The sequence below is a fragment of the Nocardiopsis halophila DSM 44494 genome, assembly GCF_000341245.1.
GTDB classification, from domain to species: Bacteria; Actinomycetota; Actinomycetes; order Streptosporangiales; family Streptosporangiaceae; genus Nocardiopsis_A; species Nocardiopsis_A halophila.
This window is the reverse complement of record NZ_ANAD01000010.1, coordinates 1-57,505: the sequence shown is the minus strand read 5'-3', so window position 1 is coordinate 57,505 and position 57,505 is coordinate 1. Positions and strand designations below refer to the sequence as shown.

The following is a 57,505-nucleotide window of genomic DNA, read 5'->3' as shown; positions in this document are numbered from 1 at the left end:
CCCGCGCCGCTCGTCCAGGACCGCCTCGGCCGCCTCCACCAGCGCCAGGATCTGCTCGGCCTGGTCGGCCAGGAGCCTGCCGGTCTCGGTCAGCTCCGCACTGCGGGCGGTGCGGTCCAGCAACTGGGCCCCGGCCTCCCGCTCCAAGGCCGACAATTGCTGCGAAACGGCGGAGGCCGTATATCCCAGCGCCGCGGCCGTCGCCGCGATCGTCCCCTTATCGGCGAATTCCTTCAGCAGCTGGAGCCGTCGCAGATCGAGCATAAGACCACCTTACGCTCACCATCGAAAAGAGTCGCTTGTGCTGATGGGTAGAAGTGGGCAGGCTGAAGTCGCGAGGCCGTGGGCCCCACCGGCCCCAGGCCTCCCACCAGCCGCCGGACGTATGCGGGGTCGATTTCTCCATGTCTGTTGCCGTGTCCGCCACGCTCGCCGTGAACGAAGCCCTCGAGGAGAAGCGCCGCCAGGGCGTGGCCGTCCTCCCCCTGGGCTTCGGCGAGGCCGGGCTTCCCGTCCACTCCGCGCTGAGGGACGCGTTGGCCGCGGGGGGAGGGTGCAACTCCTACGGGCCGGTCGCCGGGGAGCGGGGGCTGCGCGAGGCCGCCGCCGGCTACTGGGCCCGCCGCGGCCTGGACACCGACCCCGACATGGTCGTCGCCGGCCCTGGCAGCAAGCCGCTGCTGTACGCGCTGCTGCTGAGCATCGGCGGCGACGCCGCGATCGCCGCCCCCAGCTGGGTCAGCTACGCCGCGCAGACCCGCCTGGCCGGGCGGCGCCCGCTGTTCGTGCCCACCGAGCGCGGCCAGGGCGGCGTCCCCCAGCCCGACCTGCTCGCCGAGGCCGTGCGCACCGCCCGCGAGCAGGGCCGCGACGTGCGCGCCGTGATCGCCACCGTCCCCGACAACCCGACCGGCACCGTGGCCGGCGCCGACACGGTCCGGCGCCTGGCCGAGGTCGCCCGCGCCCTGGACCTGGTGGTCATCTCCGACGAGATCTACCGGGACCTGGTCCACGACCCGGCCACCGAGGTGCCCGGCCCCGCCGAGTTCGCCCCGGAGCGGACCGTGGTCACCACGGGCCTGAGCAAGAGCCTGGCCCTGGGCGGCTGGCGGCTGGGCGTGGCCCGGCTGCCCGAGGGGCCGCTGGGGGAGCGCCTGCGCGCCGGGCTGCTGGGCGTCGCCAGTGAGATCTGGTCCAGCCCCGCAGGCCCCGTCCAGCGCGCCGGGGCGATGGCCTTCCAGGAGCCCGCAGAGCTGGTCGCCCACGTCGAGCGGAGCCGCCGCCTGCACGGCGCGGTCGCGCGCGCGGTGGCCGAGCGGTTCACCGCCGTGGGCGCGCGCGTGGCCGAACCGCGGGCCGCCTTCTACCTCTACCCCGACTTCGAGGCCCACCGGGAGCGGCTGGCCGCCGACTTCGGCGTGGTCGACGGGCCCGGCCTGAGCCGGATGCTGCTGGAGCGCTACGGCCTGGGCGCGCTGCCGGGCGTGGAGTTCGGCGAGGGCTCAGAGGCCCTGCGCCTGAGGGTGGCCACCAGCCTGCTCTACGGGGACTCCGACGCCGAGCGCTATGCGGCGCTGGCCGTGGACGACCCCACGGGCCTCCCCTGGATCCGTGCGCACCTGGACCGCTTGGAAGAGGTGCTTGCCGAGGTCGCCGAGCCCGTCGCGGCGGCCGCCTGAGGTGGGGCGCACGGAAGGGGCGCCGACGGCACGGCGGCGGGCGGACGCCGAAACGACAACCGAAGCGAACCCGGAAAGCGGGGGCGAGGAGCGGGGCCGGACATCGCGGAAGGGCCGGTCCCGCTCCTCTGCGCGGGCAACCCTAGCGGTAGGCACTCGGCGCCCTTGGGGGTGGGCCCGCCGCACGGCGCCGAGAAGGCCGGTACGGAGCCCCGCCGCGCTTCTAGCGCGCGCTCGGCGGCGGATGGCTCTAGGATCGCGAGCAGTCTTCATCGCACATTCCTCATGAGGAGCACTGATGACGCTCGTGGAGTGGGCGCGCCTGGTGTGCGCAGAACTCGACCTGCCGGAGGAGGTCGGCAAGGACGACGTCGACCGCGTGCTCGACCTCGCCCGGGACGCCGCGCACTCGGTGGCGCGGCCGGCCGCCCCGGTCACCACCTTCCTGCTGGGCATCGCCGTCGGCCGGGGCGCCGACCCGGACGAGGCCGCCCGGGCCCTGAGCCGGCTGGCGCTGGAGCAGGCCGACGGCGGCGCCGGCGCCGCCGGAGGGGCGGAGGCCGGCGGCCAGGACAGCGGATGACCCGTTGATTTCCGCTGGTCACGGGCCCTCCGCAACCGGTGTGTGGAGGGAACGTGACGTGAACGTGACGAATCGGTGTGAACCTGGCGGATTGCGGCGCCTCCTGACCCTGGAGTCCGTGCCCGCCAGGGGATCACCCCCTCGGGGCGTCCGGCGACCTCCGGGCGCACCGTGCCCCCGTCCCCCCGTCCGAGATCGATTGGGAGCCCTCACGTGGAACAGACCGTGAGCCTTTTGGAAGACCTATCGGGAATCATCTGGGGGCCGTGGGTCCTCATCCCCCTGTTGCTGATCACGGGGCTGTTCCTGACGGTCCGCCTGCGACTGCTGCAGTTCCACAAGCTCGTCCACGCCCTCTGGCTGGCCTTCGTGCGCCGCAAGGAGACCGACGGCGAAGGCGACATCTCGCACTACCAGGCGCTCAGCACCGCGCTGGCGGCCACCGTCGGCGTCGGCAACATCGCCGGAGCCGGCCTGGCCATCGGCATCGGCGGCCCCGGCGCGCTGTTCTGGATGTGGATGACCGGCCTGGTCGGCATGGCCACCAAGTACAGCGAGGCCCTGCTGGGCGTGAAGTACCGCCAGCGCGACGCCGTCGGCAAGCAGAGCGGCGGGCCGATGTTCTACCTGAAGAACGGCCTGTCCGGCGGCCTGGGCACCACGCTGGGCTTCCTGTTCGCGCTCTTCGGCGCGATCGCGGCCTTCGGCATCGGCAACGGGACCCAGGCCAACACCGTGGCCCAGCAGGTCTCGGAGAACTGGAACGTGGCCCCGTGGATCACCGGTGCGGTGATGACGGTGCTCATCGGCATCGTCGTCATCGGCGGCATCAAGAGCATCGGCCGGGTCGCCTCGGCGGTGGTCCCGGTGATGATCCTGCTCTACATCGCCGTCACCCTGGTGGTGCTCATCGTCCACGTGGGCGACCTGCCCGCCGCGCTGGCGCTGATCGTCACCGACGCCTTCACCGGCACCGCGGCCACCGGCGGCTTCGTCGGCTCCACCGTGCTGATCGCGCTGCAGATGGGCGTGGCCCGCGGCATCTTCTCCAACGAGTCCGGTCTGGGCACCGGCGCCATCGCGGCGGCCGCGGCCAAGACCGACCAGCCCGTGCGCCAGGCGATGGTCTCGATGACCCAGACCTTCATCGACACCATCATCGTGGTCACCATGACCTGCCTGGTCATCATCGTCACGGGCGTCTGGGAGCACGGCGACGACGACGGCGCGCAGCTCACCTCGGCGGCGCTGCAGGAGGGGCTGGGCACGCTCTCGCCGGCCCTGGCGCCGATGGCCGGGTACATGCTCGCGATCGCGGTGGTGGTCTTCGCCTTCACCACCATCCTGGGCTGGTCCTACTACGGCGACCGCTGCGTCGACTACCTGGCCGGCCACCGCGTGGTGCCCTTCTACCGGGTGGTCTTCGTCCTGGTGGTCTTCGTCGGCGCCACCGCCCAGCTGGACGTGGTCTGGCTGTTCAGCGACATCGCCAACGGCCTGATGGCGCTGCCCAACCTGGTCGGGCTGCTGCTGCTCTCGCCGGTGGTGGTCGCCGAGACCCGCCGCTACTTCTCCAACCCCGAGTGGAAGAACCCGGACATCCGGGTCCCGGAGAACCGCTAGCGCCCCCGAGCGGTACCGGGGAACGGAAGAAGGGCCCGTCCGCCTGCGCGGACGGGCCCTTCTTCCGTCGGAGGGCGGGCCCGGTCACCACCAGGCGTGGAAGTGGTGGACCGGCCCCTTGCCCGCGCCCACGTCCAGCTCGTCGGCGCGCCGCAGCGCCCCGGTCAGGTAGTCCTTGGCCTCCCGCACCGCCGCCGCGCAGCCGTCCCGCTGCGGGAGCAGGGCGGCGATGGCCGACGACAGGGTGCAGCCGGTGCCGTGGGTGTTGCCGGTCGGCACCCGCGGCGCCGAGAACGCCCGGGCCTGGGCCCCCGGCTCCACCAGCAGGTCGGTGCTCTGGGCGGTGTCCTGGTGGCCGCCCTTGATCAGCACCCGGCGGGCGCCCAGCTCCAGCAGGCGGCGGGCCTGGGCCTCCATGGCGGCGGTGTCGGCCGCCTCCGGCTCGCCCAGCAGCTCGGCGGCCTCGGGCAGGTTCGGGGTGATCAGGTCGGCGCGCGGCAGCAGTTCGGTGCGCACGGCCTCGATCGCGTCGGCCGCCAGCAGCCGGTCGCCGCTCTTGGCGACCATGACCGGGTCCAGGACCACGTGCGGAGGCCGGTAGGCGTCCAGCGCCCCGACCACGGCGGCGATCACGTCGGTGTCGCCCAGCATGCCGATCTTGACGGCGTCGGCCCGCACGTCCTGCAGCAGCACGTCGAGCTGGCGGGTGATGAACTCCGGGGGCACCCGGTGCACCGCCGCCACCCCGGTGGTGGTCTGCGCGACCAGGGCGGTCACCACGCTCATGCCGTACCCCCCGAGTGCGGAGAAGGCCTTGAGGTCGGCCTGGATCCCCGCGCCGCCGCTGGGGTCGGTCCCGGCGACGGACAGGATGTTGAAGGAGCTCATGGGCGTCCCTTCGCTAGTGCGAGCTAGTGCAGGTTCGACGGGTCTGATCTCAGCCGCGGGCGGAGGAGGGCTCCGCGCGGCACCCCGCGCCGGTATTCGGTTGCGGCCGGGCCGTCGACGGCGGCCCGGCAGGGTGTGCGATCAGCGTGTCACATGCGCGGTGCGGCTGCGGAGGCGGGTCGGGCGTGCCTGCCGCCGCGCGGGGCGCCGCCTCCTCCGCGGCCCTCGCCGCGCGAGTCCGCGTGCCCGTCGCCGTCCCCGCGCCGGGAGCGGGTCGCGCGCTCCAGCAGCAGCACGGCCACCACGACGGCGAAGCCGACGGCCATCAGCAGGACGGTGAACGGCACCTCCGTGGGGGCGTAGAAGGTGCGGTCCTCGTGCTGCCAGGGCCACAGCGCGCGCAGGGAGCCGGCGAGCAGGCCGGTCATGACCACCATGGCCAGGTGGTGGTGGCGGTCCAGCAGCCACTGCAGGAGCTTGACGAACAGCGCCCCGCCGATCAGGGCGCCCAGGAAGAAGGTGCCGATGTAGCCGAGGTCGCGGTCGTTGAGGGCGTTCATGGTGGGGGCGTACAGGCCGAGCGTCAGCAGGATCAGCGAACCCGACATGCCCGGCAGCACCAGGGCGGAGACCGCGACCGCGGCCGCGCACACCACGATCAGCGGGTTGGGCTCGATCTGCGAGGGCGGGAGCCCGATCAGCACGAAGGCGACCGCCGCAACGCCGAGCGCCAGCAGGTAGTCGCCGATGCGCCAGCGCTCGGGGGTGCTGGAGTAGGGCACGTAGACCGAGGCCAGCACCAGGCCGAAGAACACGGCGTAGGCGAACTGCTGCTCGGACTCCACCAGCGGGGCCAGCAGCTTGGCCGCGGTCAGGGCCGCCGCCGCCATACCGATCAGCACCGCGAACACCGCGGCCCAGTCGGCCTGGCGGAACTCGGCTGCGGCGCGCGCCGTGCCGCGTCCGCGGGGCAGGTCGGAGACGGTGAGGCGGATGCCGCTGACCACGTGGCCAGCCGAGGTGATGATGGTCTCGTAGATACCGGTGATCAGGGCGACGGTGCCGCCGCTGATCCCGGGCACCACCTCGGCGGTGCCGATCAGGGCGCCGCGGACCAGGTTGAGGGCGTGGGTGCCGATTGGTTTGGCCATGTCTCGCGTTTCGTCGATGGGTCTGGGGAGGCGGGGCGCACGGCGGCGGCCTGCGGAGGGGCGGGCGTCGGGACGCCGCGCCCCGGGCGTCTCGTCTTCCCGGACGGTCCCCGGCGAAGGCCGGCCGTCACCCGTTCAGAGGCCGCAAGGACTCCGCGGGTTCGCGCGGGGCGCGGGAAACACGCCCTAGTCTAAGGACTCCCGGCCTGGATGCGGCGCCGAATCCGGCCTGAGTGACGGGTTTTCGGAAGCCCTGGACCCGTTCCACTGGGCGCCCGGAACCGTGTCCGCTCTGCCGCCCGGGCCGTCGCCGCCCAAGGGGAGTCCCCGAGCGGCGCGCCCTGTCGGACCCTTGCGGAGCGCCGGGACTGGGCTTTCGGCCGGGCGCGGCGCTCGAACGTGTCCATATGTCCACTCCCGGCTTCCCCGCGCCCCCCGTCCTCTCTGTCTCCGAACGGACCCTTGTGCCCCCTGAGCGACGTCTGTTCTTCTGCTGTGGGTCCCCCGGGGCGCGCGTATCGTCCGCGGGCCGCGGGGTATCCCAAGAGCGACACGATCAGCGTTGATCGGAAAGGGACACCTGGATGAGCGACACCCGCGTTCTGGGAAGCAGGCCCTCCGGAGGAGACCCCTCCGGTCCTCCTGTCTCCACCGCCGACCACATCGCCCTGGCCCAGGCCCGCTCGGCCCACAACTACGCGCCCCTTCCGGTCGTCATCGCCTCCGGCGAGGGCGCCTGGGTGACCGACGTGGAGGGGCGGCGCCACCTCGACATGCTCGCCGGATACTCGGCGATGAACTTCGGCCACGCCAACCCCGACCTGCTCGCCGCCGCCCACCACCAGCTGGACCGGGTGACGCTCACCAGCCGCGCCTTCTACAACGACCAGTTCGCGCCGTTCGTCGCCGCACTGGGGGACCTGGCGGGCAAGGAGCGCGTGCTGCCCATGAACACCGGCGCCGAGGCGGTCGAGACCGCCGTCAAGGTCGCCCGCAGGTGGGCCTACGACGTCAAGGGCGTCCCCGACGGGGAGGCCACCATCGTCGTGGCCGGCGGCAACTTCCACGGCCGGACCACCACCATCGTCTCCTTCTCCTCCGACCCCGACGCCTACGGCGGCTTCGGCCCCTACACCCCCGGGTTCCGCTCGGTGCCCTACGGCGACGCCGAGGCGGTCGCCGAGGCGGTCGACGGCACCACCGCCGCGGTCCTGGTGGAGCCGGTGCAGGGCGAGGCCGGGGTGGTGGTGCCCCCGCCGGACTACCTGCCGCGCCTGCGCGAGCTGTGCGACCGCGAGCGGGTGCTGCTCATCGCCGACGAGGTGCAGTCCGGGCTGGGCCGCACCGGAACGGTGCGGGCCTGCGAGCACACCGGCGTGGTGCCCGACGCCTACCTGTTCGGCAAGGCGCTGGGCGGGGGCGTGCTCCCGGTCTCGGCGATGGTCGCCGACGAGTCGGTGCTCGGGGTGATCCAGCCGGGCCAGCACGGCAGCACCTTCGGCGGCAACCCGATGGCGGGCGCGATGGGGCGCACCGTGGTGCGGATGCTCAACGAGGGCCCCTACCTGGAGAACGCCCGGCGGCTCGGCGAGGTGCTGCGCACCCGCCTGAAGGAGTTCGTCGGCGACGGCGCGGTGGCGGCCCGCAGCATCGGCCTGTGGGCGGGGATCGACGTGGACCCGTCGCTGGCCAGCGGCCGCCGCATGTGCGAGCTGCTGGTCGAGCGCGGCGTCCTGGTCAAGGACACCCACGGGTCGACGATCCGGCTCTCCCCGCCGCTGGTGATCTCCGAGGAGGACCTCAACTGGGGCCTCGACCAGCTGGGCGCGGTCCTGGCCGACCTCAAGGCCGGGCGGGGCTGACCCCGGGGGACCGGGTACGCGGGTCCGGGCGCGCACCGGACCCGCGTACCCGGCCCCGGCGCCTCCGTGCCGCGGGTCAGTCCAGGTCGCGGGCGAGGACCTCGGGCCCCGCGGAGTCGACGGTCTCCCTGGTGGCGTACAGCTCCCGGTCCGGGCCCTCCTCCACCTGGGTGCGGACCCTCCGGGCGAACGCCCGCTGCCCTTCGGCGGTGGGGTGGAAGCTGCTCCGGTCGACCCGGATGCCGTCGGTCAGCCCCTCCAGCACGACCCCGTTGAGCCAGGCCCCCTCCGCGCTCACCTCGTGGCCCTTGAGCGCGGTGTAGGTGTCGACGAACTCGACACTGCCGACGTCCCCCTGCTCGGCGATCTCCCGGTCCGCTTCACGCGCCGTGGCGCGCAGCCGGTCGTTGAAGCGCCGCACGGTCTCGTTCAGCCAGGCCTGGTCCTCCACGGTCAGCGTGTAGTACATGCCGGAGGGGTCCTCGGGGAACAGGCGCGGGTAGCCGACGAGCAGCAGGCGGGCGTCGGGCGCGCGGTCGCGCACCTCGGCGATGATGTCCTCCAGGGTGTCGTCGAAGGCCCGCATCCGCCGGTCGATGTCCTCCTCCTGCCCCTGGCACACGCCGCCGGAGACCAGCGGGACCCGCACCATGCAGGTGCGCAGCACCGGGGTGAAGCCCAGGTCGTTGCCGCCGATCCCCAGGCTCACCAGGGAGGTGTACTCCCCGATCGCGTCCAGCTGGGCGTCCTCCTCGCCGATCTCCTCCAGCAGCTGCGCGCCCTTGTGCTTGCTGCAGGCGACGAAGCCGAAGCCGCCGGAGAACGCGAAGGCCTCGGAGGTGCGGGCGGGGTAGGCGTTCTCCGAGCGGTAGCAGCCGTCGTCGCCGGCGCCGGAGCGGTAGTCGCCGGCGCCGTCGCCCGAGGAGTAGGAGTCGCCCAGGGCCAGGTAGTGGCCCCAGGTGGCGGCCTCGACCGGCTCCATGGCCAGCCGCCAGTCGTCCGCGGATCCCGGCTCCTCGCCGGGTGGGCCCCCGCCGGGCGCGCAGCCGGTCCCGGTCGCCGAGCACCAGGCGCCGGCCAGCCCGTCGCGGGTGACGGGCACCGCAAGGGCGAGGACGAGCAGCAGGACCATCGATCCGGCGGCGGCGGCGAGCACGGTGCCGCGGCGGCCGAGTCGGGGTGCGCGCACGGTCGGCCACCGCCCTTCGCTCGCCTCGCGGCCCTGGCTCCGATGGGCAGGGTACCCGCGGTCGCGGCGCCCGCGGAGTATCGGCGCCGCCGCTCGCGGGGGCCTGCGCCACCGGAAGGCGGGCGTACGCCGGCCGATCCCCGCCGACCAGTGCGGACACGGGGCGGGAGGTGCGCATCACACCGTGGCCGGATCCGGAAGGGCCGTCCCGCCCTGGACACCCGGGACGGCGTCCTCGCTCGGTGCACCGCTCAGAGAGCGGTGGGCCGTCCTGTCCTCGATCGGGGTCCCAGGTCCGCCCGATGCGCACTCAGAGCCGGCCGCGGCCGCGGCCGCGGCCTTGAGGCCGGAACCCGGGTCACGACACCGGGGCCGGTCCGTCCGGCCCCTTGGGGCGGGTCCGGGCCACCGTGTCGATCGCGCGGTCCACCTCGGAGGCGGAGAGGTCGGCACGGGCGGTCAGGCGCAGGCGGGGGACGCCGTCGGGGACCGAGGGCGGGCGGAAGCAGCCCACGCGCACACCGTGCTCGGCGCACCGCCGCGCCCACTGCACGCACTCCTCAGGGGTGTCCGCGGCCACGGAGACCACGGCGCCGTCGGGGAGCGAGGCGCGCAGGCCGTGCCCGGCGAGCCCGCGGGAGAGCGACCGGGCGCGCTCGCGGAGCCGCTCGGTGAGTCCGGGGTCGGCGCGCAGCAGGCGCAGCGCTTCGAGGGCCGCCCCGGTGGAGGCGGGGGCGAGTCCGGTGTCGAAGATGAACGTGCGCGCGGTCTCCACCAGGTGCCGGATGACGGGCGCCGGACCGAGCACGGCCCCGCCCTGCGCGCCCAGGGACTTCGACAGCGTCACCGACACCGCGGTGTCCGGGGCGCCGCGCAGTCCGGCGGCGGTCGGGGCGCCCGCGCCGCCCGCCCCGACGACACCGAGGCCGTGGGCGTCGTCCAGCAGGAGCGCCGCCCCCGCCGCGCGGCAGGCGGCCGAGAGGCCGGAGAGGTCGGTGAGGTCCCCGTCCACGGAGAAGACGGTGTCGGAGACGACGAGGCGCCGCTCGCTCCCCGCCGGGTCCGGTCCGTGCAGAGCGCGCTCGGCCGAGGCCGGATCGGCGTGGTCGAACAGCGAGACGCGGGCGCCCGAGGCCTTGGCCAACCGGGCGGCGTCGATGAGGGAGGCATGGTTGAGGCGGTCGCACACCAGGTGGGCGCCCCGGCCCGACAGCGCCGTCACCATGGCGAGGTTGGCGGCGTATCCGGAGGAGAACACGAGCGCGGACTCGGCCCCGGTGAAGTCGGCGAGCTCTTCCTCAAGGGCCCGGTGGAGCAGGGTGTCGCCGGTGACCAGCCGCGATCCGGTCGCTCCTGCGCCCCAGCGCCGTGCCGCGCCCGCGGCGGCGTCCGTGACCCGTCGGCGGCGGGCGAGCCCGAGGTAGTCGTTGGAGGCCAGGTCGAGCACGTCGTCATCGTGGGCGCGCGGGCGCAGGACCCGGGTGAGCCCGGAGGCGGCCCGCCGCTCTGCGGCGCCGGAGAGCCAGGCGAAGGGCCCTGAGGGGGTGGAGCGCGGCCGGGCGTGCGGCGCGGTGTCGCCGGTCGTCGCGGTCACGGTCGATGCCTTTCTGCCGGGGCGTTCGGTGCGCGGGGCGGTCTGCGGCGCCCGCCGGTCCGGCACCCGTGCCGGCCCGGGCGGATCGCGGCCCCGCCACTCGAGCGGACAGGGTCGTCCCCACGATCTGGTCCTCCGTCGGGTCCTGGCGCACCCCCGCTTCCGAGGCGCCGCCTCACCGGGGCTTTCGTCAGTTCAGCGGGATGCCTCCTTCGCCCCGGGCCGACCGCCCCGGGACCGCCCCCGCGGGCGGGCGGCGCTGGTCCACCGCCCGCCCGCGCCGCCTGGAAGCGGACACGGGGAGCCTCACACGGTCCGCGGGGCGCCGTCATGCGCGAGAAGACACAAACATCGCGCGCGCAAATCTGTGCGGCGGAGCATCGCCGGGCGCCGTGCGCCCTAGGGAGGATGACCGATCATGACGTCTCCGACCCGACCGGCCTCCAGTGGCGCCGACCCCGCCGCGGCCGCAGACGCCGCAGCCCAGTGGGTCCGCGAAGTCGACCGCGACCTGCTCTGGCACCCCTATTCGTCCGTGGGGCCCGGCGCCGCCGGCGCCCCCTACGTCGTCACCGGTGCCGAGGGCACGCGCCTGCGCCTCGTCGGCGACGACGGCCGCGAAAGGGAGGTCGTCGACGGCATGTCCTCCTGGTGGTCGGCGATCCACGGCTACCGCCACCCCGTCCTCGACGCCGCCGCCCGCACCCAGATCGACCGCTTCGGCCACGTCATGTTCGGCGGTCTGACCCATGAGCCCGCCGCGCGCTTGGCGGCGCTGCTGTCCGCCGCGGCCCCGGGCGACCTGCGGCACGTGTTCCTCGCCGACTCCGGGTCGGTGTCGGTCGAGGTCGCCCTCAAGATGTGCCTGCAGTACCAGCGCTCGCAGGGCAGGCCGCAACGCCGCAGGATCATGACCTGGCGCGGCGGGTACCACGGGGACACCTTCCACGCCATGTCGGTGTGCGACCCGGAGGGCGGCATGCACACGCTCTGGGGCGACGTCCTTCCCCGGCAGGTGTTCGCCGACGCCCCGCCCCAGGGCTTCGACGCCGACCCCGACCCCGATTACGTCGCCCACCTGGAGCGGACGGTCGCCGAGCACGCCGACGAGCTCGCGGCCGTCATCGTGGAGCCCGTGGTGCAGGGGGCCGGGGGCATGCGCTTCCACAGCCCCGGGTACCTGCGCGCGCTGCGCCGCATCACCCGGGAGCACGGGCTGCTCCTGGTGTTCGACGAGATCGCCACCGGCTTCGGCCGCACCGGGGCCCTGTTCGCCGCCGACCACGCCGGGGTGGTCCCCGACGTGATGTGCCTGGGCAAGGCGCTCACCGGCGGCTACCTCACGCTCGCCGCCGCCCTGTGCACGCCGGAGGTGGCGCGCGGCATCTCGGAGGGGGAGGTGCCGGTGCTCGCCCACGGGCCCACGTTCATGGGCAACCCGCTGGCGTGCGCGGTGGCGGCGGCGAGCGTGGGCCTGCTGACCGGCGGGGACTGGCGCGGCGGCGTCGCGCGGGTCGAGCGGGGCCTGCAGGAAGGGCTCGCGCCCGCCCGGGACCTGCCCGGCGTGCGCGACGTGCGCGTGCTGGGCGCCATCGGCGTCATCGAGNGCCCCCCCCCCGCGCCGCCGTCGCGGCCGGGTGCTGGCTGCGGCCCTTCCGCAACAACGTCTACGCCATGCCCCCCTATGTCTGCGGCGAATCCGACCTGGAGGCGATCACCGGCGGCATGCTCGCCGCCGCCGGGGCCTCCCTGGAGGCGACCCGATGACGGTGGTGCTCGTCGCCGGTACCGGGACCGGGGTGGGCAAGACCGTGTGCACGGCCGCGCTGGCGGCGCTCGGCGTGCGGTCGGGCCGCCGGGTGGCCGTGCTCAAACCGGCGCAGACCGGGGTGGCGCCGGGGGAGGCGGGAGACGCCGAGGAGGTGGCCCGCCTGGTCCCGGGGGCGACCGTGCGCGAGCTGGTCCGCTACCCCGACCCGCTCGCCCCGGCCGTCGCCGCCCGCCGGGCCCGGATGCCGGGGCTGTCCGCCGAGCGGGCGGCGCGGGCCGCCGCCGACCTGCACGGCGGCCACGACCTGGTCCTGGTCGAGGGCGCGGGCGGGCTGCTGGTGCGCTGGGACGAGGCCGGCGCGACCCTCGCCGACGTGGCGGTGCGGCTGTCGGCCCCGGTCCTGCTGGTCGCCCGGGCGGGCCTGGGCACCCTGAACGAGACCGCGCTGACCGCCGAGGCGCTGCGCCGCCGCAGGATCGAGTGCACGGGCGTGGTGATCGGCAGCTGGCCCCGGGAGCCCGGCCTCGCCGAGCGCTGCAACCTCGGGGACCTCCCGGCGGAGGCCGGGGCCCCGCTTCTGGGAGCGCTGCCCGAGGCCATGGCCGGCCTGGAGCCCGGAGAGTTCGCGGCCTGCGCTGAGAAGGCCCTGGGGCTAGCATGGGAGGCGACGGTGATCAGCCGCGAGGCCTGGTACCACGCCCTGAAGGAGTAGACGGATGACGGTCGCCGAATCCCCGGTTCCCCAGTCCAGAGCCGCCGAGCTGCTGGATCGACACGGAATCCGCTACGAGGTCGTCAACGGGGAGATCATCATTTCACCGTCACCGTCCCAGCTGCACCAGGAGATCCAGCTGGACATCCTGCTGCAGGCACGGCACAACGGCTACCCCGCGACGATGGACGCGTCCGTGGTCTTCCCCGGCACTGACGACGAGCTGCGACCGGACGTCGCCGTGTACGAGGAGGGGACGGAACTCCCCAGAACGGGGATGCGGCCCGGACACACGATTCTCCTGGCCGTCGAAGTCGTCTCTCCGGCATCGCGGATCATGGACGAGTTCGGGAAGAAGGAGAGGTACGCCGCGCTCGGCGTGCCGAGCTACATGGTCATCCGCCAGAGCGGGGACCTCTGGACCCTCCACAGCTCCCCCGAGGAGGGGAAGTACATGCAGCTCACCGAAGGGCCGATGGGCGACTTCGCGCACGTCCCCTCGCTTCCCTGGGCCGTTCGCACGCGGAGCCTCGACCGCTATATGTAGCGGCGGGGCGGGCCCGTGGCAGGTATGGCGCCCCCGTCCACGCCCGTCTTCCCTCCTGTGCGGCTCGCGCCCATGGTGTGCACCTCATCGCCCCCGCAGGCTTGAACGCCGGGGGAAGAGGTCTCCCGCCCCAGGGAAACGCCTGCCTACCTGCGGATCACCGACCCCGGTGATGCGCGCCACGGAAACCCTGTTGTTAGATGGGCGTCACATCACGGCGGCGGCCCCACCCTGAGCGGCGGGCGCGGCCGACCGCTCGCCTGCGCGACATAGGAGGGCGCGAGCAATGACGCAGCCACAACCCCCCGTGCTCTGGACCCCCGGCAGCGACCGGCGGGAACGGGCCAACATCACCGCTTTCGCCCGGTGGGCGCGCGCGGAGCGGGGGGCGGCGGTGGACGAAGCCGACTACGACTCCCTCTGGCGCTGGTCCACCACCGACCTCGAAGGGTTCTGGTCGGCGGTCTGGGACTACTACGGCGTCCGCTCCTCGACCCCGCCCGACCAGGTCCTCGCCGAGCGCGCCATGCCCGGGGCCCGCTGGTTCCCCGGCACCCGCCTGAACTACGCCGAGCACGTCTTCGCCGACCGCGACGACGACGCGGTGGCGATCCGCCACGCCTCCGAGCTGCGCGTGCTCGGCGAGTGGACGTGGGGCGAGCTCAAGCGGCGCACCGCCGCCATCGCCGCCGGGCTGCGCCGCCTCGGCGTCGGCCCCGGCGACCGGGTCGTGGCCTACCTGCCCAACGTCGCCGAGACCGCCGCCGCGTTCTACGCCTGCGCCTCCATCGGGGCCGTCTGGTCCTCCTGCTCGCCCGACTTCGGGGTGCGCAGCGTCATCGACCGCTTCGCCCAGATCGAGCCCAAGGTGCTGCTGGCCGTCGACGGCTACCGCTACGGCGGCAAGGACTTCGACCGGGCGGACACCGTGCGCGAACTGCGCGCGCAGATGCCCACCCTGGAGCACACCGTCGTCCTGCCCTACCTGGGGGAGGAGGTGCCCGAGGACGCGCTGTCCTGGGAGGCGCTGGAACGCGCCGGCGAGGGCGCCGGGCTGGAGTTCGAGCGGGTCGACTTCGACCACCCGCTGTGGGTGCTCTACTCCTCGGGCACCACGGGCCTGCCCAAGGCGATCGTGCAGGGCCACGGCGGGATCCTGCTGGAGCAGCTCAAGAACCTCAACCTGCACCTGGACGCGCACGAGGACGACCGGGTCTTCTGGTTCACCACCACCGGGTGGATGATGTGGAACTTCCTGGTGAGCGTGCTGCTCACCCGGGCCTCCATCGTCCTGTACGACGGCAGCCCCGCCCACCCCGACCTGGGGTCCCTGTGGGACCTGGCCGAACGCGCCGGGGTCACCGTGTTCGGCACGAGCGCCGGGTACCTGTCCACGTGCATGAAGGCCGGGATCCACCCGGCCGAGGGGCGGGACCTCTCGGCGCTGCACGCCATCGGCTCCACCGGATCGCCGCTGAGCCCTGAAGGCTTCGACTGGTGCTACGAGGAGTTCGGCGACGGCCTGTGGCTGTTCTCCACCAGCGGCGGCACCGACATCTGCAGCTGCCTGGTGGGGGGTGTGCCCACGCTGCCGGTCTACGAGGGCGAGATCCAGGCGCGCTCCCTGGGCATGGCCGTCGCCGCCTGGGACCCCGAGGGCAAGGAACTGGTCGGCGAGGTCGGCGAGCTCGTGGTGACCGAGCCGGCGCCCTCCATGCCGCTGTACTTCTGGGGCGACGAGCAGGGGGAGCGGCTGCGCGACAGCTACTTCTCCATGTACCCGGGGGTGTGGCGGCACGGCGACTGGATCGAGATCACCGAGCGCGGCACCGCGGTCATCTACGGCCGCTCCGACTCCACCATCAACCGGGGCGGGGTGCGCATGGGCACCAGCGAGATCTACCGGGCCGTGCTGGCCCTGGACGAGGTCGTCGACGCACTCGTGGTGGACGTCCCGCAGAAGGACGGCGGCTCGCGCATCGAGCTGTTCACCGTGCTGCGCGAGGGTGCCGAGCTGGACGAGGCGCTCACCAAGGCGCTTGCGCGCCGCATCCGCGAGGACTGCTCGCCGCGGCACGTGCCCGACGCGGTGCGGGCGATCGCCGCGGTGCCGCGGACCCTGTCGGGCAAGGTGCTGGAGGTGCCGGTCAAGCGCATCCTCATGGGCGAGCGCCCCGAGAAGGTGGCCAGCCGCGACTCCCTGGCCAACCCCGAGGCGCTGGACTACTTCTCCTCGCTCGCGGGTACCGGCGACTGAGCGGTCGGCTGTCGGACCGAAGGGCGGGGGACGGCCGCACGAGGCGTCCCCCGCCCCCGCCGGGCCGGCCCCGTTCGGCCGTCCGGCGTCGCGGGGCAGTTCCGTCACCGACCACCCCAAACCACCGCAATACCTCCTAGGGTGGGCGCGTGACACCGCCTAACGACCCCCGTCCCCGTGACGGGCAGGCGGCCCCCGCGGCGCGCGAGCGCATCGCCGGGGTCGACGCAGCGCGCGCCCTCGCCGTCTTCGGCATGCTCACCGTGCACCTCGGGGTCGGCTCGCTCGGCCTGGCCGGGCTCCTGGGCCAGGAGGCGGCCGACACCTTCCACGGACTGGCCCGCGGCCGCTCCTCGGCCCTGTTCGCGTTCCTGGCCGGCCTGTCGCTGGCCCTGATGACCGGCAGGACGCGCCCGCTGCCCGGCCCGGACCTGCGCCGCCCCATGGCGCGCATCCTGGTGCGGGCCATCGTGCTGGCGCTGCTCGGGATGTTCCTGGACCTCCTCGACGCCCCGGTCGCGGTCATCCTGGCCTACTACGCCGGGTTCTTCGTGCTCGCCCTTCCGCTGCTGCGGCTGGGCCCGGCCGCGCTCGCGTGCACGGCGGCGGCGATCGCGGTGGCCGGCCCGCAGGCCTCGTTCGCGATCCGGTCGGCCATGGGCGGCACGGGCTTTCGCGAGAACTCCATCGGCGGCATCACCGACCTCCTGCTCACCGGCTACTACCCGGCGTTCACCTTCATGGCGTTCGTGGTGGCGGGCATGGCGGTGGGGCGGCTGGACCTGGCCGCGACCCGCGTCCGCATCGGGATGGTGTGCACCGGCGCCGGCCTGGCCCTGCTGGGCTACGGCGGGTCGTGGCTGCTGCTGTTCCCCTTGGGCGGGGTGGACCGGCTCGCCTCCGACGTCGCGGCCTCGACGTGGGGTACGAGCGACCTGGACACCGCCGCGCTGGAGCCCATGCGCGACTGGGTCGTGGAGGAGATGGGCAACATGCACGGGCAGGTCCCCACGGACTCGCCGGTGTGGCTGCTCATCGCCAGCCCGCACAGCGGAACGAGCTACGAGGCGATCGGGGCGATCGGCACCTCCCTGCTGGTCCTGACGGCCTGCCTGTTCGCGGCGGAGCGCGCGCGGGTGCTGCTCTACCCCCTGTCGGCGGCGGGCGCCATGGCGCTCACGGTGTACGCCGGGCACATCGTCGTGATGGCGATCGGAGGCATGTCCTTCGAGGACGTGGCGCCGTTCCGGTGGGAGGCGTTCGTGGGCACGGCACTGGTGGCGTGCACGGCCTGGAAACTGCTGCTGGGCCGCGGCCCCCTGGAGCGGGCCCTGGGGTGGCTGGGCGACCGCGGGGCCGACCTGGTCCCGGACCGCATCGGCCCGGTGCGGCAGGTCTGAGGCCGGTCGCGCCCTCAGACGGGGAACGCCGCCCTGTCGTCCCGCCCCCTCCCCGGAACGGCCGGTCCGATGAACTGCCGCGCGGCCAGCTCTTGGTAGAGCGCGTCGCGCTCCATCAGTCGCCCGTGGGTGCCGACTGCGCGGATCCGTCCTCCATCGACCACGGCGATGCGGTCGGCGGTCATCGCGGTGGACAGGCGGTGGGCCACCACGACTACGGTGCGCCCGGCGCGGGTGCGCAGGAGCAGCTCGTGCAGCGCATGTTCGGTGCGCGCGTCGACACTGGACGTCGGCTCGTCCATCAGGAGGATCTCGGGGTCCGCCAGCAGGACGCGTGCCCAGGCCAGGCGCTGCCTCTGGCCACCGGAGAGCAGGGTGCCGCCGTCCCCGACGCGGGTGGAGAGCCCATCGGGGGAGTCCTCCACGAGCCCGCTCAGACCGACGTCGGCGAGGGCGCGCGACAGATCCGCGTCGGAGGCTTCGGGCGCGGCGAGGCGGAGGTTCTCGGCGAGTGTGCCGGAGAGGGCGGGCGCGGCCTGCTCCAGGTAGCCGAGGCGGGACCGCAACCGCGCGCGCTCCATGGTCGCCGTGTCGGTGCCGTCGACCCGCACGGTTCCGGAGTCCGGGTCGTAGAACCGCTCGATCAGAGCGAGGATCGTCGACTTTCCGGCGCCCGACGGACCGACCAGCGCGGTGGTGCGCCCGCGCTCGATGCGGAGCGAGACGTCTCTGAGCACTTCCGGTCCGTCCGGATAGGCGAACCGCACCCGGTCGAGCTCGACGGCGGGCGCCGGACGGGCTGAGGGGACCGGGCCCTCTCCGCGGTCACCGCCGCGACGGTGCGCCCCCTCCTCCTCTTCTTCGGCCAGACGCAGGATCTCGCCGATCCGGTCCAGCGCGGCCACCCCGCTCTGGATCTCACCGTATGCGGCCATCGCCTGCGAGAGGGGGGCGGCCAGCAGGAACAGGTAGAAGAGGAACGCCACCAGCTCGCCGAGGCCGATCGCACCGTCGGTGACCCGTGCTCCGCCCACAAGAAGGACGACGATGAACGCTCCTTGAACGGAGAGCGCCATGACCGGTTGGATCCCGGCCCGCACCCGAGCGGCCCGCACGCCGGCGGCGTACGCTTCCTGCGCGGCGCGCTGCGCACTTCGCGCCTCCCCGCCGGTCGCGCCGGTGGCGCGCAGTGTCCGCAGGGCGGGCAGGGCGCGTTCCACGACCGCGACGACGGCGCTGAGCCGCTCCTGCGACTCCCGTGCGGCCGAGCGGATCCGGGTGCCCAGCCGTGCCGCGACGGCCGCGGCACCGGCGAGCAGGCCGACGGTCGCGGCCAGCAGGATCGGGTCGAGCACGGCCATCACCGTGATCGCGCCGGTGAAGACCAGGGCGGCCGAGGCGATGTCGAAGGCCCCTCCGGTGACCGTGGCGCGGACCAGGGAGGTGTCGGCACCGACGCGGGAGACCAGGTCGCCGCGGCTGCGCCGGTCGAGCTCGGCCATGGGCAGTCGGAGCACCCGGCCGGTCAGCACGGTACGGATCCCCAGGACCAGCCGTTCCGCGGAGGCCTGCAGCAGGTAGGACTGCCCTGCGCGGGCGGAGGCGGCCAGGAGCGACAGGGCCACCAGCGCCGCGACGGCCGGGCCGGCCGGGTCGGAGCGGCCGACGGCGTCGACGGCCTGCCGAAGGGCGAGGGGCTGCAGAACCACGGTCGCGGTGGCCAGGAGCGACAGGGCGGCGGCGCTGCCGAGCCGGCGGCGGTCGGCGACCACGTGAGGCCAGAGGACGGAGCGCAGGGGGCCGGGCCGGGCGCCGGGCCCCGCGGGGCGGGCGGTGCGGGGGCTCACCGGTCCCGCTCGCCATCGGCGGCCGTGAGCACCTGCGCAAGCAGACCCAACAGCTCGGCCATGGGAGCGGGGGCGCCCACATTGGCCTTTCCGGTGGAGAGGCTGCGCCCGGGGACGGGGTCGGCCAGTACCACCTGGGGGCGTTCCTTGAGCAGGGCGGCCGCGCGCCGGTAGGCGTGGCCCTCGAAGCCGCCCGGCGGCAGCGACGGCGCCACCCCGATCGGCGCGCACGTGCACTGCAGGGCGAGCATCAGCGGCGTGTCGGCCAGTCCATTGGCCAGGCGGCTCACGAAGTGCAGTGTCGCCGGGTAGACCACGAATGCGTCCGCCCACGCCGCCAGGCGCACATGCGGGGCCTCCTCATGCGGGCCCTCGCCCCACTCGTCCAGCGTGAAAGGGCGCCCGGTGACGAGGTTGACCGTCGTCGCGGTGGCGAACTGCAGGGCCTGCCGTGTCAGTACCACCTCCACGTCGGCGTCCGGGTAGGCGTGCTGGAACTGCTGGACCAGACCCGGGAGCCCGGCTACGGCCAGGGCGCCGCACCCGGCGACCACGACACGCTTGCCCCCGAACCCCGGGAGGTCCCCGGTGATCGCGTGCTTGTTCACTGCGCAACCCGCCCCTCGGGGTCGGAGACAGGGCCTTCGAGCCACAGGACGGAGGGCACCCGGCCGGGCGCCGCAAGGCGGAGCAGGGACAGGGCGACACCCGCCTTGCCCATCATCAGGCCGAAGACGTTCCGGCCGATGATCCGGCCGAAGTCGAAGCCGCGCGAGCCGAGGACGTCCCGGAGCCGCCCGGCCATCGTGTCGCGCCGCTCCCCCCACTCGGCCTCGGGCAGGACAGCGTCGGCCAGCGCGAACAGCTCCATGTTGCCGAAGTCGCCGTGGCACAGGCACTGGTTGCCCAGGTAACCGCGGTCTCGGACGGCGCGCAAGGCGCTGCGTGCCTGCGCGTCGTACCCGGAGCCGGGCGTGTGTCCGTGGGCCAGCAGACGCGAGATCCCGATCCCGGTGGCGCCGTGGCACCACAGTGCCGGGTGGACGTCTGCCATGCCGGTACGGTCGCGCCAGGTCCGCAGATCGCGCCAGGCGTCCCGGCCCGGCACCGCGAGGCTCTGGTCATAGGCGAGCGCGGACGCGCCAAGGTCGCGCACGGCGCTGTCCCCGAGGGTGTCGGCCATGTGCAGCAGCCCCCAGCCGATTCCGGCGGCACCGTGCGAGAACCCTCCGAGCAGCGGGCCGCCGGGGGCGCTGGGCCAGGCGGTTCCGCCGCCGACGCCGACCCCCGTGGCCTCCAGCCGCTCCGCGCACACCCGGGCGATGTCCTGCAGTTCGGGCAGTCCGTACCGCTCGTACAGCCGTCCGGCGACCACTCCGCACCCGGCCAGGCCGGAGACGAGGTCGGGGCTCTCCTCGGCCTCGGCGCCCTTGCGCAGCAGGACCAGGTGGTCCTGGAGGAGGTCGGTGTAGGCCGGATCGCCCAGCGCGGCGCCGGCGTGGTCCAGGGCGTAGAGGGCCCCGGCGATGCCGCTGTAGCCGCCCACGCTCTTGACGGTGCCGTTGCGGGCGGCCTCCCGCAGCTCGGCCGTGACCGGGGCCAGGCTGCGCCGCGCGAGGTCGGCGTAGGCGTCGCTGCCGAAGACGCCGGCGCCGTAGGCGAACACGAAGGCCATCCCGGCGAGACCGTCGTACAGGCTGGTGGTCATCGGCCGGAACTCGATCGACTCGTCCCGGATGCCGTCCAGGTTGATGCCGATCCATGTGCAGTCGTCTGCGCCCAGGAGCGCGTCATCGGCCAGGGAGTCCAGCAGGGCCCGGGCCGCGTCCCGGGGTCCCGCGCCGACGGGCAGGGGGCCGCCTCGGCGGGGCCGGTCGCGGGCGGGCGGGGTGGAACGGGGCAGCGCCGCCAGTGCGTCCTCGATGATGTCGAGCTGCGTGGCTCGGTGCTCGGGCCCGAACAGGTCGAGCTTGCGTTCGAGGACGTCCACCACGGGCTCGCCGAAGAACCCCTCGGCGACCACCTCGTCGCCGGCGAACAGAGAGGTCGATCCCGGTCGACTGTGGAAGGCGGGGATGTCGCCGGCCTGGAGCCGCCGCCGCTCGTGCTCGACCAGCGGGGCGAGGTCGCGCCGCGTGTTCACGGCCGTCCACAGTTTCTCCAGCAGCCGCTCGCCGTCGAGAGCCGAGCGCAGGTAGTCAGGGTGCCGGGACTCGCGCAGGAAGAGGGCGTAGCGCCGGGTGGGTCGGGCGATATAGCGCACGGGGACCGCGCGCGCGCCACGCAGCACGGCCCGGAAGACCGCCTTGTTCCCAGCGATGGCGTCGTAGGCCTCGGTGAAGCCGCGCACCACGTCGTCCGCATGGTCCCCGGGGAGCACCTCGCCGCCGTCGAGGAACGGCCGGTTCTGCCCGGTCCCTGACCGGAGCGGACCGGCGTCGATGCGCATGACGTCGGTGAACGGATCGACCAGGGTGGGGGCGCGGCGGTTCACGCTGCGCGCGACGCCGCCCCCGATCGCGCTGATGTCCACGCTCTCCTCTTGTCCGTCCCCGAGGGCGCGCACGGGGAGCACGAGGGGGGCCATCACGCTCTGGGCGAGGAGGTCGGCGGCCCGCTCGCCCGCCGAGTCCGAGGCCTGCTCCGAGACCGAGGTGTGCTGGAGCACCGTCTCCAGGTCGATCGGGATGGGCTGGTCTCCTGCGGCGATGAGGTTCTCGGCGTGGACGTCCACGGCGCCCAGGAAGTGGAGTGCCGCGAGGACACCGCCGGTCCTGCGGTAGAAGCGCGCGACCGCCGCCCGGTCGGCGCAGGGCCGGTACCGGACCGGTGCGCACCAGCCGTACCCCTCCCGGGGCAGTACGTGCACCGTCTCCAGGCCCAGCTCCGGGCAATGCTCGTTGAGCAGGCCGATCGTCTTCCGGTAGACGCGCTCGGGCTCGACCGAGCGGGGCTTGTAGTACACGCGGGCCCCGTCGGTGAAGGTCACCAGGGTCACCGTGCGTCCGCCCAGGTGCCGGTCCCCCAGGCCGGAACGGTACTCGGCGACCTTCGCGCCGTCCCCGACCAGGCGGGCCCGCCGCAGCTCCGGGACGTCGTCGGCCAGCCGCCCGAGCATCTCGAGCACCGTGGCGTGCCAGGTGCGGCCCGCCTCGATCATGGAGCGGCCGAGCACCGGGTACTCGGTGAACAGCGCATCGAGGCGCTCAGGGGAGGAGAGCAGGCGGGTGTCGTAGAAGTCGTAGCGCTCCTCCGGCGTTGCGCCCTCCAGCTCGCCGCGGCTGCTGGCGACGTTCAGTTCGAGGATGAGTGTCCGGTGGCTGATACGGACGAGTTCCCCCGCCAGGTCCTCGATCAGGGAGCGGAGGGCCGTTGGGGCGAGCAGATCCGGATTCCGCCGCAGCCGCGGGTCGGACTCGGCGGCTTCGACGAGTCCGGATCGGTAATGGGAGAGAAAGCGGCCCACCAGGCCATGGAACAGCATTCGGCCGTGGTCGGTCCCGTAGAGCGTGCCGGCCGTGAACCGGGCCTCCTCAAGAGGGGGGCGGGTGAGGACCGCGTCGAGTTCGGGCCGCCAATCCATCGCCCCCGTGTCCGCGGTGAAAGGTCCGCCGCCGATGAGCCGCGACAAGGTCTCCTCGCTGGTTTCCGACGCCTTCAGGCGGAGCGTGAAAACGTCGTCGGAAATGTAGGCGGAATCCTTCCACGCCCGGACGGCGTCCGGATCGGGCGGGCAGTCGGTGGGGTCGGGGTCGCGCTCTCGGAGAAACGCGGCGTGCTCGGTTCTTCGGTCCACAGTCGTCCCTCGTTCCGCCTGGCGGGTCACGGCGGGGGCGGCGCCCGCGGGCGCCGCCCCCTGGCAATGCCGGTCGGATGGACCGATCAGCAGTTGCAGTCGAGGGTGAACGTGCAGAAGTAGCCGTCGTTGGGCGAGCTGTCCTTGGCCGCGACGGAGCGGTCCTGGAGCAGCTCCTGGTAGCCCAGCTCGCCGAAGTCGCTGCCGGCGGCGTTGCGGCCGATCTCGTTCTTGTTCTCGTACATGCGCTTCTCCTCTCGTCAGCTCCGGGGCTGTGCGGCCCCGGAGAACGTGTGCGGAGCCCGACCGGAGAACCCGCCTCCGATCGAACCGGAAGCGACTCTAGGGGCAAATGGCACAAATGGTGCACATCAATTGCATATCCGCTGCACAAGAAGGCCTATCGAGAGGGGGTGTGCTGCTTGTTGGCCGTATCCGGACATTTGGTCGAGGGGAGTGGTGCGCCCGGCCGGTGGCTCGGTCGATGCTTCTCGTCCATTCGGCCGATCCTGCCCGAGAAGCCCGCGGGTACGGTCGCCCCCATGTCAGAAGAAACGATGACGGCCCGCCGTGCTCCCGTGGTCACCGCACAACGGTTGACCAAAGTGTTCGGTGCTGGAGAAAACGCCGTCCAAGCACTTCGGGGCATCGACGTGTCCTTCGAGTCCGGGGCCTTCACCGCGATCATGGGGCCGTCGGGATCGGGAAAGTCCACGCTCATGCACTGCCTGGCGGGATTGGAGTCCGCCACGTGCGGCCGGGTGGAGGTGGGCGGGGCCGAGATCACCGGAATGGGCGACCGGGAGCTGACGATGCTGCGCCGCGAGCGGGTCGGCTTCGTGTTCCAGTCCTTCAACCTGCTGCCCATGCTCACCGCTGAGCAGAACATCCTGCTCCCGCTGGAGATCGCCGGCAAGAAGCCGGACCGGGCGTTCTTCGACGAGCTCGCCGGCGTCACCGGGCTGCAGAAGCGGCTGGGCCACCTGCCTTCCGAACTCTCGGGAGGGCAGCAGCAGCGGGTGGCGATCGCGCGTGCATTCGTGGCCCGCCCCGACGTCGTCTTCGCCGACGAGCCCACCGGCAACCTCGACTCGGTCTCCGGAACCGGGGTTCTGGACTTTCTGAGGACCTCGGTGCGCCGCTTCGGCCAGACGGTCGTGATGGTGACCCACGACGCCAGGGCCGCCTCCTACGCGGACCGCGCGGTCTTCCTGCGCGACGGTGCCCTCGTGGACGACATGCACGAACCGGCGACCGACGCCGTGCTTCAGACGATGGTGAAGCTGGAGGTCTGAGCCCAGTGTGGAAGACGACTCTCGCCGGCCTGCGCGCGCACCGGCTGCGACTGGCCATGGCGGCACTGGCGACGCTCATCGGGGTCGCCTTCACCTCCGGCACCCTCATCCTCGGCGACACCCTCCAGGCGGACGCGGAACGGACCGTCACCGCCAATACCGCCGAGGTCGACGTGGCCGTGCTGGCCACCAGCGGCCTGCGCCCCCTGTCCGAGGAGGCCGTCGGCGACCTGGCCGCGCTCGCCGGGGTGGAACGGGCCCAAGGGGTCGTGGAGGGGACGGCGACGCTCCTCGGCCAGGACGGGCGGCCGCTGCGCCAGCAGCCCGTGGCGGCCTCGGTCACCGTGCGCACGGCGACGCTGGAGGGAAGCGCCCCCGACGCCGACGGCGAGGTGGCGCTGGCCGGATCGACCGCCGAGGACGCGGGTGTGTCGGTCGGGGACACGGTCGGCGTGGTCGACGCCCAGGGGAGCCGGCGGGAGCTGACCGTCACCGGGATCGTCGACACCCGCGGCGAGGGAACCATGGCCCTGCGTGGGGCGGCGGTCTTCACCCTGCCCACGGCCCAGGAGGTCACCGGGCAGACGGGGTATGCGGGCATCTACGTCACCTCGGCGGGCCCGGCCCCCGGAGCGCTGCGCGAGGATGTGGCCGCGACCCTGGCCGAGGGCGACTACGAGATCCTGACCGGGCGGCAGTGGGCCGATGCCAAGGCCGCGGGGAGCGGCCTGGACCCTGCGCTGGTCAGCGCCGGCCTGGCTCTGCTCGCCCTCGTCGCCCTGCTGGTCTCCGGCCTGGTCATCTACAATACCTTCAGCATCCTGGTGGCCCAGCGCAAGCGCGAACTGGCGCTGCTGCGGTGCGTGGGGGCCACGCGCTCCCAGGTGTTCGGCAGCGTGCTGGCCGAGTCCGCCGCGCTGGCCGCCGCCGCTGCGCTGCTGGGGCTGGTCGTCGGCATCGGCGCCGGCTACTCCGCGGTTCCGGTCCTCAACGCCTTCGGCAGCGACATCCCCTACTCCGTCGTGACGGTGACGCCGCAGACTCTCGCCATCGGCTTGGTCTCCGGATTCGCGGTGACCGTCGGCGCAGCCGCGGTGCCCGCGCATGCGGCCACCCGCGTGCCTCCGGTGGCCGCTCTGAACAGCACGCAGGAGCGCGAGGCCGGACGGCTGGTCTCGGCGCGCGGTCTGTTCGGCCTGGCGGCGGCCGTGTCGGGCGCCGGCGCGGCCGCCGCGGCGGTGCCGGTCCTCGGGGCCGGCCCCCCGGCTCTGACCGGTGTCGTGGTCGGCGGCATGCTCTTCTTCCTCGGGCTCGTAGCCCTGGGGCCGCTCCTGGTACGCCCCGCCGTCCGGGTCGTCGGGATCCTCCCGGCACGGCTGTTCGGCACCCCCGGCCGGCTCGCGGTGGCCAACGCCAGGCGCAACCCGCGCCGGGCGGCCACCACGGCGATCGCTCTGGCCGTGGGGGTGACCCTGATGTCCGGTGTGTCGGTGGCGACGGAGAGCTTCGAGGCGTCCGTGGGCCAAGGCGTCGAGCAGGCCCTGCCGGTGGATTTCATGGTGACCGCCCCCGGCACCGCCGAGGAGGCTCAGATCCCGCCCGGAGTCGTCGACCGGCTCCGCGCTCAGGAGGGTATCGCCGAGACGGCCGCGCAGCGGGAGGCGGTCGTCGAGGTCGAAGGGCAAGAGGCGGCCCTGGCCAGTGTGGTCATCGGCGGCCCCATCGCCGAGCCCGAGCTCATCACCGGTGCTCCGCTGGACGCGCTGGGCTCCGGACAGATGGCGGTCACTCCGGACCGGGCCGAGGAGTTCGGGCTGGATGTCGGGGACACGGTGCGCGCGGTCACCGATCGGGGCCCGGTCGAGCTGGAGGTCGCCTCGATCGTCCGCGGAGCGCCGTTCCCGCCGTTCTACCTGTCCGAGGAGGGCTTCACCGACCTGTTCGGGGACCGCGGGTACGGTGCGGTGCTCATCAACACCGCCCCCGGCCTCACCGCAGAGGAGGGCCGGGCGGCCGTCGAGGCGGGGACCGAGGAATTCCCTGCCGTGACGATCACCGGGACCGACGACGCGCGGCAGCAGTTGGAGGAGACGCTCTCCAACCTCGTCATGATCGTCGGGGGGCTGCTGGCCCTGTCCGTGGTCGTGTCCCTGATCGGCATCGCCAACACGATGAGCCTGTCGGTGTTGGAGCGGACCCGTGAGTCCGCGCTGTTGCGGGCGCTGGGCCTGACCCGGCGACAGCTGAGCCGGATGCTGACGGTCGAGGCGCTGGTCCTCGGCGCGGTAGGGGCATGCTCGGGTGTGCTGGTCGGCTCCGTGTTCGGCCTGATGGCGATCACCGCCATCCGTAGCGACGCGGTTCCTGTGGTGCCGTTCGGCCAGCTCCTGCTCATCGTCGCCGGTTCGGGGCTGGCGGGCATGGCGGCCGCCATCGTGCCCGCCCGCAAGGCGGGGCGGGCGTCGATCGTGGCGTCCCTGGCTTCCGAATGAGGACGGCGGGGGCCGGTTCGCGCCGGCCCCCGCCTGAGGGATCAGGGCCCTGCCAGGGCCTTCTCGCCAGGGGCGCAGCCCTCGCGCAGTTCCGCCAGCTCCTCGGGCGGCAGGCGGAGCGAGGCACCCCGCCGCCCGGAGTCGAGCAGTTCCCAGGCGGCCGACCAGGCCGGTCCCCGAGCCAGGCCGGTGAATCGGGACAGTCGGTCCAGCTCTGCCTCGGGGTCGTCGATGAGGTCGTCGTAGGAGAGCGCCATTCGCCGGTCCGCCGGGACCTCGGACAAGTGGCCGAGGCCTTCGGTGATCATCTCCGACCAGAGCATTCCGAATCGCGCCGGCGACGGGCGCAGCGCCATGGTCAGCTCGGCGGGGAACCCCTGCGACACCCAGGCCGCGAGGTCATCGGGAAGCCGGACGAGGTGGTCGTCGGTGATGTCCGCGAGGGCGTCGGCGCCGGTGCGCTCCAGGACCTCGCGCACCATGGCGGCGGCGCGGAACCCGACGTGGTGCCCCATGGAGAGCGCGCAGTCGGGGCCGTTCCGGTACATGTGCACGAACCGGGCCTCGGGGAAGGCCCTGCGGAGGAGGGGGACCCGGCCCAGAGAGGCCCCCGAGCGCTCGACGACCACGCGGCGCCCGAACCGTTCCGCGAGCGTCCGGAACAGCGCGGTGTGCTGGTCGGCCGCGGGCCGGGCGGGCCAGGCGCGCACCTCGTGTCCGAGCTCGTCGAACAGGCCGTCCGGGTCGTCCGTCAGATGGGGGAGCACCATCAGGCACAGCCGCGGTACGCCCCCGGAGTCGGCGGAGAAGCGCCCGGACCCGGGGCCGTAGAGGATCTCCGCGGGTGCCCAGCCCTGCCGGGCCATCTCGTCGAAGGCCGGGTGCGGTTCGGAGAGCAGCTCCCAGAAACGTGCGCCGGAGACCTCCCCCGCGGGGAACACGCGGTCGCCCCCGAGGGAGACCAGGTACTCGTTGAGGCTGAGGACCTCCGGGTGCGTGTTGAGGATGCGCGACAGGGCCGTGGAGCCGGTCCTTCCGGTCCCCACCACGAAGACCGTCTCAGGGCGGTCGGTCGCCTGCCGCCCGTCCCCCCGTGGCTCGTTCATTTCTCTCCCATCGGTATCGTGGTCGCTTCCCGCGCGCCGGGGCCGGACCGGGCCCGGCCCGGTCGGATCAGGCACAGTCCCGTCTCTGCCCGGCGAGCGGCGGGGGCGTGATCCCGGAGTGCGCGAACCGGCGCACGGTCTCGTCGTCTCGGCGCATGATCGCCGAGTACAGCTCTTTGAGCTCGGGGGACGGCGCGATCCCGTACTCCTCCCGCAGTGACGCCCGCATCCGCTCCCAGTGGGCGAGCGCGCCGGGTGCGTCGCCGCTCAGGTAGGTCGCCCGGACGAGATTGGCCCACGAGGTCTCGCGGTAAGGGGCCGATGAGAGGGTCAGGCGCAGTTCCGGGATGAGGTCGGTCGACCCTCCCCGCAAGATGGCCGAGTGCGCGGCCCGGTCCCGCACGACCAGGTGGAGGTCGTTCCAGGCCTGGAAGCGCAGAGCCAGCGTGCCCGACGCGGAACATCCCTGGCCCACCGGCCCGTTCCACTCCCGCAGAGCGCGCTGGAACAGGTCTGACGCCGAACCCAGGTCGCCCTGCTCCAAGCGTCGGGCGCCCGTGTCGGCGGTGGATCTGAATCGTGCGAGGTCGAGTTCTCCCTCCTCGAGGTGCAGGGCGTAGCCGGCGCCGCGCCGCGTGGCCAGTCGGTCCGGCAGGTCAGGGCGGACCGAGCCGAGCAGTCGCCGGATACGGGACAGGTAGAGGCGGACGTTGCTCCGCGCCGATGCCGGGGGGTCGTCCCAGAGCGCTTCGGCGATTCTGGACGTCGAAACGAAGCGCCCCTCCTCGAGGAGGAGGAAGGCGAGGACTCCGGCCGGAGCCGGAGAGGTGATGCGGTGGATGCGTCCGTCGGCCTCGATCCGGGTGGCGCCCGTGAGGCCGAACATCACCGCAGGCGGGGGACACTGCTCGATTCGCCGGTGCGGGCCGGGTGACCGGAGATCGGTCGCCCAACGGTTCTCCGAACGGTGTGGCAAGCCTGTTCTCTCTCGTTCAAGGGTCCGGAAAATGTTGATAATAGAATGATCTCCATATTTCCGATGTGTGATGATATGCGCCTGTGGGAGCGTGCACAACGAGGTTTCTCGTGTGTGCGCTGCGAGGAGAGGCGGTGTTCTGCGGAAAGAGGCGGCGGAGCGGGGGCGGCCGGAATCGGTCACCGCTTCCGGTGTCCCGTTTGGAGCGAGGAGGACCGTGCGAGCTGGCCGGATACCGGGAAGGACCTGGTTGGTGAGGGGGATCGGGTGCACCTGGCAGGTGTGCGGTCGCTGAGGGCCGGCGGCTCCGCGGCGCCCGAGGGCTACGGAGCCGCCGGTGCCGTCCCGGCGCGGATATCACGGATTCGCCCCTGCTTAAGAGGGGGCGGCGGTCTTCGCTGATCAATTTCAAGAACGCCCGGCCGAAATGGGCGAGGGCGGGATGGGCGGTACCTGGCGGGGCATGCTGCTCGTCGTCGGGGCCGTTCGCAGGTCCGGGCGCGTGTCATTGGGAAATTCCGTGGTGTTCCGCCCGCCATTCGGCCGCAGGCCCGCCGCTGGGCGGAGCTCACTCCCATGTACGGGCTCCGGTGCGGGCGGGCCTCCGGCGGGGAGAGCCACCGTGGACGTCGTCCCACGGCCGGGACCGGTGTCGGGCGGCGTGAAGGGCCTGCCCTCCGGCGTGTGCTCAGCGCATCGGCGTCCGGCCCCGAGGCGTCCGGACCGCCCCCGGCTCTGCCCGACGCTCCACCGTCCCCGCCCGTCGGCGTCCAGTGGCGGCTGCCGGAACTCGGTGGGCAGCGGCGGCGGGTCGCGCCCGTCGTGGCCCTGGACGCAACGCGAGGGCCCCGGACCGGATGCTGTGCCCTGCAGCCGGGCGTCGGTGTCCCCCAGCAGGCTCCGGTGCAGACGAGGACGCGGTCGGCGGACGGGTCCGGCGGCTCACCGCGAGCCTGGGCCGTCCGGTGGGGAACAGGGTGGGAGGCGCGCTGGAGGCCTCCTCACGCGGGCCATTTCGGCGGGCGCTTCTCCAGGAACGCCGCCGTGCCCTCCCGGGCCTCCGGCGTCTGGCTGGAGGCGGCCATCACCTCCACCGCGTAGGCGTAGGCGTCGCTCTCGGGCCGGTCCAGCTGGGCGTACATGGCCTGCTTGCCCAGGGCCTTGCTGCGCGGGGAGCCCCGCGTGGCCCGGTCCAGCAGGTCGCGCGCGGCCTCCTCCAGCTCGGCGTCGGGGACCGCGCGGTTGACCAGCCCCCACTCGGCGGCGGTGGCCGCGTCCACCGGGTCGCCGGTCAGCGCCATCTCCATGGCCCGCTTGCGCCCGATGTTCCGGGAGACCGCGACCATCGGGGTATGGCAGAACCAGCCGCCCTTCCCGCCGGGCGCGGCGAAGGCGGCGCTGTACCCGGCCACCGCCAGGTCGCAGGTGGCGACCAGCTGGCACCCGGCGGCGACGGCGGGCCCGTGCACCCGGGCGATCACCACCTGGGGCACGGACTGGACGGTGCGCATGAGCCGGGTGCAGGTGGTCAGGAGCCGCCGGGCGGTGTCGTGGTCGGCGGCGGCCACGTCGGCGAAGTCGTGGCCGGCGGAGAAGACCGGCCCCGCGCCAGCCAGGGTGACGCCGAGGGCGTCGGTGGCCGCGACCTCCTCGAAGGCCGCGGTGAGCTCGTCCATGAACCCCTCGGACAGGGCGTTGCGCCGTGCCGGCCGGTTCATGGTGACGGTGGCGTGCGGTCCGGAGCGTTCCACGAGGACGCGGTCGTTGCTGCCCATGTCCCGACGCTACGCCGCGGACCGCGCCGCGTCACGGGACGCGGTGCGGTCCGCCCGGCGGCCCGCCGGGGCCCCCGTCCCGGGTCCCGGCGGGCCGTCGCCTCACTCCTCGGACACGGCCAGGGCCGAGGAGGGGCACAGGCGGGCGGCCTCGCGGGCCCGCGCCCGCAGGTCAGGGGAGGGGTCGGGACCGAGCACCCGCACCAGCCCCTCCTCCTCGTCCTGGTCGAACACCTCGGGCGCGGTCAGCGCGCACATCCCCGCTCCGATGCAGCGGTCGCGGTCGGCGCTGATCCTCATCGGCCGGCCTCCTGGGGCCCCCAGGCGACCGGCAGCCGCTCGACGCCGTAGATGTCGGACCGGTCGCGCATGGGCACCTCCTCCGGCGGCACCGCCAGACGCAGGTCGGGGAAGCGCTGGAGCAGGGCCGGCAGGGCGGTCCGCATCTCGACGCGGGCGAGCTGCTGCCCCAGGCACTGGTGCACGCCGTGGCCGAAGGACAGGTGCCCGCCCGCCCTGCGCCTCAGATCCAGGCGGTCGGGGTCGTCGAAGCGCTCGGGGTCGCGGTTGGCGGCGGCGACCGACAGGGCGACCGTGGCGCCCTTCTCGATGACGTGCCCTTCCAGCTCGACGTCCTCGAGGGCGGCGCGCTGGCCGGTGTGGGCGATGCTCAGATAGCGCATCAGCTCCTCGACGCCGCCGTCCACGGCCTCGGGGTCGTCGCGCATGACGGCGAGCTGGTCGGGGTGGCTCAGCAGGGCGAAGGTGCCCAGGCCGATCATGTTGGCGGTGGTGTCCAGTCCGGCGCCGAGCAGGAGCATCGCGACGTTGACGAGTTCGCCGTCGGTGAGGTCGGAGGCGGTCAGGTCGCTCAGCACGTCGTCGGTGGGCGCGGAGCGCTTGGCCTTCACCAGCTCGGCGAGGTAGCCGTGGAACTCCCTGCCCGCCGCCTCCAGCTCCTCCGCGCTCGCGGCGGTGTCGTTGAAGGCCTCGGAGTGGCGCTGGAAGAGCGCGCGGTCCGTGGCGGGCACGCCGAGCAGTTCGCAGATCACCAGGGCCGGGATCGGCTGTGCGTAGGAGGCGACCAGGTCGGTGGGGCCGCCGGCGTGCTCCATGGCGCCCACGTGCTCGTCGACGATCTCCTCCACCCGCTCGGTGAGCAGGCGCATGCGCCGGACGGTGAACCTGCCGGTGAGCAGCCGCCGGTACCGGGTGTGCTCGGGCGGGTCGCTGTTGATGAACAGCCCCGGTGGGGCGGCCGGGAGCGGGGAGGGCATGCCGGCCCTCGGCATCGCCGGGCGCTGCAGCTCGGTCCGGGAGCTGAAACGGGGGTCCGAGGCCACGGCGCGCGCGGCCCGGTGGCCGGTGACCAGCCACCCGCGGTGCCCGTCGGGGAGGGTGAGCCGGGCCAGCGGGCGTGTCGCCGCCAGCTCCTCGGGCGGGTCGAAGGGGCGGCCCGCGGGGCGCGCCAGCGGGAGCTCGGACAGTTCCGGAACCGGGGCTGCGGTCATGGCGACTCCTCCGTCAGTTGTTCACTCTGCTTGAAACGCTATGTTGCATTTAAAGTCGAATCAATGAATAGCGAAGCCATGAACCCCGTAATTACTGGTAATGCGCACGAATCATTGCAACGGATCTGTGGTTGAAGACAACGGCGGCCGCGGCGTTGTTGCAATGGGGTGCAGGTGAACGCACAATGGGGGGCGCGGAGCGGCGGACCGCGTCGGCGCGGCCCGCCCGGAACGGGAGGAGGGGCCATGCCCGGAGGGCGGCTCACGCTCCACGAGCGCCGTCAGATCGCCCGAGGGGTGGCCGGCGGGCTGTCCTACGCCGAGGTCGCGCGCGGGCTGGACCGGCCGACCTCGACCGTGACCCGCGAGGTGATGCGCAACGGCGGGCCGAACGGCTACCGTCCCGAGCGCGCCCAGCGGGAGACCGACCGACGCGCCCGCCGCGGACCCTCCGCGCAGGCCCGGGCGGAGGCCGACGGCGGGGGCCCAGCCGCCGCACCCGGTGACGAGGCGCTGGAGCGGGCCCAGGCCCTGATCGTCAAGGCGCTCCTGGCCAGCGGTCTGGCGAAGACCCCCGCACGCGTGCTGACCCTGCTGTTCCTGTCCGACGAGGGGGCCACGGCGGCCGAGCTGGCCGGCGGCCTCGGGGTCAGCCCCGCCTCGGTGTCCAAAGCGGTGGCCTACCTGGAGGAGCAGGAGCTGCTGCGGCGGGTGCGCGCCCCCGGTGAGCGGCGCGAGCGCTACGTCATCGACCGGCTGGCCTGGTACCGGTCGTGGGTCGCCGGCATCCGGGCGAACCTGGGGCTGGCCGAGGCGACCCGGGAGGGAGGCAGGGTCCTGGGCCCCGCGAGCCCCGCCGGCGCCCGGCTGGAGGACATCGCCTCGTTCCTCGAAGCGATCTCCGGGGACATGGTCCGTACGGCCGAGCTGTGGAAGTGGAGGCTCGTCGGGGAAGAGGGGACGGGCGACGGCGGCGAGGGGGCCGGCGCGGCCNGCCCTCCCGCCGGCGCCGGCCGTCCCGGCGGCCGACGGCGCGGAACGCGCGTGCAGGTTCTGCGGATGCACCGCCCCCTCCGCCTCGCATGATGGCCGGACGCGGACACCGTCCGAGGAGGGCGCGGGGGCGGAGGGGTAATCTCGCGCGCATGGGCGGCCGGGACGGGCAGGGGGAGGAGAACCTCCGGGCCCGCCGGATCGAGGAGCGCATGGCGCCCGTGGTGGTGGCCGCCGCCCTGGCCTCGGTGCCCGCCGTCTTCTGCGAGGTGTGGGGCGCCGGCGCGGTCGCCGCTGCGGGCCGGTGGGCCAACACCGCGGCCGGAGCGGTGCTGTGGGCCGAGTGGGCGCTGCTGCTGCTCATGGCCGACGGCAAGCGGGCGTGGCTGCGCGAGCACCGCTGGGCTACCGCGGTGGCGGCGGTCGCGGTGCCCGCGGTGGTGCTGGCGGTCGGCCCCCTCCAGCTGCTGCGGCTGGTGCGCGTGGCGGTGTCCCTGCAGGTGCTGCGGGCCTCCCGGATCCTGAAGGCGGGGCGGGTGCTGCGGCGCCGGACCGAGCCGGGGCGGCGGCGCGGATCCCTGCTGACCGGGGTGGTGGTGCTGGTCGCGGGGGCGTTCACCGCGGTGGTGCTGGCCGATCCGCAGGCGCGGAGCCGCAGGCTGGCGGAGGAGGCGGTGGAGCGGTGGGGGACGGTGCCGGTCGGAGCCGCCGCGGCCGCGGTGCTGCTGGTCGCGGCCCTCGCCGTGGCGGTGTGGGCCCGCACCCGGTCCCGTTCGGCGGAGCGCCCGGCCGGTTCCGGCCGGTGAGCGACCACCGGGCGGCCGGATGGTCACCTTCCCGTCTCCGCAGGTCGAAAACCTTTGGCGCCCGGTTGGGGCGGGGTGGCAGCATGGTCCGCCGTGTCCGAGGAAGACGAATCCGCCCCCGCCGTGCCGCCCTTGCCGCCGGCGCCGTGCGCCTCCTCCCCGCACGGGAGGTGCCACGGTTCGGTGAGCGTGGGGACCAACGCCGTCAGGGCCCGGTCGAACATGGCGTAGAACTCGTCGGCGTCGGGGCCGCACGCCGTGGAGACCTGGGTGACCGCCGTCTTCATCACGCACCCGAAGACCGACGTCAGCAGCCGCGGGCGCAGGTCGGTGGCCGGGTCGGTGCCGCAGCGCTCGGCGACGACGGCCTCCAGGTGCGCCATGTGCCGGTTCCCGGAGTCGAACCGGGCCGCCAGCAGCCGGGGNGCGCCGCCAGCCGCAGGTGCCCGGTCATCATGGCCGGGCCCAGTTCGGTGCGGGTGTCCTCGACCGCCCTCGCCATGGCGGTCAGCGGGTGCTCGTTCAGCGGGCGTTCGCCCACCTTGCGGAGGAAGACCTCTTCGATGTCCTCATAGACCGATAGGACGATGTCGTACTTCGACGGGAAGTAGCGGAACAGCGTCCGCTGGGAGACGTCGGCCCCGGCGGCGATCTCCTCGGTGGTCGTCGCCTCGAACCCGCGCTCGGCGAACAGGTCGAGCGCGGCCGCCACCAGGGCCTCGCGGGTCCGGGCCTTCTTGCGCTCGCGCAGGCCGGCCGGGCGGCCCGGCGCGCCAGCTCCGGCGGTGATTCCCGTCACGTACTCCTCCGGTCCGGAGGCCGCCCTGCCCGGGGTCGGGCGCGGGGGCGGTCTCTCACCTCCGCTTTCGCGGCTCGGTCGGACCGAGGATACCGCCGGACGCAAAATTCGTCAGTGATTGTCATCTGTCAGCGACTGCCAATAGTGTTGCCGGGTCGCGACGGATGCGAGTGAGCCGCGGGAGGGCCCGCGGAGGAACGGGGGACCCATGACGGGGACGGCACCGCCGGAGGCGCCGCCGGAATCGCCGCCGGAGCAGCGGCGCGGCCTGCGCGGCAGCCCATGGGGCGTGCTGGTGGCCATCGCCTTCGGCGTGATGATGGTGGCCCTGGACGGCACCATCGTGGCCGTGGCCAACCCGGCGATCGGCGCCGACCTGGGCGCCTCGCTCGCCGAACTGCAGTGGGTCACCCACGGCTACCTGCTCGGGCTGGCGGTCTTCCTGATCACCGCGGGCAAGCTCGGCGACCGCTACGGCCACCGCCGCGTCTTCCTCATCGGGGTGGTGGGCTTCACGCTGACCTCGGTGGCGATCGCGCTGTCCTCGGCGGTGGTCCCGCTGGTGGCCTTCCGCATCCTGCAGGGGGTGTTCGGCGCGACCATCGCCCCTGCCGCGATGGGGCTGCTGCGCTCCAGCTTCCCGCCGGAGAAGCTGGGAAGGGCCTTCGGGGTGTTCGGCAGCCTCCTGGGCGGCGCGACCGCCGCCGGCCCCATCGTCGGCGGCATCCTGGTCTCGGCGTTCAGCTGGCACGCCGCCTTCCTCATCAACATCCCGGTGGGACTGGCCGCCCTGGGCCTGGGCCTGTGGCTGCTGGGGCCCAACCGGCCCACCGACACCTCCTCGCGCATGGACCTGGCCGGCATCGCCCTGCTGAGCGTGTCCATCTTCGCCCTGGTCTGGGCATTGGTGGAGGCCCCCGTCAAGGGGTGGGCCCACACCGAGACACTGGTCGTGCTCGGGGTCTCCCTGGTCTTCGGCGCGGCCTTCGTGCTGTGGGAGGGCCGCACCGAGGCGCCGCTGCTGCCCCTGAGCATCTTCCGCTCCGCGCCCATCTCCATCGGCGTGGTGCTGATGGTGCTCATGGCCCTGGGGCTGATGGGGTCGCTGTTCTTCATCACCTTCTACCTGCAGGGCGTCCTCGGGCTCTCGCCGCTGCAGGCGGGGCTGCAGCTGCTGCCGCTGACCGCGATGATGGCGGTCTGCGCCACCCCGGCCGGGCGCCTCATCGACACCGTCGGCACCCGCATCCCCACCGTCGGCGGGCTGGTCAGCGCCTCCGTCGCGCTGTTCATGCTCTCCCGGCTCACCCCCGACAGCGGCGTGGTCTACACCTCGGTGGGCTTCGTGCTGCTGGGTGTGGGGCTGAGCCTGGTGATGACCGGCGCCACCGCCGCGATCCTCACCAGCGCGCCGGTCTCCCTGGCGGGGGTGGCCTCGGGTATGCAGCAGGCCGCCATGCAGCTCGGCGGATCGCTGGGCACGGCGGTTCTCGGCGCGCTGCTGTCGGTGCGCGTGGCCGCCACCCTGCCCCGGCACTTCGCCGACGCAGGCCAGGAGCTGCCGGGCGGTTCCGCGCTCGTCGAACTGCAGAGCGCGGTCGCCCAGGGAAGCGCGGTGGTACCGGAGGGGGCCACCGAGGCGGCGGCCGAGGCCGTCACCCGCGCGAGCCACCTGGCGTTCATGGACGGCATGTTCCTCGCGTTCAGTGTCGCGGCGGCGGTCATGGCCGGGGCGGCTGTGCTGTCGCTGTTCATGAAGCCCGCCGCGAAGGAGGAGGGCGCGGAGCCTGGCTCGGCCGAGCCCGCCGTCCACCTGTGAGGAGCGCCGGTCCTGCCGGTCCTGCCGGGCCGGCCGGCGGATGGGGACGGGGGCGGCCCTACGTGCCGCCCCCGGCGCCGCCGCTCTTCCCGCGGCCCTTTCCGTCCTCCCGGCCGCGGCGCTCCAGCTCCGCCTTGTGCCGGGCGGCCGGGTCCCAGCCGCCGAGCACCGCCTTGCGCTGCACCAGTACCGCCGCGCCGAACAGCACCGCGGCCACCAGCAGCGCCAGGACGACCCCGGCGGCGTCGCCGGCGCGGAAGCCGTACCCGACCGCGATGCCGAACCAGCCGAAGTCGGCGTCCCCGAAGGTCGTGTTGGCCTCCCCGAACGCGCCCAGCACCCCCAGCAGCAGCGCCGGGAGCACGGTGATGACCACCCCGTTGGCGAAGGCCCCGCACACCGCGCCCCGCCGNCCCCGGCGGCGCCGCCGGTGAAGAAGTGCGGCACCAGGCCGGGCAGGATCAGCGCCAGGCCGAACGCCGGGGCGACGGCCCAGGCCATCACGGCCAGTGTGGCCAGCCCTCCCGCGAAGCTGGACAGGAACCCCACCAGGACCGCGTTCTGGGCGAAGGGGAACACGATCGGGGCGTCCAGGGCCGGCACCGCGCCGGGCACGATGCGCTCGGCGATCCCCTGGAAGGCCGGGACCAGCTCGCCCAGGATGGTGCGCACGCCGTAGAGGATCACCGCCACGCCGATGCCGAACTGCAGGCCCTGCATCACCGCCGCCATCACGAAGTGCCCGACGGTGGGCTCCACGCCCTCGGCCGGCGGGAACATCTCCAGCGCCGCGGCGGTGCCCTGCCGGGCCCAGTACAGCAGGGCCACCGCCACGTAGACGAGGACCATGGACAGCGCGGTGGCCACCATCGAGTCGCGCAGGAAGCGCAGCCCCTCGGGCAGCTTCATGTCCTCGGTGCTGCGGCTGCCGCGGCCCACCAGCTGGCCGGTGGCGCCCGCGGCGACATAGCCCAGGGTGCCGAAGTGGCCGATGGCGATCCTGCCGTCGCCGCCCACCGCGCGCGTCCACGGCTGGGCCAGCGCGGGCAGCGCCACCATCACCACCGCCAGCAGCACCGAGCCCAGCAGCACCGAGCCCGCCGAGGGGAGGCCGGTGGCGGCCAGCACCATGGTCAGCAGCGTGGCCATGAACAGGGTGTGGTGGCCGGTCAGGAAGACGTACCGCAGCGGGGTGAAGCGGGCCAGGACCAGGCTCAGCGCGAACCCGGCGATCATGGTCCAGGCCACCTGGGCGCCGAACTCCTCCTGGGCGATGGCCACGATCGCCTCGTTGGTCGGCACCACGCCCTGGGCGCCGGTGGCACCCTGGATCATCGTGCCCAAGGGGTCCAGGGCGGCGGTGACCAGGCCCGCCCCGGCGCCGATGAGCAGGAAGCCCAGCACGGCCTTGAGGCCGCCGCCGACCACCTGCCCGGTCGACCGGCGCAGCGCGATCAGCCCGACCGCGGTGATCAGGCCGACCATGTAGGCCGGAACGCTGAGGATCTCGTTGACGACGAACCGGGCGATCGCGAGGATCGCGTCCATGGGGGGGCTCCCGCCTGTCCGTTCGGGTGCTCGGTCGGTCTCCTGCATGCCGGTGGCGGCCTTACGGTGCCGGTCTCCGGGGCCGGTGCCCCGGAGCACCGGGCGCGCCATCGGGTTCTTCGCCTGCTCCGCGGGGCGCCCCTGTGCCCTGCCGCCGCCGCAGGGGAGCGGGCGGACGGGGGTGAGGGCTTCACCGCGCCGGGCCGCTCGACGGGGCGGCCGCGCGGCTCCCGTTGCGCGACAGAGGAGGGACAGGGGCGGTGCGCCGCCGCGGCGGGGGCTCCGCCCCGGCGCTCAGCCGACGGCCTCGGCGATGGCGCGGCGGATCTCCTCGGCGTCCACGAAGTTGGTGATCACCGTGACCGGGACGCCCACATCGCCGAGCTCGTCGGCGAGCTCGCCGGAGGTGAGCACCAGGTCGGCGGTGGCGGCCGCGCCCCGGGCGGTGCCGATGTCGGCGACCTCCACCTCGGCGTCCAGCCCCAGGTCCTGAGCGGCCTTCTCTGCATTGGCCTTGAGCAGCACACTGGTGCCGATGCCCATGCCGCACACGGCGAGGATCTTCACGTGCGTCCTTTCGACGAGGCCCCGGCCGTCGTGCCGGGGAAGGAGGGGAGGGGGCGGAGCCCTGCGGAGCAGGAGCGGGTACGGGGAGCCGGCGGCGGCCGTTCCGGATCCGCGCACCCGAGCCCGGATCGCCGTCGGGGCGCGTTCCGCTCCGGGGAGGAGGCAGGGTGGGGCCCAGCCACCGCCGGGCCTGCGGGATGCGGTGCCCGTGGGGCCGGTCCGGGTCCGGCGGGCGTTCCCCGTTCCCCGCCGACGACGCGGGCCGGCGACCGGCGGCGGGGCGGAGGACCCGGCCCGCGGGGGAGGCGTCCGCCTGCTCCTGGCGGGGGAGCGGCCACCTATTCGCCCCCCTCGTACTCGGTGATCGCCTCGTGGACGGCGCTCGGCTCGCGGATCCTCATCAGCGCGCGCAGCCGCTCGGTGTCGCCCAGCATCCGCGCGAGGCGGGAGAGCGCGCCCGAGTGGCCGTCGTGGTCGACCGCGGCCAGCCCGATGACCAGCTCCACGGGGTCGTTCTGCGGGTGGCCGAAGGGCACCGGGCGGGCGAGGTGGGCCCAGGACATGCCGGTGCGCAGCACCGCCTCGCCGGGACGGGCGTGCGCCAGGGCCAGGCCCGGAGCGATGACGATGTAGGGGCCGTACTCCTCGACCGCCGCCTGCATCTGCTCGGTGTAGTCCGCGGTCACCGCGCCTCCGGCCACGAGGAGCTCGCCGGCGGCCCGGATCGCCGCGCGCCAGTCCTCGGCCGCGATCCCGGTCACGATCGCCTCGACGGGCAGCAGGGTGGACAGGGACGTGTCGGCCATGGGCCCTCCCGGCGGCGGGACGCGAGAGCGGATCGGGTCCGCGGTGCGGACCGTGTCCTACGTTACGGCGCTACCGGAGGAATGTAACGCATCACCCGGTGGGGTGTCCTGTCCCGAAGCTAGTCTTCTGCGTCGTGTGACCGGTTGATCCGGGACGCGGTGCGGTCCCGGTGGGACAGGCCGTCGCTGGTGGTCCGGGTCGCGGCGCGGAGCAGGCGGCGGGCGTCGTCGGCGGCGGCGCGCACCCGGTCGGGCGCGGCGCGGCCGGTGCGTGCCTCCTCCTCGCCGCCCTCGGGCGGCATCCCGATGTCGTCGGGCAGCCCGGCCCGGCCCACGATGCGCATCTGCACCGTCTCCTGGGAGACCGAGGGCCGGATGTCGCCGCTGGGCGTGGTCCAGTGCTTGAGCCGGTGGTGCAGCCACTCCGGGCCCTGGTAGCCCTCGCCGCGCGGCCAGGGGGCGCCGTCGGGGCGGTGGCTGAGCGCGTGCAGCAGGTCGGCCACCGACCAGCCGGCGGAGAAGAAGCGCGCCGCCTGGCGGCGCAGGTCGGCGAAGTCCACCCCGCGCAGCGAGCCGTCGCGGCGGCGGATCAGCTCGCAGGCCCGGTGCACGTCCCGCGGGGTGTGCATGGGCAGGGTGAGCGGGTCGGGGCCGGTGGAGGGGGCCAGCAGATCGTCGTCGACGGTGACGACCACCTCGCCCTCGCGCCGGTTCTCCCAGATGCCGATGCGCTCGCGCGGCCAGCCCTGGGACTCGGCGAGCGCCGCCGCGAGCCGCTTCAGGTCGAAGCCGTCCTGCGAGACGATCCGGAACTCGGCCATGTCCCCCTCCGGGTGCGGGTGCCGGCCCGGTGCCGGCGTCCGTGCCGCCCGTCCAGGGTACGGGGCGCCGGGCCGGGCGCGAGCGGGGCCGCCGCGCCCGCGCGTTAGGGTGGCCCCAGGCGAGGGCCGGGCGACGTCCGGCCGACCACGACGACCGCTCACGAGGTGGACCGTGCCCCAGACCGCCAGTGCCGCCGAGCAGGCCCCGACCAACCGGGCCCTGCGCGAGTTCCTGCACGGGCTGCCCGGCGTGGACGAGGTCGGCGCCCGCGAGCGGGCCGCCGGCCTGGCCACCCGCTCCGTCAAGACCACCGCCAAGGCCGCCGCCCTCGACCTGGCCGTGCGCATGGTCGACCTGACCACCCTGGAGGGCGCCGACACCCCCGGCAAGGTGCGCGCGCTGGCCGCCAAGGCGCGCCGCCCCGACCCCGACGACCCCTCCGCCCCGTCGGCGGCCGCCGTGTGCGTCTACTCCGACCTGGTGGGCGTCGCCGTCGAGGCGCTGCGCGGCAGCGGGGTGGGGGTGGCCTCGGTCGCCACCGCCTTCCCCTCCGGCCGCGCCCCGCTGGAGGCCAAGCTGGCCGACACCCGGCGGGCGGTGGCCGACGGCGCCACCGAGATCGACATGGTCATCGACCGCGGCGCCTTCCTCTCCGGCGACTACCGCAAGGTCCACGAGGAGATCACCGCGGTCAAGCAGGCCTGCGGCGGCGCCCACCTCAAGGTGATCCTGGAGACGGGCGAACTCGCCACCCTGGACAACGTGCGGCGCGCCTCCTGGCTGGCGATGGGGGCCGGCGCCGACTTCATCAAGACCTCCACCGGCAAGGTGGCCCCCGCCGCCACGCCCCCGGTGGTGCTGGTGATGCTGGAGGCGGTGCGCGGCCACCGGGCGGCCACCGGCAGGACGGTGGGCGTCAAACCGGCCGGCGGCATCCGCACCGCCAAGGACGCGGTGCGCAACCTGGTGATGGTGCAGGAGGTGGCCGGGCCGCGCTGGCTCGACCCGGCTCTGTTCCGGATCGGCGCCTCCAGCCTCCTCAACGACCTGCTGATGCAGCGCTCCAAGCTGCGCACCGGCGCCTACGCCGGGCCCGACTACTTCACCATCGACTGACGGGGCACCGATGAGCGGGACGAGCGGTACGGACACGGACGGCGGCCGCGCCGGGGACGGCGCGGCGGAGCCGGCCCAGGACCAGAACAGGGCCAGGGCCGAGAGGAAGGGTTCGCGGTTGGACGGACAGCCCCTGGAGTACGCGCCCGCCCCCGAGTCGCGCTCGGTGGTGCGGCTGCGCGAGGCCTACGACCCGTTCATCGACGGGGAGTTCGTGCCGGCCGAGACCGGTGAGCACCTCACCACCGCCAACCCCGCCGACGAGGAGCCGCTGGCGCAGGTGGCCCTGTGCGGGGAGGCCGACGTGGACCGGGCGGTGGCGGCCGCCCGCCGCGCCTTCGACGCCGTGTGGCGGGAGCTGCCCGGGGCCGAGCGCGGCAAGTACCTCTTCCGCATCGCCCGCATCCTCCAGGAGCGCTCCCGCGAGATCGCGGTGCTGGAGACCCTGGACAACGGCAAGCCGATCAAGGAGACGCGCGACTTCGACGTGCCCACGGCCGCCGCGCACTTCTTCTACCACGCCGGGTGGGCCGACAAGCTCGCCTTCGCCGGCATGGGCCCCGACCCGCGGCCGGTGGGCGTGTGCGCCCAGGTGGTGCCGTGGAACTTCCCGCTGCTCATGCTCGCCTGGAAGATCGCCCCCGCGCTCGCGGCCGGCAACACCGTCGTGCTCAAGCCGGCCGAGACCACCCCGCTGAGCGCGCTGCTGTTCGCCGAGGTCTGCCAGGAGGCCGGCCTGCCGCCCGGGGTGGTCAACATCGTCACCGGCGACGGCGGGACCGGTCGGACGCTGGTGGAGCACCCCGGGGCCGACAAGGTCGCCTTCACCGGCTCCACCGAGGTGGGCCGGGGCATCGCCCGGGCGCTGGCCGGGAGCGGCAAGCGGCTCACCCTGGAGCTGGGCGGCAAGGGCGCCAACATCGTCTACGACGACGCCGCCCTGGACCAGGCCGTGGAGGGCGTGGTCAACGGGGTCTTCTTCAACCAGGGCCACGTGTGCTGCGCCGGGTCGCGGCTGCTGGTGCAGGAGTCGGTCGCCGAGGAGTTCCTGGAGCGGCTGCGGGCCCGCATGGCGCTGCTGCGCCTGGGCGACCCGCTGGACAAGAACACCGACATCGGCGCGGTCAACTCCGCGGCGCAGCTGGAGCGGATCCGGGACCTGGCCGAGACCGGCCGGGCCGAGGGCGCCCACGCCTGGTCGCCGCCGTGCCCGCTGCCCGAGCGCGGCCACTGGTTCCCGCCCACGGTCTTCACCGGCGTCACCCAGGCCCACCGGGTCGCCCGCGAGGAGGTCTTCGGGCCGGTGCTGAGCGTGCTGACCTTCCGCACGCCGGAGGAGGCGGTGGCCAAGGCCAACAACACCCCCTACGGGCTCTCCGCCGGGGTGTGGACCGAGAAGGGGTCGCGGATGCTGTGGACCGCCGAGCGGCTGCGCGCCGGGGTGGTCTGGTCCAACACCTTCAACAAGTTCGACCCGGCCAGCCCGTTCGGCGGGTACAAGGAGTCCGGCTACGGCCGGGAGGGCGGGCGCCACGGACTGGAGGCCTACCTTGCCTGAGGAGCGGTACGACGGGGCGTGGCCGCGCGTCGCCGTGCGCAAGACCCACAAGCTGTACATCGGCGGGGCGTTCCCGCGATCGGAGTCGGGGAGGTCCTACCCCGTGGCGTCGGCGGACGGAGAGCACCTGGCCAACGCGGGCATGGCCTCGCGCAAGGACGCCCGGGACGCGGTGGCCGCGGCCCGCAAGGCCTTCCCGGGGTGGGCGGGGCGCACCGCCTACAACCGGGGGCAGGTCCTCTACCGGGTCGCGGAGATGATGGAGGGCCGCCGGGCCCAGTTCGCCGCCGAACTGGCGGCGGCCACCGGGGCGGAGCGCGCCGAGGCCGAGCAGGAGGTGTCGGCCGCGATCGACCGGTGGGTCTACTACGCCGGGTGGACCGACAAGGCCGCCCAGGTGCTCGGCGGGACCAACCCGGTGTCGGGGCCGTTCGACAACCGTTCGGCGCCCGAGCCGACCGGGGTGGTGGCGGTGCTCGCCCCGCAGGACGCGCCGCTGCTGGGGCTGGTGTCGGTGCTGGCGCCGGTGGTCGCCATGGGGAACACGGCGGTGCTGGCGGCATCGGAGAGCGCTCCGCTGCCGGCGGTGGCGCTGGCCGAGGTGCTCGCCACCTCGGACCTGCCCGGCGGGGTGGCCAACGTGCTCACCGGCCGCACCGCCGAGCTCGCCCCGCCGCTGGCCGCGCACGCCGACGTCAACGCCCTCGACCTGGCCGGGGCGGGGGAGCTCGCCGCCGACCTGGAGGAGGCCGCGGCGCAGACCCTCAAGCGGGTGCTGCGGCCGGACCCGGCCGTCGTGTGGTCGGCCGACCCGGGTCTGAGCCGGATCCGGCCGTTCCTGGAGACCAAGACCGTGTGGCACCCGGTCGGCATCTGAGCCGACTGGGCCATCCGAGTCATCCGAGCCCGCCGCGGGCGGCCCCGCGCGTGCAGGGCCGCCGACGTCGAGCAGACCGGGAGGGGACGCGATGGACGGCGTTCCGGCCGGGCCGCCGGTGTCCGTGGAGCTGCTGCGGCTCGACGGGCCGGGGCCCGGGGAGGGCGAGGGCGCGCACGGAGCGCGGGAGCCGCAGGACGCGCGTGCCGCCCGGGCCCGCGCCGACGCCCTGGGGCTGCGCCTGGCCCCGGGCCAGGGCAGGTTCGTCGACCCGCCGGTGGCCACCCTGCCCAAGGCCGACGCCGACCCCGGACAGGTGCCGTTCGCGGTGCTGGTCGACGGGGAGACGGCGGGGTTCGGCATCCTCGACCGGTCGGTGCCCGCGGGGACGGGCATCGTCCCCGGCGACGGGGCGAGCATCACCTCTGCGCCGGAGCGGGCGCTGATGCTGCGCTCGTTCCTCATCGCGGTCCGGTGGCAGGGCGAGGGCGTGGGGCGCCGGTCCTGCCGACTGCTGCCCCGGGCGGCCCGCGAGGTCGCCCCGGAGGCCGATGAGCTGCTGCTGACGGTGAACACGGCCAACCCCGCGGCCTACAGGGCGTACACGGCGGGCGGCTTCACCGACACGGGCCGCGTCTACCTGGGCGGAGACGCGGGACCGCAGCACGTGCTGTCGATGCCGCTGGCCTGAGGGAGCCACCGCACTGAGTCGCACAGCGCCGCACAGCGCCGCACAATGCGGCACAGCGCCGCGGAGCGGTCGCACCCCGCCGAGCGGCGCCGACGGTTCTCTCCGGCCCACTGCGCGGGGGCGCGAGGGTCCGCCGCAAGGAGGGGCGCTCGTCGCCGCGTCAAGGGAGGAACGGCCGCACCGCTCGCATGATCGGCGTCCGTTCCAGGGCGGATGTCAGAGCGGTCCCTCCCGGCCGGCAGGCGCCATGCGGACGCGAGGACCCGGGGCGCGCTCCTCCGGCGCCCCCGCCCGGGAACGGGCGCCGCGACACACGGTGGCGCCATGCGCGGGCACCGTTGCCAACGGAGGCCGTGGGGGGAAGGATGCTGCAAGCGGCACCCGCGTGCCCGCCCGTCCGCCCGGACGGCCGCCAGGACCCGGACCACCGTGAGGAGTACGCGACCCGTGAGCACCGATCCGATCGCCAGAGCACGTGAGGCCGCGGACGACCTGCGCGAGCGCACCGGCACCGATTCCTTCCGTGCCGCCGTCGTGCTGGGCTCGGGCTGGGGGGAGGCCGTCGACGCGCTGGGGGAGACCGCGGCCGAGCTTCCCGTCACCAAGCTGCCGGGCTTCCCGCCGCCCGCGGTGACCGGGCACGCGGGCACGGTGCGCTCGGTGCGGTGCGGAGGAGGCGAGGTGCTCGCCTTCCTGGGGCGCACCCACCTGTACGAGGGGCACGGCACCGACGCGGTCGCGCACGCGGTGCGCACGGCGGTACAGGCGGGGGCGCGGACGGTGGTGCTCACCAACGCGGCCGGGGGGCTGCGCTCCGACGTGGCGGTGGGCAGTCCGGTGCTGATCTCCGACCACATCAACCTCACGGCCCGCTCGCCCCTGTCCGGCGCGGAGTTCGTCGACCTGACCACCCTGTACGACCCGCGCCTGCGCGCGCTGGCCCATGAGGTCGAGCCGTCGCTGCCGGAGGGGGTCTACGCGGCCATGCCCGGGCCGCACTTCGAGACCCCGGCCGAGATCCGCATGCTGCGCGCACTCGGGGCGGACCTGGTGGGCATGTCCACCGCCCTGGAGGCGATCGCCGCCCGCGCGCTGGGGGCGTCGGTGCTCGGGATCTCGCTGGTCACGAACATCGCCGCGGGCCTGTCGGACCAGCCGTTGGACCACAAGGAGGTCCTGGACACCGGCCGAGAGGCCGCGGCGGGCCTCGGCGACCTGCTGGCCGGGGTCCTGGCCAAGCTGTAGCCTCCCAAGCTGTAGCCGGACGGGCTCGGGCCGGAGGTACTCGGGCCGGAGGTACTCGGGCCGGACGGAGGGACGGCGCGGCGAGGCCATGCCGCCTTCGGCGCCTGTCGGCGCGCTTTCCCGGAGCCTGAGTGCCGGGCGCGGGGCCTTCGTGCTCCGAGAAGCTTGGGCGGCGGCGAGGAAGGTCGTCGGTCCGCGCGGTAGCGCTGCCGGGAACCAGGCGCGGGGACGGTTCAGGCGATTCGGCGGTGACGGAAGAGCGAGTGCCCCGCTCCGGGCCTCTCGCCGGGCGACGGGCCACCGGAGTGCCAGGCGGAGAGCGGCGACGAGAAGGCAGGCCGGTTTCCCGGTGTTGCCGGTCGGCCGCCGGGTGTCGATGGTCCGGGGCGATGGCGGCGACGGCGCAGCAGGTACCCCGCTCACGCATACCGGCCGGGCGGCGGGCCGTCAGGGTGCCAGGGGAAGACCGGCGACGANGTCCGGGAGAGATGGCAACGACGGCACGGCTGGTACCCTGCTCCGGCCTGCTCGCCGGGCGGCGGCGCTCTTCGGTGTCAGGGGGAGAGCGGCGACGGCGCAGCAGGTACCCCGCTCACGCATACCGGCCGGGCGGTAGGTCGTCGGAATGCCAGGGGAAGAGCGGCGACGACGAAGCGTGGCGGTTCCCCGGTGTTGCCGGTCGGCCGCCGAGCCTCCCGCGGCCCGGGCAGGTGCGCGGTGGAGCCCGGTCGCCGCCCGGGCGCGCCCGCGGCGCACCCGCCCGGCCGCGCCGGGCACCCCTCGATCACGGACACCCTTCTGAACTGGGGGAATACGCATCGTCACAGGGGCGGGGAGGGTGGGAGCGCGCTGATCGACGCCCCGAGGCGGCTTCCGGGTGCGATGTCGGCAAGACCAGAACGGGGTTCGGTGCCACGGTGCCCGTTATGTCCCTGTTCGTTCGCGGGTTGGGGGGCGGGGTGGCGGAGGAGGGGTGGTGCGCCCGCCCGTGCCGGGCCTGGTGCCGGTGTCGCCCCCTTTCTGACTACGCGGAGTGACGAAGGGTGTCGCAATCGGGTCCGGTGTGTCGGTAGAGGGGGTGCCGGGTACCGAATCCGGTTCTGGTCTGGTCGCCGCCGCACGCCTGCCCGGCCCTCGGGGGCGCTTCGGGGGCGCGAGGCCCGCACCCTCCCCTGATCCGGACAAACGGGACGCCCGGCGGGCCGTGTCCGTTGGCTACCGGCCCCGGAAGGGTCCGTTCGCCATCGTGAGTGGTGATATCGCCACGCAATTGCACATTGCGTGGCGATATCACCACTCACGATGGCCGACTGCTGCCTGGTGTGCCCGGAACGCCCGGAATGCGAAGAGGAGGGAAGTCTTCAGCGTGGCAGGCCACCCGGCCAGCCCGGACACCGGACCCGCCGCCCGGCCGGGGCCCGGAGCGGGGCACCGGCCGTCCCGTCGTCGCCGCTGTTCCCGGACCGCGAGGGGCCCGGTGGCCGACAAGCAGCACCGGGGGAACCGCTCCTCCTCGCCGCCTTCCACCCTGCGCCCTGACGACCTGATACCCGGCCGCGAAGAGCGAGCGGGGCAACCGCCCCTCTTCGTTGCCGCTCTCCGCCTGGCACTCCGGTGGCCCGTCGCCCGGCGAACGGCCCGGAGCGGGGCACCCGCTGCACCCGCTGCACCCGCTGCACCCGCTCTTCCAGCGCGGACGTCTCATCAGACGGGAGAGGGGTCCTGTCCGTGGTTCCGGTCGGGCGTCGGGCGGGGGAGCGGAACCCGGGTCCCGTGAAGGGGTGCCGAGTAGGCTGTCGAACGCCCGGGCGACCGGGGCGCACCCCTCGCGAGGAAGGCTTTCGCATGGCGGAGACACTTGTTGACCTGCGCGAACGTGCCCGTGTGTGGCTGCGTCACGATCCGGACCCCGACACGCGCGCCGAGCTGGAGGCGCTGCTGGACTCCGGGGACGACGCCGCCCTCGCCGACCGGTTCGGGGCCCGGCTGGAGTTCGGGACCGCCGGGCTGCGCGGTGAGCTCGGGGCCGGACCCAACCGGATGAACACCGCGGTGGCCATGCGGGCGGCCGCCGGGGTGGCCGCGTGGGCCGGCCGGTCCGGACCCGGCGCCCTCGTCCCCGTCGGCTACGACGCCCGCCACCGCTCCGCCGACTTCGCCCGCGCCACCGCCGAGGTGCTCGCCGGGGCCGGGTGCCGCCCCGTCCTGCTGCCCGGCCCGCTGCCCNGGGCCCCCCCCAGCCACAACCCGGCCCGGGACAGCGGCTACAAGGTCTACCAGGGCACCGCCGGGGGCGCCGCCCCCGACGAGGCGGGGGCGCAGATCAACGCGCCGTCGGACGCCGAGATCTCCGACGCCATCGACCGGGCCCCTTACGCCGACGAGCTGCCCCGCGGGACCGGCATCGCCTCCGCCCCCGAGGGCCTCGTCTCCGACTATGCCGCGGCCCTGGCCGAGCTGCCCATCGGCGGCGCCCGCGACGTGCGCGTGTGCCACACGCCGCTGCACGGCGTCGGGGGAGCGGTGCTGCGCGCGGCCTTCGCCGAGGCCGGCTTCCCCGCCCCTTACCCCGTCGCCGAGCAGGACGAGCCCGACCCGGACTTCCCCACCGCGCCTTTCCCCAACCCCGAGGAACCGGGGGTGATGGACCCGGCCATGGCCGAGGGGGAGCGCGTCGGCGCCGACATCGTCATCGCCAACGATCCCGACGCCGACCGGCTGGCCGTGGGCGTGCCCGGGCCGGGCGGACGGGTCCTCACCGGTGACGAGGTCGGCGGCCTGCTCGCCGAGCACGTGCTCCGCCTGACCTCGGGCGCCGACCGGGTGGTGGCCACCACCGTCGTCTCGGCCGGCCTGCTGCCCAAGATCGCCGCCGCGCACGGCGTGCGCTGCGCCGAGACGCTCACCGGCTTCAAATGGCTGGTGCGGGCGGGCGGCCCCGGCGAGCGGAACGTGTTCAGCTACGAGGAGGCCCTGGGCTACTGCATCGGCGGCGACACCGGCCGCCCCGTCCTGGACAAGGACGGCATCGGCGCCGCGCTGGTCCTGGCCGGGGTGGCGGCCGAGGCCCGGCGCAACGGGCGGACGCTGCTGGAACTGCTGGACGACCAGGCGCGGGCCTACGGCCTGCACCGCACGGCCCAGGTGTCGCTGCGCACCGACGACGCCGACCGGATCGCCGGGGCCATGGCGCGGCTGCGCGCGCACACCCCGCGGGCATTCGGAACGCTGGAGGTCGAGGGGGCGGAGGACCTCTCCCTGGGGGAGGGAGGACTGCCGCCGACGGACGCCCTGCGCTTCCGTCTGGGCGGCGGCGCGCGCGGGCGGGTGACGCTGCGCCCCTCGGGGACCGAGCCCAAGCTCAAGGCCTACCTGGAGGTCGTGCTCCCGGTGGTGGGCGGCATCGCCGACGTCCGGCGGGAGGCCGATGGCCGCCTGGAGGAGCTGAAGGAGGCCGTCACCCGGGTGATGTGACGGCGGGCCTGCGGCGGAGGGCGCCGCGCGTCCCCCGGGAGCGGGCCGGAGGGGCGCGTGCGGCCCTCGGGGAGGGGAGGCGGTCCCGCCCCGGTCAGTCGAGCGGGTGCACGACGGGGCGGTGCACCACCTCGTCGATCACGGTGAGGGTCTGGGTGGCGGTCACCCCCGGCAGCGACTGCAGCCGGGTCAGGATCAGGTCCCGCAGCTGGTCGGTGTCGGCCACCCGTACCAGGAGCACGATGTCGGCCGAGCCCACCACGTACCAGCAGTACTCCACCTCGGGGTAGGAGGAGAGCACCTCCCGGTTGGCCCGCCAGTCCGGCTGGCTGCCGGAGATCAGGACCAGGGCGGTCACCCCCAGCCCCATCCGGGCGTGGTCGGCGATCACCGAGTAGCCGCGGATGACCCCGTCGTCGGTCAGGCGCTTGATGCGGTTGTAGGCGGTCGCGCGGGACACGTTGGCCAGCGCCGCGATCTCGGTGATGCCGGTGCGGGCGTCCTCGGCCAGGGCCGAGATGATCACCTCGTCGGTGGCGTCGGGCAGGCGCGCCGAGCGGCGCGGACGGGACCGCCCGCGCTCCTGGGCGCTGGGGTTTCGGGTGCGGTCGGAACCTCCGTCGGTGCTGGACGCGGGTGCGGCGTCGGCGGGGGCGTCTGGTCCGGGTCGGGTGTCCCCGTGGGCCATGCGGCGTCTCCATGGGTGCGGGTGCTCAGAAACGAAGTACCAGTTCTGAGACGGTTCAGTCCATTGTCGTCTTGCCCGCTGAGACGGCGCGGGGCGGGTCACGGCTCCCGTTTACGATGGGTCCGCGGCCGCCCCCGGAGCGTGTCCCCGCGCGCCCGGCCGCCAGAGAGGACGAAGCATGCCGGTCCCCGCCGAAGTGCGCCGACGCGTCCGCGGCTTCCTGCCCGCGGGCGAGGAGATCCGCTACATCTTCCCGGCCTCGTGGAACGAGACGGTCTTCTTCCTCTTCGTGGTCACCGATTCCGCGGTCACCGTGGTGTCCAACCGGTTCTGGAGCCGGACCCGGCCCAAGCGGATCTGGCACGTCTTCCCGCGCGGCGTGCGCATCGGCCCGGTGGAGACCAACCTGATCCCCGCCTTCGAGCTGGGCGGCCACACCTTCGAGGTGGAGGAGGAGTACGTCTCGGTGATCAACGCCTGCGACGCCGAGGCCGCCGAGGGCTCCCTGCCGGAGGACCCCTTCCCGGACCTGTGAGCGCCCCGCGGGCGGCGCGGTCCCGGCCGTCTCGCAGCGCCCCCGCCCCCGGACCCGTCACGCCGTCCGACATTAGACGATCACGGACATCAGTGCCGTATTTGTGCTCTGGTGTATCGACTTTGCGCCGATATCTAGCGCAACTGTCGATTCCCTGTCCAGAATCGTGGCGAGCGGCCCGATGTGTCACGGCCCGTCCCGGAACGACCCTCCCGGGGCGGCCGCGTCCGCGGCCGAGGAACGCCGAGACGGTGTCACGACGGTGACGAGGGAGCCGCCCCCATGACGATGCCGAGCCCCACGCCCGCACGGCCGGAGCCGCACCCGGACTTCGGCCCCGACTTCGCGCGGCGCTGCTACCTGCAGATGCTCACCGCGCGGCGCATCGACGAGGAGGCGATCGCCCTGCAGCGCCAGGGCGTCTTCCCCGCCTACGTCTCCCTGCGCGGCCAGGAGGCCGCCCAGGTCGCCGGGGCCGCGGCGCTCGACACCGAGCGCGACTTCGCCTTCCCCACCTACCGGGAGATGGGCGTGGCCCTGGCCATGGGCGTGGACATGGTCGGCTACATGGCCAGCCACCGGGCGCTGTGGCACGGCGGCCTGTACGACCCGGCGGCATCCCGCTTCGCCGCCCTCAACGCGGTCGTGGGCGGCCCGGTGCCGCACGCCGTGGGGTGGGCCGTCGGTGAGCGGCTGCGCGGCGGGTCCGGCTGCGCCGTGGCCTACTTCGGCGACGGCGCCAGCTCCGAGGGCGACGTGCACGAGGCGATGAACTTCGCCGCCGTCTACCGGGCCCCGGTGGTGTTCTTCTGCCAGAACAACCGCTGGGCGCTGTCGGTCCCCAACGAGCGCCAGGTGGCCGGGGGCTCGGTGGCCGCCCGCGGCCAGGGGTACGGGATGCCGGGCACCGCCGTCGACGGCAACGACGCGGCCGCCGTGCACCACGCCATGGCCCGGGCCCTGGAGCGCGCTCGCGCCGGGGAGGGGCCCAGCCTCATCGAGGCGCTCACCTACCGGGTCGAGCCGCATTCCACCTCCGACGACACCTCCCGCTACCGGGACGCCGAGGAGGAGCGCGCCTGGCGCGGCCGCGACCCGCTCACGCTGCTGCGCGCGCGCATGGAGGCCGACGGCAGCGGCGACGCCGCCTTCTTCGAGCGCGCCGAGCAGGAGGCCCGGGAGCGCGCCGAGGCGGTGCGCGACGGCGTGAGCACCGCCCCCGAACCCGACGGGGCCGACCTGTTCACCCACGTCTTCCGCGAGCCCACCGAGGAGCTCGCCCGGCAGCAGCGCGTCTGGCACGAGGAGGTCCGGCCGTGACCGGCACGATCACCGAGGCGGCCGGGGCGGCCGACGCGTCCGCCCCCCGGGTCCGCGAGATGTCGATGCAGCAGGCGGTCAACGCCGCGCTGCGCACCGTTCTGCGGGAGGACCCCCGCACCCTGGTCTTCGGCGAGGACGTCGGCGCCCTGGGCGGGGTCTTCCGGGTCACCGACGGGCTGCAGGAGGAGTTCGGCGCCGAGCGCGTCTTCGACACCCCGCTGGCCGAGTCGGCCATCATCGGCATGGCGGTCGGCCTGGCCATGAACGGGTGGCGCCCCATTCCCGAGCTGCAGTTCGACGGCTTCGCCTACCCGGCCGTGGACCAGATCGTCAACCAGCTGGCCCGGATGAACTACCGCAGCCGCGGCGCGGTCCCCATGCCGGTCACCCTGCGCCTGCCCAGCTTCGGCGGGATCCAGGCGCCCGAGCACCACGGGGAGAGCCTGGAGGCGCTCTTCGCGCACGTCCCCGGCCTGAAGGTGTGCGCCCCCTGTGACCCGCAGGACGCCTACCGGCTGCTGCTGCAGTCGGTGCGCTGCGACGACCCGGTCGTGTACATGGAGCCCAAGGCCCGCTACTGGGACCGGCGCCCGGTGGAGCTCGCGCACGACCCCGGCGACATGCCGGTGGGCCGCAGCCGCGTGCTCCGCCGCGGGCGGCACGCCACGCTGGTGGCGTGGGGGGCGATGGTGCACCGCTGCCTGCAGGCGGCCGAGTACGCCGCCGAGGACGGCGTGGAGCTGGAGGTGGTGGACCTGCGCTGGCTCAAGCCCATCGACGCCGAGGGCCTGGCCGCCTCGGCCGCGCGCACCCGCCGCGCGGTGGTGGTGCACGAGGCGCCGCTCACCGCGGGCCTGGGGGCGGAGGTCTCCGCGCTGGTCACCGAGCGCGCCTTCGGCGCGCTGGCCGCCCCGGTGGAGCGGGTCGCCGGGTTCGACGTGCCCTACCCCGCCGGGCCGCTGGAGCCGCAGTACCTGCCCACGATCGACCGCATCCTGTCCGCCGTGCAGAGGACCCTGGAGTACAAGCGCCCATGACCGACACCACCGAGCGCACCTTCGCCCTGCCCGACCTGGGCGAGGGCCTGGTCGAGGCCACCGTGCTGGAGTGGCTGGCCGCCCCCGGCGACCGGATCGGGCGCAACGCCCCCTTGGTGGAGCTGGAGACCACCAAGTCGGCGGTGGAGATCCCCTCCCCGTACGCCGGGACCGTCGTCCGGCTGCACGCCGAGGAGGGGGAGGTGGTGCAGGTCGGCTCCGCCCTGGTCACCTTCGCCGTGGAGGGGCCCGCCGGGGAGGCGGACGACGGCGCGGCCGGGCAGGCCGGCATCGTGGGCCGGGTCCCGCAGGACGGGGAGGCGCCGCGGCGGCGGGTGCGCCTGCGGCCGCCGGAGGAATGACCCGCCGGTCGTCCCGAAAAGGACGGAAAATACGTTCGGGGTCAATAATTCCCCGAAAACGGGCGGCCGTGCAGGGGCCGCGCAGTCGCGCACCGGGAGGAAACCGGTGCACCGCCGACGTGGGAACGGTGAGAAATGGACCAGGTCCTGTCCGGAGAGGTGCCCCTCCGGTACGCGGTCGAGGGGGACCCCGCCGCTCCGGGGGAGGCTCCCCCCGTCCTGCTGCTGCACGGGTACGGCTCGAACCACGAGCTGAACTGGCTGCGCACCGGCTGGCCCGCCGCCCTTGAAGGACGCGCCCTGATCGCCCCCGACCTGCGCGGCCACGGCGGCAGCGGCAAACCCGGCGACGACGGCGCCTACACGCCCGAGCGCATCGCCGGCGACATGGTGCGCCTGCTGGACGCGCTGGGCGCGGACCGGGTCGACGCCGTCGGGTACTCGATGGGCGCGCGCAACGCCTGGGAGCTGGCGCTGCGCCACCCCGGCCGGGTGCGCCGCCTGGTGCTGGCCGGGTTCGGCCCGCGCGACCCGTTCGCCGGAGCCGACCTGCACGCCCTTGACCGGGACTCCTCCCCCTTCGGGCGGATGCACCGCGTCGCGGGCACGGTGCCGGGCAACGACCTGGACGCGCTGGCGGCCTGCGCGCGCGGGCAGGCGTCGCGGCCGTTCACCCCCGAACCGGCGCCGGGCGTGCCGATGCTGTTCGCCGCGGGGGAGCGCGACGCGGTGGCCGCGGACGCCGAGGAGCTCGCGGCCAGCTGCGGCGCCGAGGTGGTGCGCGTCCCGGGGCGCGACCACGCCAACGCGGTGTCGGCGCGGGCGCTGAAGGAGGCGGTCCGCGGCTTCCTGGCGGTGGAGGCGCCCGCGGGCGGGCCGCGCTGAGTCCGTAGAGCTCTCCGCGGCGGCTCGCGAGCGGTCGCGGGGGGAGGGCGGGAGCCGGGGGCCGGTCGCAGGCCGGCTCCGCCCCGGCCCTCGTCGGTGCGTGCGGTGGTCTGACCGTCTCGGCCGGAGGCGGTGACCTCCGTGCAGGTCGGTTGGATGGCCCGCTGGCAGGGGCCCTACCGGAGAGCGATGTCCGTCGCGTGCCTTTCTTTCCTGTTTCGACCTGTTTCGGCGCATTATCGCCGGTGTTCGCGCCTTCCCTTTCTGTGACGGGAGGGTCATCGTCCGACGTTCTCCGCCGAATCCGACAACGCTCTCCTCTCGCCTTTGTAACAACCTTTCCGTGGCTAATGGTGGCAATTCCCCTAAACGGATATCGTCCGGCGGCATGACCCGGCCGTGCCGCGGCCCGGTGGCCGGCCCGTGAACCGGGCCGGCGCGGTGCTCGAAGGGGAGATGAACTGTGAGACGCACGATCGCTGCCAGGTGCGCCACCGCCGTGGCCGCCGGGGCCCTCGCGCTGGCCGTGACCGCCTGTGACGCCCCCGCCTCCCCCGGAGGCGAGGAAGACGGCGGGGACGGCGGCGGAGGCGGGACCCAGGCTTCGGACCTGCGGGTGGGCCTGGCCTACGACATCGGCGGCCGGGGCGACAAGTCCTTCAACGACTCCGCCTACCGCGGCCTGCAGCGCGTGGACGAGGAGTTGGGCGTCGCCGAGGTCAACGACCTGGAGCCGAGCCAGGACGAGCCGGACAGCGCCAAGGTCGACCGGCTGCGCCTGATGGCCGACCAGGACTTCGACGTCGTGATCGGGGTGGGCTTCGCCTACGCCGAGCCGATGCGCGAGGTCGCCCCGGACTACCCGGACGTGCACTTCGCCATCATCGACGAGGAGATCGACGACCTCGACAACGTCACCAGCCTCGTCTTCGCCGAGAACGAGGCCTCCTTCCTGGCCGGGGTGGCCGCCGCGCACACCACCGAGGAGGACCACGTCGGGTTCGTCGGCGGCGTGGAGACCCCGCTGATCCAGAAGTTCGAGGCCGGGTTCGCCGCCGGGGTCGAGCACGTCGACGACGGCATCGAAATCGAGCGCCAGTACCTGAGCCAGCCCCCGGACATGGGCGGCTTCCAGGACCCGGCGGCCGGCAAGTCGGCCGCCCGCAGCCAGTACGACGCCGGCGCCGACGTGATCTACCACGCCGCCGGAGCCTCGGGCAACGGCGTGCTGGAGGCCGCCACCGAGGAGGAGAAGTACTTCATCGGCGTCGACAGCGACCAGTACGAGAACGCCGGCGACGAGCAGAAGCCCTGGGTCGTGACCTCGGCGATGAAGAGCATCGACACCGCGGTCTTCGACTTCGTCTCCGCGGTCGCCGAGGGCGAGGTGGAGTCCGGGGTGCAGCGCTTCGACCTGTCCGACGGCGGTGTGGACTACTCCGACTCCAACGAGGAGCTGATCTCCCCCATCCGCGAGGAGATGGACGAGGCCAAGCAGCAGATCATCGACGGGGAGATCGAGGTGCCCACCTCCCCCTGACCCGACCCGCACGACCCGCGACCGGGCGGGGCGGGGGCCGTCCCCCGCGCCGCCCGCTCGACCCCACTGCGAGCACCGACGGGAGCGAGATGGGCAGGGCGCAGGCGGTCGGCGGGCAACCCCCGCCGGCGGTCGAGCTCCGGGGGATCACCAAGAGGTTCCCCGGGGTGGTGGCCAACCACGACATCGACATCACGGTGGCGGCCGGAACCGTGCACGCCATCGTGGGCGAGAACGGCGCCGGGAAGTCGACGCTGATGAAGACCCTCTACGGGCTGCACCGGCCCGACGAGGGGACCGTGCGGGTGCACGGCCGGCAGGTGGCACTGAACTCCCCGGCCGACGCCATCCGCAACGGCATCGGCATGGTGCACCAGCACTTCATGCTCGCCGACAACCTCACGGTGCTGGAGAACACCGTGCTGGGCGCCGAGTCCTCCCACGGCATCGGCGCGCGGGCGCGGCGGCGGGTGCGCGAGCTCTCCGGCCAGTACGGGCTGGGGGTGCGGCCCGACGCCCTCACCGAGGAGCTGGGGGTGGGCGACCGCCAGCGGCTGGAGATCCTCAAGGTGCTCTACCGCGGCGCGCGCATCGTCATCCTCGACGAGCCCACCGCGGTGCTGGTGCCCCAGGAGGTCGACGAGCTCTTCGAGAACCTGCGCGAGCTCAAGCGCGAGGGGCTCACCGTCATCTTCATCTCGCACAAGCTGGACGAGGTGCTGCGGGTGGCGGACACGGTCACCGTCATCCGCCGCGGCACCACCGTGGACACCGTGGACCCGGCGGCCACCACCGCGCGGGAGCTGGCGGCACTGATGGTCGGCGGGTCGCTGCCCGTGCCCGAGCTGCGCGCGACCGCCGCCGCCGAGGAGGCTGCGCTGTCGGTGGCGGGGCTGACCGTGCGCACCGCCGACGGGCGCGCCGCGCTGGACCGGGTCTCGCTGCGGGTGCGCCGCGGCGAGATCGTGGGCATCGCCGGCGTCGAGGGCAACGGCCAGTCGGAGCTGATCGAGGCGGTGATGGGGATCCGCCCCGCCGCCGCGGGCCGGGTGGAACTGATGGGCGCCGACATCACCGGCCGCTCCACGCGGCAGGTGCGCGAGGCCGGGGTGGGGTACGTGCCCGAGGACCGGCACCGCCAGGGCCTGCTGCTGGAGTCGCCCCTCTGGGAGAACCGGGTGCTGGGCCACCAGACGCGGCCGCCCAGCGCCAAAGGCCTCCTCATCGACGCCGAGGGCGCGCGCGAGGACACCCGGCGGATCGTGCGCGAGTACGACGTGCGCACCCCCGGTGTGGACACCGCGGCCGACGCGCTGAGCGGCGGCAACCAGCAGAAGCTCATCGTCGGTCGGGAGATGAGCGGCGGCCCGGTGCTGCTGCTGGCGGCCCACCCCACGCGCGGGGTCGACGTAGGGGCCCAGGCCGCGGTCTGGGAGCAGCTGCGCCGCGCCCGGGCCGAGGGGCTGGCGGTCCTGCTGGTCTCGGCCGACCTGGACGAGCTGATCGGCATGTCGGACCGGCTGCTGGTGATCCTGCGGGGACGGCTCGTCGCCGAGGCCGACCCGGCCCGGGTGACCCCGGAGCGCCTGGGGTCGGCCATGACCGGCGTGTCCCTGGGCGGGGGCGGCGACGAGGGCGGGGTGCACCCGATCGCCGACGAGGCACCGGAGGCGGACGCCGCGGGGCCGGGCCGGCGCGAGCGGCGCACCGGTGCCCGCCGGTCCCCGGTCAGGTTCTTCGGGACGCCGGCGGCCGAGGACGAGCGCCCCGACCGCGACCGCGGCTCGGACGGCGGCGCGGTCGGGGGAGGGGCCGGTGACGGCGGGTCCGGAGACGGCGGCGGAGCCGGAGACGGTGGCGGCGGAGGAGGCGGCGAATGACCGGCACCGGAACCGGAACCGAGGGCGGCCCGGTCGGAGCGCGGAGGGGCGCGGCCGCACGGGCCGCGCCTCCGATCGCG

At 74.2% G+C, this 57,505-nt stretch carries 46 protein-coding genes, 2 pseudogenes and 1 riboswitch (1 of these 49 cut by a window edge); of the genes and pseudogenes, 27 read left to right on the top strand and 21 right to left on the bottom strand.

Going from position 1 to position 57,505, the window contains the following annotated elements; translation table 11 throughout:
* Positions 1-264: the start of a LysR family transcriptional regulator gene (locus D450_RS0101150; protein ID WP_017536853.1), read on the bottom strand. It extends 690 nt beyond the left edge of the window; only the first 264 of its 954 coding nucleotides appear in the window; it begins with the start codon at positions 262-264; its stop codon lies beyond the left edge, outside the window.
* A gap of 140 nt (positions 265-404) precedes the next feature.
* On the opposite strand from D450_RS0101150, the gene D450_RS0101145 reads away from it, so the two are divergent.
* From D450_RS0101145 to D450_RS0101135, 3 genes are all read left to right on the top strand, one after another.
* On the top strand, positions 405-1,679 hold the full coding sequence (locus tag D450_RS0101145) for a pyridoxal phosphate-dependent aminotransferase (RefSeq protein ID WP_039820009.1): 1,275 nt from the start codon (positions 405-407) through the stop codon (positions 1,677-1,679).
* A 298-nt stretch (positions 1,680-1,977) separates the two neighbouring features.
* Entirely contained in the window at positions 1,978-2,262 is a 285-nt protein-coding gene (locus tag D450_RS0101140; RefSeq protein ID WP_017536851.1) for a DUF6457 domain-containing protein, read from the top strand.
* 213 nt (positions 2,263-2,475) lie between these two features.
* Complete coding sequence (locus D450_RS0101135) at positions 2,476-3,885, top strand: alanine/glycine:cation symporter family protein (protein WP_026128312.1); 1,410 nt, start codon at positions 2,476-2,478, stop codon at positions 3,883-3,885.
* Positions 3,886-3,969: 84 nt separating this feature from the next.
* Here D450_RS0101135 and thiD read toward each other — a convergent pair whose 3' ends face one another.
* The gene (thiD, locus tag D450_RS0101130) at positions 3,970-4,773 is read right to left on the bottom strand and encodes a bifunctional hydroxymethylpyrimidine kinase/phosphomethylpyrimidine kinase (protein ID WP_017536849.1); all 804 of its coding nucleotides are present in this window, start codon (positions 4,771-4,773) and stop codon (positions 3,970-3,972) included.
* A riboswitch (TPP riboswitch) is annotated at positions 4,762-4,870 on the bottom strand. Its footprint overlaps the gene before it by 12 nt.
* Before the next feature lie 52 nt (positions 4,871-4,922).
* On the bottom strand, positions 4,923-5,924 hold the full coding sequence (locus tag D450_RS0101125) for a DUF368 domain-containing protein (protein WP_017536848.1): 1,002 nt from the start codon (positions 5,922-5,924) through the stop codon (positions 4,923-4,925).
* A gap of 584 nt (positions 5,925-6,508) precedes the next feature.
* Here D450_RS0101125 and rocD point away from each other — a divergent pair.
* Positions 6,509-7,786 carry an ornithine--oxo-acid transaminase gene (gene rocD, locus D450_RS0101120; protein WP_017536847.1) on the top strand — a complete coding sequence of 426 codons (1,278 nt, stop codon included), beginning with the start codon at positions 6,509-6,511 and terminating at the stop codon, positions 7,784-7,786.
* Positions 7,787-7,862: 76 nt separating this feature from the next.
* Here the strand turns inward: rocD and D450_RS0101115 are convergent, their stop codons facing one another.
* Together D450_RS0101115 and D450_RS0101110 are read right to left on the bottom strand one after the other, a co-directional pair.
* Positions 7,863-8,975, bottom strand: coding sequence for an SGNH/GDSL hydrolase family protein (locus D450_RS0101115; protein WP_017536846.1), 1,113 nt, complete (start codon positions 8,973-8,975; stop codon positions 7,863-7,865).
* Between the two features lie 358 nt (positions 8,976-9,333).
* Positions 9,334-10,635, bottom strand: a complete 1,302-nt coding sequence (locus D450_RS0101110; protein ID WP_017536845.1) for an 8-amino-7-oxononanoate synthase — start codon at positions 10,633-10,635, stop codon at positions 9,334-9,336.
* A gap of 352 nt (positions 10,636-10,987) precedes the next feature.
* Between D450_RS0101110 and D450_RS29140 the strand changes: the two are divergent.
* From D450_RS29140 to D450_RS0101070, 5 genes and pseudogenes are all read left to right on the top strand, one after another.
* A pseudogene (locus D450_RS29140) lies at positions 10,988-12,336 on the top strand (adenosylmethionine--8-amino-7-oxononanoate transaminase).
* Positions 12,333-13,052: a dethiobiotin synthase gene (bioD, locus tag D450_RS0101085; RefSeq protein WP_017536840.1), complete on the top strand. Its 720-nt coding sequence runs from the start codon at positions 12,333-12,335 to the stop codon at positions 13,050-13,052. Before D450_RS29140 ends, bioD begins: the two are co-directional and overlap by 4 nt.
* A gap of 4 nt (positions 13,053-13,056) precedes the next feature.
* Positions 13,057-13,599 (top strand): Uma2 family endonuclease, encoded by a 543-nt coding sequence (locus tag D450_RS0101080; RefSeq protein ID WP_017536839.1) that lies wholly within the window; start codon positions 13,057-13,059, stop codon positions 13,597-13,599.
* 286 nt (positions 13,600-13,885) lie between these two features.
* Positions 13,886-15,856 (top strand): acetoacetate--CoA ligase, encoded by a 1,971-nt coding sequence (locus tag D450_RS0101075; protein ID WP_026128311.1) that lies wholly within the window; start codon positions 13,886-13,888, stop codon positions 15,854-15,856.
* A 149-nt stretch (positions 15,857-16,005) separates the two neighbouring features.
* The gene (locus D450_RS0101070) at positions 16,006-17,256 is read left to right on the top strand and encodes a heparan-alpha-glucosaminide N-acetyltransferase domain-containing protein (RefSeq protein WP_017536837.1); all 1,251 of its coding nucleotides are present in this window, start codon (positions 16,006-16,008) and stop codon (positions 17,254-17,256) included.
* Between the two features lie 14 nt (positions 17,257-17,270).
* Here D450_RS0101070 and D450_RS29135 read toward each other — a convergent pair whose 3' ends face one another.
* From D450_RS29135 to D450_RS33595, 4 genes are all read right to left on the bottom strand, one after another.
* The gene (locus D450_RS29135) at positions 17,271-19,028 is read right to left on the bottom strand and encodes an ABC transporter ATP-binding protein (protein ID WP_206539646.1); all 1,758 of its coding nucleotides are present in this window, start codon (positions 19,026-19,028) and stop codon (positions 17,271-17,273) included.
* Positions 19,029-19,099: 71 nt separating this feature from the next.
* Complete coding sequence (locus tag D450_RS0101060; RefSeq protein WP_017536835.1) at positions 19,100-19,711, bottom strand: flavoprotein; 612 nt, start codon at positions 19,709-19,711, stop codon at positions 19,100-19,102.
* A complete protein-coding gene (locus tag D450_RS0101055; protein WP_017536834.1) occupies positions 19,708-22,899 on the bottom strand; it encodes a type 2 lanthipeptide synthetase LanM family protein in 3,192 nt (1,063 codons plus the stop codon). Before D450_RS0101055 ends, D450_RS0101060 begins: the two co-directional genes overlap by 4 nt.
* A gap of 86 nt (positions 22,900-22,985) precedes the next feature.
* Complete coding sequence (locus D450_RS33595; RefSeq protein WP_017536833.1) at positions 22,986-23,144, bottom strand: hypothetical protein; 159 nt, start codon at positions 23,142-23,144, stop codon at positions 22,986-22,988.
* Positions 23,145-23,441: 297 nt separating this feature from the next.
* On the opposite strand from D450_RS33595, the gene D450_RS0101045 reads away from it, so the two are divergent.
* Both D450_RS0101045 and D450_RS0101040 read left to right on the top strand, forming a co-directional pair.
* On the top strand, positions 23,442-24,194 hold the full coding sequence (locus D450_RS0101045) for an ABC transporter ATP-binding protein (RefSeq protein WP_051063535.1): 753 nt from the start codon (positions 23,442-23,444) through the stop codon (positions 24,192-24,194).
* 5 nt (positions 24,195-24,199) lie between these two features.
* Positions 24,200-26,686: an ABC transporter permease gene (locus tag D450_RS0101040; protein ID WP_017536831.1), complete on the top strand. Its 2,487-nt coding sequence runs from the start codon at positions 24,200-24,202 to the stop codon at positions 26,684-26,686.
* A gap of 41 nt (positions 26,687-26,727) precedes the next feature.
* Here D450_RS0101040 and D450_RS0101035 read toward each other — a convergent pair whose 3' ends face one another.
* The 5 genes from D450_RS0101035 to D450_RS0101015 all read right to left on the bottom strand — a co-directional run bounded on the left by D450_RS0101035 (position 26,728) and on the right by D450_RS0101015 (position 32,054).
* Positions 26,728-27,792 (bottom strand): sulfotransferase family protein, encoded by a 1,065-nt coding sequence (locus tag D450_RS0101035; protein ID WP_017536830.1) that lies wholly within the window; start codon positions 27,790-27,792, stop codon positions 26,728-26,730.
* A 67-nt stretch (positions 27,793-27,859) separates the two neighbouring features.
* A complete protein-coding gene (locus D450_RS31660) occupies positions 27,860-28,678 on the bottom strand; it encodes an AfsR/SARP family transcriptional regulator (protein ID WP_152520769.1) in 819 nt (272 codons plus the stop codon).
* A gap of 1,091 nt (positions 28,679-29,769) precedes the next feature.
* On the bottom strand, positions 29,770-30,543 hold the full coding sequence (locus tag D450_RS0101025; protein ID WP_017536828.1) for an enoyl-CoA hydratase-related protein: 774 nt from the start codon (positions 30,541-30,543) through the stop codon (positions 29,770-29,772).
* Positions 30,544-30,645: 102 nt separating this feature from the next.
* Complete coding sequence (locus D450_RS0101020) at positions 30,646-30,843, bottom strand: ferredoxin (protein WP_017536827.1); 198 nt, start codon at positions 30,841-30,843, stop codon at positions 30,646-30,648.
* Positions 30,840-32,054: a cytochrome P450 gene (locus tag D450_RS0101015; RefSeq protein WP_017536826.1), complete on the bottom strand. Its 1,215-nt coding sequence runs from the start codon at positions 32,052-32,054 to the stop codon at positions 30,840-30,842. The genes D450_RS0101020 and D450_RS0101015 overlap by 4 nt, the downstream gene beginning before the upstream one ends.
* 246 nt (positions 32,055-32,300) lie before the next feature.
* On the opposite strand from D450_RS0101015, the gene D450_RS0101010 reads away from it, so the two are divergent.
* Both D450_RS0101010 and D450_RS0101005 read left to right on the top strand, forming a co-directional pair.
* Positions 32,301-33,140 (top strand): GbsR/MarR family transcriptional regulator, encoded by an 840-nt coding sequence (locus D450_RS0101010; protein WP_017536825.1) that lies wholly within the window; start codon positions 32,301-32,303, stop codon positions 33,138-33,140.
* 59 nt (positions 33,141-33,199) lie between these two features.
* The gene (locus tag D450_RS0101005) at positions 33,200-33,853 is read left to right on the top strand and encodes a hypothetical protein (protein WP_017536824.1); all 654 of its coding nucleotides are present in this window, start codon (positions 33,200-33,202) and stop codon (positions 33,851-33,853) included.
* 23 nt (positions 33,854-33,876) lie between these two features.
* Here D450_RS0101005 and D450_RS34365 read toward each other — a convergent pair whose 3' ends face one another.
* A complete protein-coding gene (locus tag D450_RS34365; protein WP_017536823.1) occupies positions 33,877-34,236 on the bottom strand; it encodes a hypothetical protein in 360 nt (119 codons plus the stop codon).
* On the bottom strand, positions 34,161-34,565 hold the full coding sequence (locus D450_RS34360) for a TetR/AcrR family transcriptional regulator (protein WP_449289448.1): 405 nt from the start codon (positions 34,563-34,565) through the stop codon (positions 34,161-34,163). Before D450_RS34360 ends, D450_RS34365 begins: the two co-directional genes overlap by 76 nt.
* Before the next feature lie 295 nt (positions 34,566-34,860).
* Here D450_RS34360 and D450_RS0100995 point away from each other — a divergent pair, with 295 nt between their 5' ends.
* Positions 34,861-36,471: an MFS transporter gene (locus D450_RS0100995; protein WP_017536822.1), complete on the top strand. Its 1,611-nt coding sequence runs from the start codon at positions 34,861-34,863 to the stop codon at positions 36,469-36,471.
* A 58-nt stretch (positions 36,472-36,529) separates the two neighbouring features.
* On the opposite strand, the pseudogene D450_RS29120 reads toward D450_RS0100995, so the two are convergent.
* The 4 genes and pseudogenes from D450_RS29120 to D450_RS0100975 form a co-directional block, all read right to left on the bottom strand.
* Positions 36,530-37,956 (bottom strand): annotated as a pseudogene (locus tag D450_RS29120) (PTS ascorbate transporter subunit IIC).
* Between the two features lie 357 nt (positions 37,957-38,313).
* Positions 38,314-38,586: a PTS sugar transporter subunit IIB gene (locus D450_RS0100985; protein WP_017536817.1), complete on the bottom strand. Its 273-nt coding sequence runs from the start codon at positions 38,584-38,586 to the stop codon at positions 38,314-38,316.
* Between the two features lie 338 nt (positions 38,587-38,924).
* The gene (locus D450_RS0100980) at positions 38,925-39,392 is read right to left on the bottom strand and encodes a PTS sugar transporter subunit IIA (RefSeq protein ID WP_017536816.1); all 468 of its coding nucleotides are present in this window, start codon (positions 39,390-39,392) and stop codon (positions 38,925-38,927) included.
* A 119-nt stretch (positions 39,393-39,511) separates the two neighbouring features.
* Positions 39,512-40,213 carry a hypothetical protein gene (locus tag D450_RS0100975; protein ID WP_017536815.1) on the bottom strand — a complete coding sequence of 234 codons (702 nt, stop codon included), beginning with the start codon at positions 40,211-40,213 and terminating at the stop codon, positions 39,512-39,514.
* A 172-nt stretch (positions 40,214-40,385) separates the two neighbouring features.
* Between D450_RS0100975 and deoC the strand changes: the two genes are divergently transcribed.
* The 6 genes from deoC (at position 40,386) to D450_RS0100945 (ending at position 49,175) form a co-directional block, all read left to right on the top strand.
* Complete coding sequence (gene deoC, locus D450_RS0100970) at positions 40,386-41,330, top strand: deoxyribose-phosphate aldolase (RefSeq protein ID WP_017536814.1); 945 nt, start codon at positions 40,386-40,388, stop codon at positions 41,328-41,330.
* A gap of 118 nt (positions 41,331-41,448) precedes the next feature.
* Positions 41,449-42,888 (top strand): aldehyde dehydrogenase family protein, encoded by a 1,440-nt coding sequence (locus tag D450_RS0100965; RefSeq protein WP_017536813.1) that lies wholly within the window; start codon positions 41,449-41,451, stop codon positions 42,886-42,888.
* Positions 42,881-43,765 carry an aldehyde dehydrogenase family protein gene (locus D450_RS0100960; RefSeq protein WP_017536812.1) on the top strand — a complete coding sequence of 295 codons (885 nt, stop codon included), beginning with the start codon at positions 42,881-42,883 and terminating at the stop codon, positions 43,763-43,765. Before D450_RS0100965 ends, D450_RS0100960 begins: the two co-directional genes overlap by 8 nt.
* Positions 43,766-43,856: 91 nt before the next feature.
* The gene (locus D450_RS0100955; RefSeq protein ID WP_017536811.1) at positions 43,857-44,456 is read left to right on the top strand and encodes a GNAT family N-acetyltransferase; all 600 of its coding nucleotides are present in this window, start codon (positions 43,857-43,859) and stop codon (positions 44,454-44,456) included.
* A 447-nt stretch (positions 44,457-44,903) separates the two neighbouring features.
* Positions 44,904-45,701, top strand: a complete 798-nt coding sequence (locus D450_RS0100950) for a purine-nucleoside phosphorylase (protein WP_017536810.1) — start codon at positions 44,904-44,906, stop codon at positions 45,699-45,701.
* Between the two features lie 1,845 nt (positions 45,702-47,546).
* Positions 47,547-49,175, top strand: coding sequence for a phospho-sugar mutase (locus D450_RS0100945; RefSeq protein ID WP_026128309.1), 1,629 nt, complete (start codon positions 47,547-47,549; stop codon positions 49,173-49,175).
* Between the two features lie 94 nt (positions 49,176-49,269).
* Here D450_RS0100945 and D450_RS0100940 read toward each other — a convergent pair whose 3' ends face one another.
* Positions 49,270-49,863 carry an Lrp/AsnC family transcriptional regulator gene (locus D450_RS0100940; RefSeq protein WP_017536808.1) on the bottom strand — a complete coding sequence of 198 codons (594 nt, stop codon included), beginning with the start codon at positions 49,861-49,863 and terminating at the stop codon, positions 49,270-49,272.
* A 178-nt stretch (positions 49,864-50,041) separates the two neighbouring features.
* Here D450_RS0100940 and D450_RS0100935 point away from each other — a divergent pair, with 178 nt between their 5' ends.
* From D450_RS0100935 to D450_RS0100905, 7 genes are all read left to right on the top strand, one after another.
* The gene (locus tag D450_RS0100935; protein WP_017536807.1) at positions 50,042-50,398 is read left to right on the top strand and encodes a hypothetical protein; all 357 of its coding nucleotides are present in this window, start codon (positions 50,042-50,044) and stop codon (positions 50,396-50,398) included.
* Positions 50,399-50,680: 282 nt separating this feature from the next.
* Positions 50,681-51,718, top strand: a complete 1,038-nt coding sequence (locus D450_RS0100930) for a thiamine pyrophosphate-dependent dehydrogenase E1 component subunit alpha (RefSeq protein WP_017536806.1) — start codon at positions 50,681-50,683, stop codon at positions 51,716-51,718.
* A 59-nt stretch (positions 51,719-51,777) separates the two neighbouring features.
* A complete protein-coding gene (locus tag D450_RS0100925; protein WP_051063536.1) occupies positions 51,778-52,758 on the top strand; it encodes an alpha-ketoacid dehydrogenase subunit beta in 981 nt (326 codons plus the stop codon).
* Positions 52,755-53,120, top strand: coding sequence for a biotin/lipoyl-containing protein (locus tag D450_RS0100920; protein WP_017536804.1), 366 nt, complete (start codon positions 52,755-52,757; stop codon positions 53,118-53,120). Before D450_RS0100925 ends, D450_RS0100920 begins: the two co-directional genes overlap by 4 nt.
* Positions 53,121-53,255: 135 nt before the next feature.
* Positions 53,256-54,005 carry an alpha/beta fold hydrolase gene (locus D450_RS0100915; protein WP_017536803.1) on the top strand — a complete coding sequence of 250 codons (750 nt, stop codon included), beginning with the start codon at positions 53,256-53,258 and terminating at the stop codon, positions 54,003-54,005.
* 463 nt (positions 54,006-54,468) lie between these two features.
* Positions 54,469-55,545: a BMP family lipoprotein gene (locus D450_RS0100910; RefSeq protein WP_026128308.1), complete on the top strand. Its 1,077-nt coding sequence runs from the start codon at positions 54,469-54,471 to the stop codon at positions 55,543-55,545.
* A gap of 89 nt (positions 55,546-55,634) precedes the next feature.
* Positions 55,635-57,425, top strand: a complete 1,791-nt coding sequence (locus tag D450_RS0100905; protein ID WP_017536801.1) for an ABC transporter ATP-binding protein — start codon at positions 55,635-55,637, stop codon at positions 57,423-57,425.
* The last annotated feature ends 80 nt before the right edge of the window (positions 57,426-57,505 follow it).

Bases quoted from the DNA above. Each gene is read 5' to 3' on its own strand.
- D450_RS0101145 (WP_039820009.1), top strand. From the start codon at position 405: ATGTCTGTTGCCGTGTCCGCCACGCTCGCCGTGAACGAAGCCCTCGAG.
- D450_RS0101140 (WP_017536851.1), top strand. From the start codon at position 1,978: ATGACGCTCGTGGAGTGGGCGCGCCTGGTGTGCGCAGAACTCGACCTG.
- thiD (WP_017536849.1), bottom strand. From the start codon at position 4,773: ATGAGCTCCTTCAACATCCTGTCCGTCGCCGGGACCGACCCCAGCGGC.
- D450_RS0101125 (WP_017536848.1), bottom strand. From the start codon at position 5,924: ATGGCCAAACCAATCGGCACCCACGCCCTCAACCTGGTCCGCGGCGCC.
- rocD (WP_017536847.1), top strand. From the start codon at position 6,509: ATGAGCGACACCCGCGTTCTGGGAAGCAGGCCCTCCGGAGGAGACCCC.
- bioD (WP_017536840.1), top strand. From the start codon at position 12,333: ATGACGGTGGTGCTCGTCGCCGGTACCGGGACCGGGGTGGGCAAGACC.
- D450_RS0101080 (WP_017536839.1), top strand. From the start codon at position 13,057: ATGACGGTCGCCGAATCCCCGGTTCCCCAGTCCAGAGCCGCCGAGCTG.
- D450_RS0101075 (WP_026128311.1), top strand. From the start codon at position 13,886: ATGACGCAGCCACAACCCCCCGTGCTCTGGACCCCCGGCAGCGACCGG.
- D450_RS33595 (WP_017536833.1), bottom strand. From the start codon at position 23,144: ATGTACGAGAACAAGAACGAGATCGGCCGCAACGCCGCCGGCAGCGAC.
- D450_RS0101045 (WP_051063535.1), top strand. From the start codon at position 23,442: ATGTCAGAAGAAACGATGACGGCCCGCCGTGCTCCCGTGGTCACCGCA.
- D450_RS0101035 (WP_017536830.1), bottom strand. From the start codon at position 27,792: ATGAACGAGCCACGGGGGGACGGGCGGCAGGCGACCGACCGCCCTGAG.
- D450_RS31660 (WP_152520769.1), bottom strand. From the start codon at position 28,678: ATGTTCGGCCTCACGGGCGCCACCCGGATCGAGGCCGACGGACGCATC.
- D450_RS0101025 (WP_017536828.1), bottom strand. From the start codon at position 30,543: ATGGGCAGCAACGACCGCGTCCTCGTGGAACGCTCCGGACCGCACGCC.
- D450_RS0101020 (WP_017536827.1), bottom strand. From the start codon at position 30,843: ATGAGGATCAGCGCCGACCGCGACCGCTGCATCGGAGCGGGGATGTGC.
- D450_RS0101015 (WP_017536826.1), bottom strand. From the start codon at position 32,054: ATGACCGCAGCCCCGGTTCCGGAACTGTCCGAGCTCCCGCTGGCGCGC.
- D450_RS0101005 (WP_017536824.1), top strand. From the start codon at position 33,200: ATGGGCGGCCGGGACGGGCAGGGGGAGGAGAACCTCCGGGCCCGCCGG.
- D450_RS34365 (WP_017536823.1), bottom strand. From the start codon at position 34,236: ATGGCGCACCTGGAGGCCGTCGTCGCCGAGCGCTGCGGCACCGACCCG.
- D450_RS0100995 (WP_017536822.1), top strand. From the start codon at position 34,861: ATGACGGGGACGGCACCGCCGGAGGCGCCGCCGGAATCGCCGCCGGAG.
- D450_RS0100980 (WP_017536816.1), bottom strand. From the start codon at position 39,392: ATGGCCGACACGTCCCTGTCCACCCTGCTGCCCGTCGAGGCGATCGTG.
- D450_RS0100975 (WP_017536815.1), bottom strand. From the start codon at position 40,213: ATGGCCGAGTTCCGGATCGTCTCGCAGGACGGCTTCGACCTGAAGCGG.
- D450_RS0100955 (WP_017536811.1), top strand. From the start codon at position 43,857: ATGGACGGCGTTCCGGCCGGGCCGCCGGTGTCCGTGGAGCTGCTGCGG.
- D450_RS0100940 (WP_017536808.1), bottom strand. From the start codon at position 49,863: ATGGCCCACGGGGACACCCGACCCGGACCAGACGCCCCCGCCGACGCC.
- D450_RS0100935 (WP_017536807.1), top strand. From the start codon at position 50,042: ATGCCGGTCCCCGCCGAAGTGCGCCGACGCGTCCGCGGCTTCCTGCCC.
- D450_RS0100930 (WP_017536806.1), top strand. From the start codon at position 50,681: ATGACGATGCCGAGCCCCACGCCCGCACGGCCGGAGCCGCACCCGGAC.
- D450_RS0100925 (WP_051063536.1), top strand. From the start codon at position 51,778: ATGTCGATGCAGCAGGCGGTCAACGCCGCGCTGCGCACCGTTCTGCGG.
- D450_RS0100920 (WP_017536804.1), top strand. From the start codon at position 52,755: ATGACCGACACCACCGAGCGCACCTTCGCCCTGCCCGACCTGGGCGAG.
- D450_RS0100915 (WP_017536803.1), top strand. From the start codon at position 53,256: ATGGACCAGGTCCTGTCCGGAGAGGTGCCCCTCCGGTACGCGGTCGAG.
- D450_RS0100905 (WP_017536801.1), top strand. From the start codon at position 55,635: ATGGGCAGGGCGCAGGCGGTCGGCGGGCAACCCCCGCCGGCGGTCGAG.